Genomic DNA, 56,943 nt, shown 5'->3' on the forward strand with positions numbered 1-56,943 from the left:
ACGAGACCCACTCCAAGGCCCTGACGATCGACCCGATCAACATTCCCGTCTCCGACCACTCCACCTCCGACGTCACCGTCGACCCCGTCGGCACCGGCAAGCAGTGAACCCGCGCCGTACACGGGGAGCGGTGATCGGTTCACCGGTGAACCAGCGACCGGTGAACCAGCGACCGGTGACAACGGCTCCCGTCGGCAACGGAGCGTCCTCCCGCCCACCAGGGCGGTGCCAGGTTCCGTTCCACAGGCGGGGTTTCGCGCAAAGGGTCTAGCGGGCGCGGTGGGTGCCGGGGGCGTTGAGGGTGCTGGGTGAAGGATGGGTGCCGGGCGCGCGGTGGGCCCGGAAGAGGGTGTGGCCGCCGCCGCCCTCGGGGACGAACTCCTCGTGGTCGACGGTGAGTCCGGCCGAGGTGAGCCAGGTGCGGTAGGTCGCCGCGTCGGCGTGGCTCCACCACATGGGGACCCCGGAGTCGAGCCAGTTGGGGTCGGTGCCCGTGTAGGCCGTGGTGCCGGTGGTGGCCAGGAGGTGGCCGCCAGGACGTAGCCAGTCCGCGATCCGTTCCAGCAGCGCCGGCTGTTCGGCCACGGGAATGTGGATCAGCGCGTAGAGGGTGACGACGGCGTCGAAGGACGCGGCGGGGAAGTCGAGCCGCGTCACGTCCGCACACCGGAACTCCGCCTCGGGCACCAGCTGCTGGGCCCGGCGTACCTGCGTCGCGCTGATGTCGACCCCCGTGACGTGGTGACCCGCGGCGCTGAGGTCGCGGGCGACGGGTACGCCGCTGCCGCACCCGAGATCGAGCACCCGGCACGCGCCACCGTCCGCACGCGCCAGCTTGCCGAGGAGGTCCGCGAGCCAGGGCCCGTACTTGGTCGGGGAACCGAACGAGTCGTCGTAAACGGCGCCGAGTTGGTCGTAACCGCGACGCACGAGGTCCTTGGAACGGTTCGCGTCCGCGGGGGCCACCGGGGTCACGGGGTCCTTGGAAGCCCCGGGGTCTGGGGGGTCCGTGGGGGACTGCGCTTCGGTAGCGTCCATGGGGACGACCGTACGTTGTCGTGCTGTGCACCCGTGGGCCATGCGGAGGCGGGACGGCGGTAACCGGCGTCGGTGATCTTCACGTTCAGGACAGCTGAGGAGCTATTCATGGAACGTAGGGCATTCATATCGGCGACGGGCGGCACGGTGGCGGCCTCGGCAGCGGTACTGGGACCGGTGGCCGGCGCGGGGGCGAGCGCCGCGGCTGAGCCGCGGCGCGGGCACGGTAACGGGCATGGTCACGGACATGACCGTGATGTCGTGCGGTTCAACGTGATCAGCGACATCCAGGGTGACCTGGGCGACTTCGGCCGGGCCCTGGACGACATGGCCGAGACCAACCCCCGCAGCGCGGGCCTCGGGGTCGCGGGTGACATCACGCCGCGTGGTTACGACTTCGAGTACGCGGCGGTCAGAGCCGAGATCAAGAAGCACAGGCACCCGAAGAAGGTGGCGTGGGCGATCGGCAACCACGAGTTCTACGTGCCGAAGTACCGCGACCCGGACACCCTCGCGCAGGAGAGCTGGCCCAACGGCACCACGGAGGACTCGCTCTTCCGCAGCTTCTACCGCTTCGCCGAGCGGGGCCGGGTGTTCGAGGAGATGTCGTTCGGCGGGGTGCCCGTGCTGCTGCTGGGAACGGAGCGTTACGCGAAGTACCACAACCCGAAGCTCTGGGACGAGGTGTGGATCAGCGACAAGCAGTTCGCGTGGCTGGAGGAACGGCTGCGGTACTGGTCACGGCGGCGCAAGCCGGTGATGGTCCTGACGCACCACCCGTTGCCGAACACGGTGTCCGGCACCCGTAACGACCTGTACAAGGGCGACTATTTGCAGCCCGACCGCCTGCTGGGGCTGCTGGGCCGGTACCCCGACGTGTTCCTCTTCTCGGGCCACACGCACTGGGACCTGGACCTGTCCGACTGGGTGGTGCGCCGCGTGGTGCCCGACACGGCGAATCTCGCGGGATTCAACGTCATCAACACCGGCGCGATCCAGACCGGTTTCCGCGACAACGGCAAGGGCGGCGAGACCGCCGTCGAGGGCGCCTTCAACCAGGGCCTGCAGATCGAGGTGCACCGCGACGCCGTCCTCATCCGCGCCCGCGACTTCGCCCGCCGCCGCTGGATGAAGGAGATCACCGTGCCGCTGTCGCGCTGAACCGGCGCGTTCCCGGGCCGGCTGTCACATGCCGATGCCCGCCGCACGCAGCCTCGGGGCTACCGCCTCCCAGCTCGGGTCCACCGGAACGGGTACGTCCGCGCCGACGCCCCTGTCCTTGAAGCCGGACGAGGTGGAAACGCACACGACGGGCCCGTCCAGTGCGACCGCGTCTGTGTCCGTGCCTGCGCCTGAGCCTGCGCCTGTGTCTGGGCCCGGGCCTGTGTCGGCGTCCGGGTCCGGGCCCGGGTCCGCGTGCGGGCCCGCACGGTGGGCCGCTGCCCGGTGGGCCGCGAGGCCCGCCGCGCCTGAGAGTTCGGCCCACATTCCGTTCGCGGCCAACTCCCGCTGCGCCTCGCGCATGTGCGCGTCGCTGACCAGGAGCGCCGCGCCGCCGCTGTCGCGTACGGCGAGTACGCCCCGGTAGCCGCCGACCGCGCAGTCGATGCCGTACGCGTCGGTTGCGCCGACATCGACCCGTGCGGCGGGGCGGCCCTGAGCGAGCGCGGCATGCAGCGGACCGCCCGCGTCCGGTTCGGCGGCGTACATACGGGGGACGCGGTCCGTCAGCCCGAGGCGGCGCAGTTCCGTGAAGCCCTTCCACACGCCGAACAGCATCTCGCCGTAGCCGGTCGGCACGAACACGGCTGCGGGGACGCCGATTTCCGCGTGGATCTCGTACGCGATCGTCTTGTACCCCTCGGGTCCGAACGCGTGCCCGGTGTGCGTGCGCGTGAGGTTCGTGACCGGGTGGAAGCCGCACCGTTCGGCGATCATCCGCGCCAACGGCCAGCGCGCCTCGGCCGGTACGGGCAGTACGACGGCGCCGTAGGCCCGTACGAACGAGGCGACGGCGGGCGGCGAGTCGGCCGAGGCCAGCACCACACAGCGCAGCCCGGCGCGGGCGGCGAACGCCGCGGCCGAGGCGGCATGGTTGCCGGACGAGGCCACAACCGTTCCCGGCGCACCGACGCGCAGCGCCGCGCTCGCGGTGACCCGGTTGAGGCGGTCCTTGTGGCTCCATGTCGGGTTGCGGGACTCGTCCTTGACGTAGACGCCGTCCGCGATCTCCACAAGCGGAGTCCGCCCCTCGCCCATACCGGGCGCCATGAGGGGCGGCAGCAGCGGTGCCCAGTGGTCGATACCGGTCCAGCGGCCAGGCACCGGCGCAGCGAACAGCCGCGGGTCGACCTGGTCGTACGCGTAGTCGACCTCGACAGGGAAGGCCACCTCGTCCGTACTCGTACGGGGGCAGCCGGCGGTGAGCGGCGGCCACAGGGGGTAGGTCAACGCGGGGTCACCGAGCGAACGTTGAGCCGTGGCGAGGGACGCGGAGTTTCCGGAGCCGGAGCCGGAGCCGGAGCCGGGGCCGGGAGCAGCGGTGACGTTGGGGCTGGTGCCGGGACCGGTGGTGGGGCACGGGGAGTTCGGGGTGTCGGGTGTGGTGGGGGGCTTGGGTGTCGCGGGGGTCATGTCAGGGACGTTAGTCCGGGAACGTGAGATAGCGCGGCGGGACAGCCTCGGCCAGCCAGACCCCGTTCTCGCTGCGCCGGAAGACATGGCCTTCGGTGTGCATGAACCCCGAGGCGACCGTGAGGACGACGGCACGGCCGCGACGTGCGCCGACGCGCGTCGCCGTCTCGCGGTCCTGCGACAGATGCACGGCGTGCCGTGCCATCGGAAGCAGTCCCTCCGTGCGAATGGCGCCCAGGGTGCGGGCCACGGTGCCGTGGAAGAGCACGGCGGGCGGCGCGAGCGGTGGAAGGTCCAGCTCCACGGGGACGGTGTGCCCCTGGTTCGCGCGGATGCGGAGGCCGTCCTCGGAGAAGGCGTACCGCTTCTTGTCGTTGCGGGCCACGACCTCTTCCAACTCCTCGCGGGTGAAGCGGAAGTTGTGCGCCGCGGCTGCCGCGAGCAGTTCGCCGGTGTCCGCCCAGCCCTGCGCGTCGAGGCTCAGCCCGATACGGGCGGGGTCATGGCGTAGATGGCGGGCCAGGTATTTGGAGATACGGGTGGTTCTTTTCTCGTTCACAGCTTTCAGAGTGCCGCGCGGAGTGCCGAGTCCGCACGTCATTTATCCGTTGGCTGGGGTGCTGGGACGGTTCGTCCGGGCTTCATCCGGGCGGCTGTTCGTCCGGGCGGCGGGGGTGGCTGTTCATCGGGGTGGCGGGGGCGACTGTTCGCCGGGGGCGGTGGTTCAGCCGGGGCGGCGGTTCAGCCACGGTGAGAGGCCGCCGTAGGCCATGGGGACGATCTCCTTGTACGTGCGATCGCCCGGCAGTGCCACGATGAGGCGGCAGAACGGCGGGTACCACGTCAGCTTCACGCGGGCCCTGCCGTCGAACACGGCTTCCAGGAACGCGGGAACGGAGTCACGGGGCAGGTCATGGAAGGTCACGCCATCCACGGTGATGTGCGCGTCGCCCTCCTCGAAGAGTTGCACCTTGATCTTCGGCGTCGCCGGGACGCCGGAATCGTGTTCCGTCGCCGGAATCTCCACCAGTGCCTCGTGCGGCAGCGAGCCGTCCTCGTCGATGACGGCGAAGGCGCCGGCCCCGGTGCGTCGCGAGGATTCGTCCGCACCGATCGCGTGCTCCACCGTCATTTCCAGCCCGTGCCGTTCGGTGATCTCGCACAGTGCGGTGACGGCGGACTCGGTGCTGGGGAGAGAACGCCCAGGGGAGGGCGGCGGCAGCGATGATGACTGGTCCATACCACCGATGATGCAGCGACCTCCCGGATCCCGCCAGCGCACGGCCGACCGGCAGCCTCAGGGCGCCCGGAAGCCTGCTGGGAGCGGGCCGGAGTAGGCTCGCTCCCATGCGTCTGAGCACGGTGATTCTGCCCGTCGACCGCTGGGCCGAGGGAGGCAGGGAGGTATGGCAGCACGCTGAGCAACTGGGCTTTCACGCCGCGTACACGTACGACCATCTGTCCTGGCGCAGCTTCCGTGACGGGCCCTGGTTCGGCGCCGTCCCCACGCTGACCGCCGCCGCGTGCGCCACCTCGCTGATGCGGCTCGGCACGCTGGTGACCTCACCGAACTTCCGCCACCCGGTCACCCTCGCCAAGGAACTGATCACGCTCGACGATGTGAGCGGAGGCCGGATCACGCTGGGTATCGGGGCCGGAGGCTCCGGCTTCGACGCCACGGCGCTCGGCCAGGAAGCGTGGACGCGGCGCGAACGTACCGACCGCTTCGCGGAGTTCGTTCCCCTGCTCGACCGCCTCCTGACCGAGGACACCGTGACGTCCGAGGGCACGTACTACTCCGCGCACGAGGCGCGGAACATCCCTGGCTGTGTCCAGCGCCCCCGTATCCCGTTCGCCGTCGCCGCCACGGGCCCGCGCGGGCTGCGGCTCGCGGCCCGGCACGGGCAGGCGTGGGTGACGACGGGGGACCCGGCGGCCAACGCCTCCGGTGACCCCGCCGCCTCCCATGCGGCGCTCGCCCGCCAGGCGGAGGGGCTGGAGAAGGCGTGCGCCGAGGCCGGGCGCGACCCCTCCGCACTCCGGCGTGTCCTCCTCACGGGCTTCACCCCCGACTCCCCGCTCACCTCCCTCGATGCCTTCGTCGACTACGCGGGCCGGCACGCGCAACTCGGCTTCGACGAACTCGTCCTGCACTGGCCCATCCCGGACTCCGTCTTCGCGGCCGACCACGACGTGTTCACCCGCATCGCGACGGAGGGGCTCGCTCAACTCGCCGGCTGAGGCGCGGGCCGAGTCGCGGCCCGGGTTGTGGGCCGGTTGTGGGTGGGATTGTGGGCTGATGTCCGGGGTGAGTCGCGGGCTCAGTCGCGGAGTTGGCCCCTCCTCTGTGTGCGACGTGTCGGGCGATGTGCCTGGCGTCGGGCGATGCGCCCGGCGTCACGCGATGTGCCCGGCGTCAGGCGTATCGCTCGATGCGGAAGTGTGTGTTCTGCGCGCCGGTGTTGTACGTGTGCCCGACGGACCAGGCGCCGTCCGCCGTACCGGGGATGCGCGTGACATCCCGTACGTACGCGTCGGCTCCGTCGGCCTCACCGCGTTGGCCCGTCCAGGCCGTGCCGTCCCAGTGGTAGTAGTGGGCCGAGCTGTCGTCCCAGAAGTCCCAGCCGCCGATGATGCCGGGGCGGCCCTCGCCGTCGCCCGCTATGCAGCTCAACGCGCCTATCTTGAACGGAAGTCCGTCCCCGTCCTCGTAGGCCCACTCCGTCCCGTCGAAGTGGGCGAGCACCACACCCGGAGGCTTGCCGGGCGGGCCCCCGACGCCGAACGCCGAGCCCACCGCCCAGATGTCGTCGTCAGCGGCCGGCAGCACATCGGCGACCGACAGCCGGATGCCCGGGATCGCAGGCACCCTCGTCCACCGCGTACCGTCCCAGCGGCTGACATCCCAGCCCACCGCGTAGACGCTGCCCGAGGGCGAGAGGCACACGCGCCACGGCGCGGACTGCGTCGTGGCATCGGGGATCGGCGGCGTCCAGGTCCATCTGCGGCCGTCGAAGCGCAGCAGCTTGGGCGCACCCTCGTGCTGGCCCGAGGCCCACGCCGTGCCGTCGTACTCGGTGGCGACCCAGGTCAGCGTCGTGGCGGGATCGCTGCTCCCCGGGTACGCCGTCTGCCGCCAGGTGCTGCCGTCCCAGCGCAACAGCCGGTCGGCGCCGTCCTTGTTGTCACCGACGGCCCAGGCGGCGGTGGCCGAACTCCCGCTCACGGAACGGAGGGCGCCGTTCAGCTTGAGGTGTGCGACATCCGTGTGCGCCCACCCGGAACCGTTCCAGCGCAGCGCGAGCGGCCCGGTCGTCCCATCAGCGAGCAGTCCCTGTTCGCCCACGGCCCACGCGAGGTCCGCCTTCGCGGCGGACACGGACAGCAGCCGCGAGCCGGGCGCCGCTGCGGGAGCGGGCGACAGCTTCCAGGCGACCTGCGCGGCTTGGGTGGCCTGTGCGGCTTGGGTGGCTTGTGCGTTACGCGCGTTCTGCGCCGCGGTGCTGGGGGATGCGAGCCCCAGGCCCGTTGCCGAGGCGGCGGCCGTGGCGGCGACACCGCCGAGGAATGAGCGTCTTCGCATGGTGCGATCCCCTCTGTGACGGGTTGAGGGGTACACGCTGATGCGTGCGACGTTAAGGGGCAATAGACGAACGTGACTGCTTCCACGCTCCTTCCAGCCACAATTTGTCACCCTGCGCCGGGAGATTCCTCGCGCTCCGCCTCCCGTACGGGGTCCGCCCTGTGCGTGGTCATGTGGTCCATCGCGCGGGCGCGGACCTCGCGTTCCGCTGCCGCGGCGATGAAGTCCGGTGTCGCGCCCTCGCCGACGAGGGCGCGTACGGAGTCGACCGTGTCGGCGGGGAGCCGGACCTGTTCGGCGCGGGGCGCGGCTTCCGGCGACGGCGGGGCGGCAGCCGCCGAACGCAGGTGGTCCCGCAGATTCCGCGCCGCGAGCTTCTGCATCGCCCGCGCCAGCTCGGCCTCCACCGTCTGCTGCGCCAACGGCCTGAGCGCGCGCACGAGTTCGGCCGCCTCGGTGGCGTCCTGTTCGGAGGGGAGGGAGCCCAGGTAGCGGATGAAGACGTGCTCGTTCGTGAAGTCCAGGAAACGGGCCGCGATGTGCTCGACCTGGCCGCGCAGCTCCCGCAGATGCTCGGTGATCGCCAGCAGCGGCACCCCCGCCTTGTGCAGCTCGGCGGCGACCGCCAGCTCCTGCGGGCTCGGCACGAGGAACTCGTCCCGCCGGTCGGGCAACGGCACCAACACGCCCAGTGCCACCGCCTCGTCCACCGCCGTGTCGTCGTGCTCGCCCCCGAACAGTTCGTCCAGCTCACCGCGCGAGACCCGGCCCGACTCCTCGTCGGTCCACGGCCCGTCCACTTCCGCTACGAGCCCCAGCACCCTGCCCAGGCCCCTGCCCTCGTCCCATGCCTGGAGCAGCTCCTTGATGGACGCCAGCGTGTAGCCGCGTTCCAGCAGGTCGGCGATCTGCCGCAGCCGGGCCAAGTGCGAGTCGTCGTACACATTGGCCCGGCCGCGCCGCTCCGGCTTGGGCAGCAGCCCTCTGTCCTGATAGGCACGGATCGTGCGCACGGTCGCACCGCTGCGGTGCGCCAGATCCTCGATCCGGTACTCCGCCGATGCCCCTGGCGATGTCCCTGGCGATGCCGATGCCGGTGCGCCTGCCGGGGCCGATGCCGTTGCCCCTGCCGGGGCCGGTGCGCCTGCCGGGGCCGGTGCCGTTGCCCCTGTCGGGGCCGGTGCGCCTGCCGGGGCCGATGCCGTTGCCCCTGCCGGGGCCGGCGCCTCTGCGGGGGCCGGTGCCGAGGTGGAGGGAGGCGAGGTAGGCGGTGCCGCCGACTCCGGCGCCGCTGCCGCCGACTCCGGCGCCGTTGTCGACGCCGCTTCGGTCCGGGGTGACGGGGCCATGGAACCGTTCTCCTCGCTCACAGTGCCGCGCGGCGGCCGATCGCCCCCGCTGCGGCCCTCGCCGCCGAGGCCGCCGGGGACACCGTCAGATAGTCCACGGCCCGCCGCAGCGAACCTTCCTGCGAGGGATGGTACGAGCGCTTGAAATAGCGGGGTATCGCCGCACCCAGCTCCCGCCATGAGGGCAGCAGCCCCTTGGCCACGGCGCGGTTGTGCTCGGCCAGCGAATACCGCAGCCTGCCGGCGAGCTGCGGATCGTTCCTGATCAGGTACGAGGCGCCGGCCACCCACAACCAGGCCAGCACGGGGGCGGTGACCACCATGGCCCCGACCCTGCGCGCGTAACGGGGCAGGCCCTGTCCGCCGCAGTGCTGGAACATGTCGAACGCCACCGCCCTGTGCTCGACCTCCTCTGCCCCGTGCCAGCGCAGCAGATCGAGCATCACCTCGTCGGGCTCCGCCGCGTCCAGGCCGTCGGCCCGCAGCACCCAGTCACCGAGCACCGCCGTGAACTGTTCGATCGCGGCGATCGTCGCCAGCCGAACCCGCAACCACTCACGCGGCGGCACCGGCAGACCGAACGGTGGCGTCTCACCGAGCAGCCGCTCGAAGAGGAAGTCGACGTAGCGCGTGTAGTCGGCCGTATCCAGTCGCTGCGCCGCCAAGTGGTCGAGCACATACGCGTGTTGCACGCTGTGTGTGGCCTCCTGGCCCATGAAGCCCTTCACATCGCGCAGCATCGTCTCGTCCCGCACCAGCGGCAGGGCCTCCTTGAAGACCCGTACGAACCATCGCTCTCCCGCCGGAAGCAGCAGGTGCAGCACGTTGATCACATGCGTCGCCGTGGGCTCGTCCGGTATCCAGTGCAGCGGGGTCCGCTCCCAGTCGAAGGAGACCCTGCGCGGGGCTATGTCGTAGTGGAAGTCCTGGTCCTGGTGCGGTGTCTCGGCTTTCTCGTCGCTCATACGACGCTCCTGGGTCGGCATGGGGGTGGTGGGTCACGAACGTGGGCCGGTGGAGCACGAACACGGGTCGCACCGTGGGCGACGCGTGGTGGGTCACGAACGCGGGCTGGGAGCACCCATGTGGTTCCCGGGGGCGGGGCCACACAGGAGTAACCCAACGGGGCCGCTCACAGGGGTGGTTGTATGCGGGCCACGGCGCGCAGGGTGTGCGGGGTGAAGCGGGACATCAGGCGCGCGCCCCGTGCCTCGGGTGTCACGGGCACCACGGCCTGGTTGCGGACGACGGCGCGCAGGATCGCCTCGGCGACCTTCTCCGGCGGATAGTTCCGTATCCCGTACAGCCGCGAGGACTTCCGCCGCAGCCGCTTCTGCTCGTGCTCGTCGGTGCCCGCGAACGTGGCGTTCCTGGCGATGTCCGTGTTGACGAAACCGGGGCACACGGCCGTGACGCCGATCCCCTGGCCCGCCAGCTCGGCGCGCAGGCACTCGCTCAGCATCAGCACGGCGGCCTTCGATGTGCTGTAGGCGGGCAGCATCTTGGAGGGCTGGTAGGCGGAGGCCGAGGCGGTGTTGACGATGTGACCGCCCTGGCCGCGCTCGGCCATCTGCTTGCCGAAGAGGCGGCAGCCGTGGATGACACCCCACAGGTTGACGTCCAGCGTGCGCCGCCAGTCCTCGGTGCTGGTGTCGAAGAAGGAGCCGGAGATGCCGACCCCGGCGTTGTTCACCAGCACGTCCACGGTGCCGTACTCGGCGGCCACCTTCTCCGCGAGCTTCTCCATCGCCTGCTCGTCCGCCACATCGACGGTCTCGGCCCACGCTTCCGGTGCGCCGACCAGCCGCGCCATGTCGGCGGTGCGTGCCGCGCTCTCCGCGTCCCGGTCCACGGCGACCACCCGCGCCCCGGCCTCAGCGAACGAGAACGCCGTCGCCCGCCCTATGCCGCTGCCCGCACCCGTGACCAGCACAAGCTGTCCGGCGAACCGGTCCGCGTGCGCGCCACGCGCCATCGGCTCCCGCGCGGGCACGTCCGAGTCCGACTTCGCGGCGAACTCGCCGATCCAGGCGGCCAGTTGGTCGGGGCGCGTACGCGGGACCCAGTGCTTGGCCGGCAGGGTGCGGCGCGTGAGCCGGGGTGCCCACATCTCCAGGTCGTCGTAGAGGCGCTCGCTCAGGAAGATGTCGCCGGTCGGGGTGATCAACTGCACCGGTACATGGGCGTAGCAGTCGGTGCGGGGGCGGCGCATCCGGGCGCGGATGTTGTCGCGGTACAGCCAGGCGCCGTGCGCGGCGTCCGTGGGCAGCGAGCCGGTGGGGTAGCCGTCGCCCGGCACCCTCTCCGTCAGCTCCAGGACACGGGGCCAGCGCTTGCCGAGCGGCCCCTTCCAGGCCAGTTCGGGCAGCACGGGCGTGTGCAGCGCGTACACGTACCAGGACTTGGCGCCCTGGCCCAGCAGTTGGCCGGCGGCGCGCGGGGTCGGGCGGCGCGTCCGCCTCTTGATCCAGTGCCCGAGGTGGTCGAGGGAGGGGCCCGACATGGAGGTGAAGGAGGCGATACGGCCCTCGGTTCGGCGCACCGTGGCGAACTCCCAGCCCTGGACCGAGCCCCAGTCGTGCCCCACCAGGTGCACGGGCTCGTCCGGACTGACCGCTTCGGCGACCGCCAGGAAATCGTCCGTGAGCTTCTCCAGCGTGAACCCGCCGCGCAGCGGCTTCGGCGCCGTTGACCTGCCGCAGCCGCGCACGTCGTACAGCACCACGTGGAAGCGGTCCTGGAGACGGCGCGCGACCTTCGACCAGACCTCCTTGCTGTCGGGATAGCCGTGCACGAGCAGCACCGTCGGGCGCTCGGGATCACCCAGCTCGGCCACACACAACTCGACCCCGCCGGTGCTCACCCACCGTTCCCTGGCGCCCTCCAGCACCGTGCCGTCGCCCGTGCCGTGCGCGCCGTCGCTGCCGTTGCCGCCGTGGTCCGTGCCGCTGCTGCCCGAGCGGTCTCCGGCGGACGGCTTCCTGTTCCGCTTCATACGCTGCGTGCCTCCTCCTGCCAGCGCCGCACGTGCGGCAGATCGTCGTCGAGCCAGAAGGCGCTCTCCTCGGGGTCCCGGGAGTCGGTGACCACCAGGATCTCCTCGAACTTGGCGCCGGTGCCCCGGAACCCGAGGTGCGGTTCGACCGCCCACAGGCCCGGCTGCGGTGGGTGGTCGGAGAACCGGTACGGACTCCACAGCGGTGACCAGCCGTCCCTGTGCCCGTGCAGCGCGTCCTTGGCCAGGCCCCTGAGGGAGTTGGTGCCGAAGCCGAAGAGGGTGGGGGACCAGCGGCGGTCGGAGACGCGGTCGACCTTGTGCGCGATGACGCCGAAGGGGTAGGCGCGGTGCCGGTTCGCGTAACCCTGGCTGATCATGAGCCGTTCGACGTTCTCGTAGATCTCCCGCAGCGAGCGCCGCTCGCGCACCTCGCGCAGGATCAGCTCGCGGTGCCCCCGCAGGTCGGACATCAGCCGGTCGTGCACGGGGTTGGGGCCCAGGCAGCCGGAGTAGCCGATGTCCGAGGTGAAGCCGCGGTGGATCGGGGCCATGTCGAGGACGAACGGCATCCCCGGCTCCAGCTTCCGGCCCGTGGGGAAGAACTGGAGCGGGATCTTGAACCCGGTGAAAGCGGTGCGGTCCCCGAACCAGGCGAAGGGGAGATGGAACCAGTCCCGCACGCCGCGCTCCCGCAGCCACTCCCGCTGCATGCGGGCGGCTTCCCGCTCGGTCACACCCGGCTTCAGCCGGGCAGCGACCGACTCGGCGCACGCGAAACCGAGCTGCTGCACTTCTCTGAATCCCCGCAGGTCGGCGGAGGAGTAGCCATTCGTCACCGAGCGCATCGCAACCGTCCGTCCCTGAGCCGTGCCGGAGCGTCCACAACTTGACACTGATGAATGTGACATCGGGCCATGGCGGGGTCAAGGGGCCGGTCTCGCCTGTGGATAACTTCCGTCTCCCCCCTCCGGACGGCCGCCCCTACGGGTCTCTCCACCCTGAGGGGGACAGCGAAACCCCCGCACCGTCTGACGCGGACCGGCCAATGCGGCACTAGCGTCGGGGACGTGACTGTGATCGCGACCGAAAGCCTCAGTAAGCGGTATCCCAGGGTGACCGCACTCGACCAGCTGACCGTCGGCATCACCCCAGGCGTGACCGGCCTGGTGGGTGCCAACGGCGCGGGAAAGTCGACCCTGATCAAGATCCTCCTCGGCCTCTCGCCCGCGACGGAGGGAACGGCAAGCGTCCTCGGTATGGATGTGAGCACACAGGGCGGCGCGATCCGGGAGAGCGTCGGATACATGCCGGAACACGACTGTCTGCCACCGGATGTGTCCGCCACCGAGTTCGTGGTGCACATGGCGCGGATGTCGGGTCTCCCGGCGACCGCCGCACGTGAGCGCACCGCCGACACCCTGCGGCACGTGGGCCTCTACGAAGAGCGCTACCGGCCCATGGGCGGCTACTCGACGGGCATGAAACAGCGGGTCAAGCTCGCGCAGGCCCTAGTGCACGACCCCCGCCTCGTCCTCCTGGACGAGCCCACCAACGGCCTCGACCCTGTCGGCCGCGACGAGATGCTCGGACTGATCCGCCGCGTCTACACCGACTTCGGCATCTCCGTACTGGTCACCTCGCACCTCCTGGGCGAGCTGGAGCGCACCAGCGACCATGTCGTCGTCATCGACGGCGGCAAGCTGCTGCGCTCCTCGTCCACGGCCGACTTCACCCAGCAGACCGCTGTACTCGCCGTCGAGGTCACCGACACCGAAGCGCACCCCGACGGCACGAAGGCGCTGCGCACGGCCCTCGACAGGGCCGGGCTCTCGCTGCGTGCCGCCGGCACCGACGGCACCCCGGCGCCCGGCGCGGGACACCTGCTGACCGTCGACATCGCCGATGCCGACGATGGTGCCGTGTACGACACCGTCCGCGACGCGGCGGCCGAACTCGGCCTGGGGCTGGTCCGCATGGAACAGCGCAGGCACCAGATCTCCGAGGTCTTCACCGAAGGGAGCGGCTCCGATGTCGCCTGACCCCGCAGCAACGGCGCCTGCCGCACAGCGCGGCCAGGGCGTCATCCACAACATCGGCTACCGCGGCTACGAAGGCCCGCGCCTCGGCCGCTCCTACGCACGCCGCGCACTGTTCACGCAGTCGCTGCGCGGTGCGTACGGCCTCGGCCGCTCGGCCAAGTCCAAGGTGCTGCCGATGCTCCTGTTCGCGGTCGTGGCCCTTCCGGCCGCGATCGTGGTGGCGGTCGCCGTGGCCACCAAGGCCGACGACCTGCCCGTCGGCTACGCCGAGTACGTGCTGATGCTCCAGCCCGTCATCGGCATCTACCTGGCAGCCGTCGCACCCCAGGCGATCTCCCTGGACCTGCGCTTCAAGACCACGCCGCTGTACTTCTCGCGGCCCATCGAACGCAGCGACTACGTAGCGGCCAAACACGCCGCGCTCTCCGCCGCCGTCTTCCTCTTCACCGCCGTACCGGTGCTCATCCTGTACGTGGGATCGCTGCTGGCGAAGCTCGACTTCGGCGACCAGACCACGGGGTTCCTCCAAGGTCTCGTCTTCTGCGCCCTGTTCGCCCTCCTGCACGCGGGCATCGCCGGCTACATAGCCGCGCTCACCCCACGCAGGGGCTTCGGTATCGCCGCCGTCATCGTCGTGCTCACCGTTCCGTTCTTCCTGATCTCGGCGCTTCAGGGAATCCCCCTGTCGGACGGCGACAGCAGCAGCACGCTCGTCGGCTGGCTCGGTCTCGGCTCGCCAGGAACGCTCATGGACGGCATCCAGAGCAAGTTCCTCGGCGGCACCTCCGGGTTCCCCACGGGCGCGACACTCACCAACGCGCAGGGCATCAGCTATCTCGTCGTCTTCGTGTTGCTTGCCGCAGGTGCGTACGCCCTTCTGCTGCGCCGCTACCGGAAGGCCGGGCTGTGACCGCCGCCTCTCTGTCGCCCGCCACCACTCTGCGAAGGACTGGGCCGCGCCCATGAGCACTCTTTCCATCGACCGCACGTCCCGCTGGTTCGGGAACGTCGTCGCCGTCAACGACATCACCATGGACATCGGCCCGGGCGTCACGGGCCTGCTCGGCCCCAACGGCGCGGGCAAGTCCACCCTCATTCACATGATGGGCGGCTTCCTGGCGCCCTCCAACGGCTCCGTCACCCTCGACGGCACCCGGATCTGGCGCAACGAGCAGACCTACCGGCAGATCGGCCTCGTGCCCGAACGCGAGGGGATGTACGACTTCCTCACGGGCTACGAGTTCGTCCTCGCCAACGCCGAGCTGCACCAGCTGTCCGACCCGGCAGCGGCGGCTGCCGAGGCACTCGCCACGGTCGAGATGGAGTACGCGCAGGACCGCCGCGTGTCCACCTACAGCAAGGGCATGCGCCAGCGCGTGAAGATGGCGTCGGCGCTGGTGCACCAGCCGTCCGTGCTGCTACTGGACGAGCCGTTCAACGGGATGGACCCCCGCCAGCGCATGCAACTGATGGAGCTGCTGCGCAAGATGGGCGACGAGGGCCGCACCGTGCTCTTCTCCTCGCACATCCTGGAGGAGGTCGAACAACTCGCCTCCCACATCGAGGTCATCGTCGCCGGACGGCACGCGGCCAGCGGTGACTTCCGCAAGATCCGCCGCCTGATGACCGACCGGCCGCACCGCTACCTCGTACGCTCCAGCGACGACCGGCAGTTGGCCGCCGCGCTCATCGCCGACCCGTCGACGGCGGGCATCGAGCTGGACCAGGCCGAGGGCGCCCTGCGCGTCCAGGCGGTCGACTTCACGCGCTTCACCGCGCTGCTCCCGCGCGTGGCGCGCGAGCACGGCATCCGGCTCTACACCGTCTCGCCCTCCGACGAGTCACTGGAGAGCGTCTTCTCGTACCTCGTCGCGGCCTGAGCGACGGAAGGAGCCCCTGACATGTTCAACCCCACGGTCGCCCGGCTCACTTACCGTGCGCTCCTAGGGCGGCGGCGCGCGCTCATCCTGTGCGCACTGCCGCTGCTGCTGATCGTCGTCGCCTGCGCCGTACGCGCCATGAACGGCGCCGACGACCAAGTGGCCACCCAACTGCTCGGCGGATTCGCGCTCGCCACCATGGTGCCGCTGATCGGCGTCATCGCGGGAACGGGCGCCATCGGGCCGGAGATCGACGACGGTTCCGTGGTCTATCTGCTGGCCAAGCCGATCAAACGGCCCTCGATCATCTTCACCAAGCTGGTCGTCGCCACGGGGGTCACGGCGGTCTTCTCCGCCGTCCCGGTGTTCGTCGCCGGCTACGTGCTCAACGGCAACAGCCAGCAGATCGCGGTGGCCTACACCGTCGCTGCGCTGGTCGCCTCCGTCGCCTACAGCGCGCTCTTCCTGATGCTGGGCACGCTCACCAGGCACGCCGTTGTCATCGGTCTGGTCTACGCGCTCATCTGGGAAGCCCTCTTCGGCAGCCTCGTCGAGGGCGCCAAGATGCTCAGCATCCAGCAGTGGTCGCTCGCACTGGCCGAGAAGGTCGCGGGAACGGGCGCCGACGTCACCTCCGACGTGGCACTGCCCGCCGCACTGGTCCTGCTGGTCGTGATCACGGTCGGCGGCACCATACTGGCGGGCCAGAAGCTGCGCACCCTCACCCTTGCCGGTGAGGAGTAGACGCCGGAGAGAAGGAAACGTCGGCTGCCTGCCCGCCTGTGGTCGGCAGCTGTAAGTCGGCCGCCAGTAGCCGGCAGCGGAAGTGGGCCACCAGTAGTCGGCAGCGGAAGTCGACCGCCTGTAGTCGGCAACACGCGGGCAACACAGCGCGTGGGGGCGGAATCCACCGCCCCCACGCGCTGTTGGCGTTCATTGCCCGGGGAGAGCCGGGGAGGACCTTCGTGCCCTCCCCGGGCTCCTCCGGACTCGCCAGGATGCTCGACCCTCGCCAGACGCGTCGGCCCTCGTCAGGCCGAGGCGTGTCCGATCCTGCGGTCCCTTCCTGCGCCCAGTCCGAGCAGCACCAGACCGGCGCACACGCACAGCAGGAGCACGAGGGGAACGGCCCAGCCGCCCGTCGCCTGGTGCACGGCCCCGAGCGCCAACGGGCCCGCCGCGGCCAGCAAATAGCCCCACGTCTGGGCCATCCCCGACACCCGCGCCGCCGTGTGCGCGTCACCGGAGCGCAGCACCATCATCGTCAGGGCGATACCGAGCGCCCCGCCCTGGCCCAGGCCGAGCAGGACGGCCCACAGCCACGCGCCGCCCACGGGCGCGATCAGCAGGCCCGAGATGCCCGCCGCCATGAAGAGCGCAACGGCCGTGCACAGCAGCCGCTGACTCCGCATCCGTCCCGCCAGGGTCGGCACCACGAACGAGCCGCCCATCTGCATCAGGGTGCTGAACGCGAAGACCAGACCGGCGGTCGCCTTGCTCATCCCGTGGTCCGTGAAGATCGTCGGCAGCCAGGCGATGGTCACGTACGCGACGAGCGACTGCGACCCCATGAACAGCGTGACCTGCCAGGCCAGTACGGAGCGCATCAGCTTCGGCGCACCGGCCTGCCCGTCGGCACCCGGTGCCGGAGCCGCGGCGGGCTGCCCGTGCCGGGTGCCCCGCCGGGTGAGCACGACCTGCGGCAGCCACACCACAGCGGCGAAGACCGCGAGCAGCCCCCAGGACGCCAGTGAACCGCGCCACCCGCCGAGCGCGTGCTCCAGCGGCACGGCCGCCGCGGCCGAGACGGTCGCGCCCAGGATCATCGCCGTCGAGTACAGGGCCGTCATCGACGCGGCCTTGTCGGGGAAGTCACGCTTGATCAGGCCCGGCATCAGCACGTTGAGCAGGGCGATGCCCGAACCCACGACGGCGCACCCGGCGAACAGCGTCACCAGAGGCGGCGCCACCCGCAGGGCTATGCCGGCGGCGAGGAGAACCAGGGCGCCGAAGAGGACCGTCTCGGTGCCCCACCGCCGCGCCAGCTTCGGGGCCAGCGGCGAGACGACGCCCATGAAGATCAGCGGAATCGTGGTGACCAGGCTGCTGACCGTCGAGGTCATACCGAAGGTGTCGCTGATCTCCTTGAGCACGGGCGAGACCCCGGAGAGCGCCGCGCGCATGTTGAGCGAGGCCAGCACGATGCCGAGGAGCAGCAGCGCCGGATGCGCGCGCAGCCTTCTGCGTGCCGAGTTCACGGGCGGCGAAGGCGCCAGGTCCTCCTCCGCGTCGATCAGTTCGGCCTCGATGAGCTCTTCCGTACTGAGCCCTTCCTTCTGGGACGGCGACATAACTGGGGTGGTGCCTTTCTCAAGAACAGGTAGTGCGTAACGCGTTGCCTGTGGTGTGCGAGGTGTTCTCGCCGGGAGATCTCGGCGGGAGGGCTCACTCGTCGTCGAGCAGTGCCTCAACCGCCTGTTTGGGCTTGGCGAGCAGCGCCCTGGCCGCACGTTCGGCCAGAGCAGGTTCGCCGCTCGCGATGGCGTCCACCAGGTCGTGGTGGTCCGTCTCGTGGATGCGGGGCATCTGGGTGTCGTGCAGCGACACGACCAGCGCGTCCCGTACGGAGCTGCTGAACCAGGCGTACGTCGCGCTCAGTGCGGCATTGTGCGCCGCGTCCACGACCGCGATGTGGAACTCGATGTCGTGCTCCGCGTACAGCTCGTACTGGCCGACGGCTGGCTGCCCCTCGACGTCGTGAAAGGCGGCCTGCGCCGCGAGCGCGGCACGCATCCGCTCCAGGTCGTCAGCCGTGTGCCGCAGGGCCGCGAGCCGCGCGCCCTCGGTCTCCAGAGCGAACCGCAGCTCCAGTACGTCGCGTACATCGGCGCGCTGCACACCGCGCACGATGTCGCCCGGGTCAGCGGTGGAGACCACGAAGGTGCCCTCGCCCTGCCGGGAACGCAGCATCCCGGCGTGCACGAGCACCCGTACGGCCTCGCGGACGGTGTTGCGACCGACCTGTAGCTGCTCGGCCAGCGCGTGCTCGGTCGGGATGCGCTCGCCCACGGGCCACTCGCCCGCGCTGAGCTGCGCCCGTAGCTCGTCCACCACGGTTTCCACGAGCGACTGCCGCCCCGCCGCCTGCAGCGCCATTCCAGCTCCTGTCCGCGAATCTCGTACGGTCCCGGCCGGACCCGATTGGCCCGGTTGCCCAGTCATCCTACAACTGGTTCCGAGCCCCGGGCAGGCGAGCCGGAGTGGGCCTCAGCACACCCCTGACCGGGCACGCAGCCCGCTCAGCACACCGACCGCACAGCTCTGACCAGGGCCTCGGTGTGCAGCGCGTCGAAGTGGCGTACCTGGGCAGCACGCACGCCACCGAACGCGAGCCGCGCACTACAGGAGGGCCCCGCGTGTGCCGCCCGTGTCGCAGCCAGGCCGTTCAGCAGCTCTCCGGTGAGCCGGTCCAGCGCGGGGCGCACCTCCCTGGCGAGGTCGGGCCGGTGTACGGGCCGGTACTCCGGGTGTGCGTCCCAGTAGGCGTGCAGACCGCGCTGCACCGCCTTGTTCGCCTCGATCTGATCCCGGAAGACGGCCGCCGCGCGCCGCTGACCGACCCCCAGCCCGCCCGCGCGCCCGGCGACATCCCGTAGTACGTCCCTCTCGCGCGCGGGATCGTCGATCGGCTTGCCCGTGCCGTACTTCGCCGCCGCGACCTCGCCGGCCAGCTCCAGCCGCTCGGCCGACGCCTCGGCCACGGCAGCGGGCCCGCCCCGCACGGACACCACCCCGGCGCCCTGCCCGGCCGGTTGCCCGGCGAGTGCCGTGCCGGCGCCCGGTGCGAGTACGGCAGCGGCGAGTGCGAGTGCGGGTACGGAGACGGAGACGGCCCGTGCGGAGCGAAGGTGCATGAGGCGTACGCCCTTCCATGAGGACACGCCCCCGGCCGGACGGGGCCGGGGACGCGTCGTCGGAGAGTGGATCAGTTGCGGCGTCCCCGCCGCGCGGGCTTGGCGCCGGTGGCGCGCAGCACGCTCTGGAGGTCGCCCCGCATCGAGCGCATCTCCTCGCTCATACCGGTGAGCCGCTCGCTCATCGCGCACACGACCCGCTCCGTGTGCGACGTCCTGCGCTCCGTCTCCACGAGCCGGTGGTCCATGCGCTCCAGCCGCGCCGAGATCCGTCCGATCACCGGCCCCAACTCCTGGAAGCCGGTGCCGAGATCGTGCACGGACCTCTCGACGCGGGTGACCCGCTGGTCCAACTCGCTGTGCCCCTCCGACAGATTCCGCAGGGTCTGCCGGAACTCCTCGGCGGCGCACTGGGCCATGGCGACCCCGGGATGGACGCTCTCCTCGGCCGAGAGCAGAGCGGTACGGACCCAGCGCGCGACCTCGCTGTCCCGCAGGAGCATCGCCACATTGAGGACGGCGCGGCGGTTGAAGACGGTGAGACTGCGCACCATCTGTGGATAACCCTTGGTGCCTGGATTTGTGACCGACATCCTGTCGGTCACAAATTCCTGCAGGTCAGCGCCCTGAAGAACGGCGAGGCCGTTGTTCTCCAGCTCTTCGCGGTGCCGCTCGACCAACTTTTCCACAGTCTTGGCGGCCACTTCGAAGTAGTTGGCCACATCCTGAGTGGTGGCCTGTGTATTACCTGTGGAAAACCTCAACGCCTTCACTTTGCCGAGGACTTCGACCCTGTGGGCCATGCCGGAGCGCGCGCTGCGCGACTCCAGCAGAACGAGATCGGTGTACATGGTGAGACCCCTCCTGAGGGGATCGTTGCCGGACATGACAGGGAAGCCCCACTCACCCGGGGGCAGTCAGGTGTCCGTATCCAGGAGCCAGGAGCGGAGATCAGCTCATGTCTTCCCCGTACCGCACCACCGGCAAGGAGCCACCTCTGCGGGCCATGCCTCAACCGGCAACCGCCACTTCACGCACTCTCGTCGTCACGTATTCGGGTCGCCTCCGCGCACAGGGATCAACGATGCGAAGGTCGTACAGTTACGCGATCGGCCCGGCGTTCTTCACACCGGGCCGATCGCGTGTCGTCGGACGAGACCGTTCAACCTCCTTTGTGCTGCGCGAGGTTGAACGGGAAGAGGTCGTCCGGATCGTGCCGTGCCTTCAGCCGCGCGAGGCGTGCGGCCGTCTCCGGGGCGTACACAGCGCGTACGGTTTCGTCATCCTGCGGCCCATAAAGGAAGTTGAGGCTCCGGCCCACCGCGCGGTCGCTCATCACGTCCAGCGCGCGGTCGTGCGTCGCGCGCACCGCGGCCTCGATGCCGGGCTCCAACGGCGAGAGCACATAGAAGAGATAGGCCGCCTCCCTGTGGCTCACCGCGTTCGGTACGTCCGGCTCGCGGGAGAAGGCGCCGCCCAGGTGGCGCACGCTGGTGACGCACCAGGTCTCCGCCTTGGGCCCCACCTCGTCCAGTACGGACCGCACCGCGTCGGGTGAGAGCCCGCGCCCGTCCAGCAGCGCGTTGGCGCTGCGGTACGCGTGCGGGGTCTCCGGTTCGCTGAAGATCGAGGCCGACTCCGTGTACGGCATCTCACGCAACTCGTCCACCAGTAGTGAGCCGATGGCGCGCAGCGGCTCCACCAGGCGTTCACCTTCGACGGACGGGCCGTTGAAGGCGATGTGCACCTGGACGACGAAGCGCCCGCGCAGCGGCTCGGGGACGCCGGGGAAGTCCGGCATGGGCAGCATCGTCACGGCCGAGGTCAGCTCCTCGGGCACGGACCGGGTCCACTTCTGCCAGACCCGCAGCACGTCCTCTGCGACCTCGCCACCGTCGAAGATCAGCCTGCCGCCGTAGATCCGCTCCACGGGGACGAGCCCGATCTCCATGCCGGTCACCACGCCGAACGCGCCGCCGCCCCCGCGCAGCCCCCAGAACAGCTCCGGATCGCTCTCCGCCGTCACCTGCCGCGCGGTGGCGTCTCCCGTGACGAGATCGACCCGGCGCACCAGGTCGGCCGCGTACCCGAACTGGCGCCCCAGCAGGCCGACTCCACCGCCCAGCGTGTACGAGACGACACCCACGCCGGGGAACGACCCGTTGACCGGCGCCAGTCCGTACCGCGCCGCCTCGGCCACCAGGTCCCCCGCGCGTACCCCCGCCTCGATCCACGCCGTACGCGCGGCCACGTCGACCGTGATGCCCGTCATCCCGCGCGTGCTCACCAGCACGCCGCCGCGCGCCGCCGTGCCCAGTCCGTGTCCGGTGGCCTGCACGGCCAACGGCAGCCCGTGCAGGCGCGCGTAGGAGACCGCCTCCCGTACGTCCTCCGCGCCGTCGGCGGCCACGACCACGTCCGGGCGGTGCTGGTCACCGTTCTGGAAGGCCGCGCGCTCCTCGTCGTACGCGGTCTCGCCCGGTACGAGCACGGCGCCGCTTAGCGCCTTGCGCAGGGGTTCGAACCGGTCCCCGTCTCCCATCAGTTACGGCCCTCCCACTCCGGCTCGCGGCCCAGGTACGCCGCCAGCCGCACGTACGTGTCCACGCCCTCGGGGGCCTGCCGCGCCTCGCCGAACGGCATGCCCTCGCGGCCCTCGGCCGGCAGCGCCTGCTGGGCTGCCGCCAGCGCGAACTCGCCAACCGTCCGGTCCAGTTCGCCGCTCCAGCCGATCGCACGGGCCAGGTCCCAGGTGTGGGCCGCCGTCTCCATCACCGAGCCGGCCAGCGCGATCCGGCCCGGCATCTTCCCCCAGGGCACCGTCACCAGTTCGTCGAGCTTCGCGTCGTCGGCCCACGCCGCCAGCAGCCGTGCCCGCGCCGCTTCGTACGTCCCGGGCCAGCTGCCGGCCGGCAGGTCGCGTGTCCACTCCGGGACGTCAGGGCCATCGGGGCTCTTCCCCTCGCCGACGTTCGCGACCCGGTCGGCACCGGCCACGACATGCCCCAGCAGCGCACGTACGTCGTACTCCGTGCACGGCGTCGGCAGGTCGAGCTGTTCGGGTCTTACGGCGGTGACGAGCCGGAGCAGCTGCTCGGCGGCGCGCTCGTACGTGGGCCGCGGGTCGGGAATCACAGGCGCTTCACTCACTGGCACTCCTCTGTCCTTCCGGCCCTCGGCTGGACCGGCGTCCGAAGAAGAGTCTCCTCCAAAAACCTGACATCAGCCGTCAACTTTTTCCGGCACCCTGGGAAAGGTGAAATCCGATCGCCTGCTGTCCGTCCTGCTGATCCTCCAGGCGCGTGGCCGTGTGCCCGCCGACGAACTGGCCGAGGAGCTGGAGGTCTCCGTGCGCACCATCTACCGCGATGTGGAGGCACTCTCCACGGCGGGAGTGCCCGTCTACGCCGAGCGGGGCAGACACGGCGGCATCTCGCTGCTGCCCGGCTACCGCACCGATGTCACCGGGCTGACGTCCGACGAGGCCCGTGCGCTGTTCGTCCTCGGTGCGCAGGGCGCGCATGCGGCGCTCGGCCTGGACAGCGCGCTCGGCTCCGCCCTGCGCAAGGTGATGGCAGCGCTTCCCGCACCTCACCGCCCGGCCGCCGAGCTGACCAGCCGCCGCATCCTCATCGACCCCGACCGCTGGATGACGGGGCCGCGCGCCGCTGTCGACCTGGAGGTGCTGCACGCGGCCGTATTCGCCGACCGCAGGCTGCGCATCCGCTACCGGCACGGCGGCGACACCCAGGTGCACACGTACACCGTCGATCCCTATGGGCTCGTCAGCAAAGGGGGCGTCTGGTACCTCGTCGCGGACAGGCAGCGCACACCGGCACTCTTCCGCGCCGACCGCATCTCCTCCGCGCACCTCCTCGACGCACCCGTACGACGCCGCCCCGGTACCGAACTGGCCGGCGTATGGGACACGTTGCGCCGCCGCGTCGAAGAGCGCCCCCTGCCCGTGCAGATCACCGCGCGCGTGCGCAGGGACAGGCTCGACATGTTCGTGCGCATCGTCGGCCCCCTGCTCACCCGCGCCCCTGACCTGGTGGAGAGCGACGAGTGGGTCACCGTCCACCTGGCGTTCCCCGTACTCGCCGCCGTCACCCAGCTCCTCCAGTTCGGCACCGCGGTCGAGGTCACCGACCCGCCCGAGGCCCGCGAAGAGCTGGCACGCAGAGCCGCGTCCCTCGTCCGCCTCTACACACCGTCCGGCTGACCGAACGGGCGCGGAAACGTACACACGGGGTACCGCGGCTTTCCGGCACTCCCTGTAGCGGGTCGCTTTCTTCGCACGCCCTGTAGCACGCGTCTTTCCCGCGCCACCTGTAGTACGCCGATTTTCCCGCGCTCCCTGTAGCCAGCGGTTTCAGCACGCTCCACCTGTCACCCGGCCCGCTCGGCCCGCTCGGCCCGCTCGGCCCTCTCCGCACGCTCGGCGCTCTCCACCTGACCTGCCGGCTGGCGCCCGGGCCCCTTCGTCCCGCCTGCCCGGAGCCGTACGGGCGCGGGCTGGACCGGGTAGGAACGGGCGAGCGCGAACGCGAGCACGGCCGGGGGCCGGGGGCCGGGGGCCTCAGAGGTGCCCGACCCGGCGCCGGGAGGGCGTCAGAGCCCGGCGGCCAGCCGTTCCAGCACCACGGCGATGCCCTCGTCGTCGTGCGAGGCGGTCACCTCGTCGGCGACCGAGAGCAGTTCGGCGTGCGCGTTCGCCATGGCGACGCCGTGGCCTGACCAGGCGAACACGGGGATGTCGTTGGGCATGTCGCCGAAGGCGATGGTCTCGGCCGCGTGCACGCCGAGCCGCCGTGCCGCGAGGGCGAGCCCCTTGGCCTTGCTGAGCCCCAGGGGCAGCAGTTCGACCACGCCCTCACCGGCCATCGTCACGCTCACCAGATCACCGGCCGCCGTGCGCGCGGCCTTGGCCAGCGCGTCGTCGTCCAGCTCGGGGTGCTGCACATAGAGCTTGTTCAGCGGCTGCTTCCACAGCTCGGCGCGGTTACTGAACCGGGTGACGGGCAGCGGTCCGTCCTGGTGGCGGTAGCCCGGCTCCATGATCACTTCGCCGTCCACACCGTCCCGCGAGGCGGCGAGCGCGAGCGTGCCGATCTCCGTCTCGATCCGCTCCAGCGCGTGCGCGGCCACCTTGCGGTCGAGCGTCACGGAGGTCAGCAGCCGCCGGGTGCCCGCGTCGTACACCTGCGAGCCCTGGCCGCAGACCGCGAGGCCCTCGTACCCGAGGTCCTCCAGGACGTGCTTGGTCCAGGGCACAGCGCGGCCCGTGACCACGAGGTGCGCCGCGCCGAGCGAGCACGCGGTCTCCAGCGCCGTACGGGTGCGCCGCGAGACCGTGTTGTCGGAGCGCAGCAGCGTTCCGTCCAGGTCGGTGGCGACGAGGCGGTACGGGAAGGGTCCTGAGGGGTCGGCCGCCTGGCTCACTTGGCGACCGGATCCAGCGTCTCGCGCCCGCCGAGGTAGGGCCGCAGCACGGGCGGAAGCCACACGGAACCGTCCTCGCGCTGGTGGTTCTCCAGCAGCGCGACGATGGTGCGGGGCACGGCGCACAGCGTGCCGTTGAGCGTCGCGAGCGGCTTGACGTGCTTGCCGTCGCGCATCCGGATGGACAGCCTCCGCGACTGGAACTGGGTGCAGTTGGACGCGGAGGTCAGCTCGCGGTACTTGCCCTGGGTCGGGATCCACGCCTCGCAGTCGAACTTCCGCGACGCTGAGGCGCCCAGGTCGCCCGTGGCGACGTCGATCACCTGGAAGGGCAGCTCAAGGCCCGTCAGCCACTGCTTCTCCCACTCCAGCAGCCTGCGGTGCTCGGCCTCCGAGTCCTCGGGCGCGACGTAGGAGAACATCTCGACCTTGTCGAACTGGTGGACGCGGAAGATGCCCCGGGTGTCCTTGCCGTACGAGCCCGCCTCGCGCCGGAAGCAGGGGGAGAAGGCGGCGTAGCGCAGCGGCAGCCGGTCGGCGTCGAGGATCTCGTCCATGTGGTAACCGGCCAGGGCCACCTCGGAGGTGCCGACGAGGTACAGGTCGTCCTTGTCCAGGTGGTAGACGTCCTGGGCCGCCTGGCCGAGGAAGCCGGTGCCCTCCATGGCCTGCGGCTTGACCAGCGCCGGGGTCAGCATGGGCGTGAGGCCGGCCTCGGTGGCCTGCGCGATCGCGGCGTTGACGAGCGCCAGCTCCAGCAGGGCGCCGACGCCCGTGAGGTAGTAGAAGCGCGAGCCCGAGACCTTGGCGCCGCGCTCGACGTCGATGGCGCCGAGCTTCTGGCCCAGCTCCAGGTGGTCCTTGGGCTCGAAGCCCTCGGCGCCGAAGTCGCGCGGGGTGCCGATGGTCTCCAGGACGGCGAAGTCCTCCTCGCCGCCCACGGGGACGTCGGGGTGCACGAGGTTGCCGAGGCGGCTCAGCAGCCGCTGGGTCTCGGCGGCTGCCTCGTCCTGTGCGGCGTCGGCCGCCTTCACGGCGCCGGAGAGCTCGCCCGTGCGGCGCAGCAGTTCCGCCTTCTCCTCACCCTCGGCCTTGGGGATGAGCTTGCCGAGCTGCTTCTGCTCGGAGCGCAGTTCGTCGAAGCGGACGCTGGAGGACCTGCGCCGCTCGTCGGCGGAGAGCACCGCGTCGACGAGGTCGACGTCCTCTCCACGGGCACGCTGGGAGGCGCGCGCACGGTCGGGGTCCTCACGGAGCAGGCGAAGGTCAATCACCACGCCAGGGTACCGGTGGCCCGTTGATCACTCGACTCGATATGCCTTTGCGCCTATTTTGTCCATATTGAGGGTATTTGCACGGTCGCCTGGAAGAGGGCTTCGCGGGAATTCCCCGTGCGCGCCGATGAGGCCGCCGGCCCCCTGACTCCGGGCCCCGGGAGGGGAGTTGAGCGAGGCTTTCCCCTGACTTATCCACAGCACCCCGGGTGCGCACAGGGTTTTCCACAGGGTTATCCGTGGGGTTGTGGAAATTGGAGTGGACAGTTCCGGCGACGGTTCGGCCGACGCGGAATTCCGGTGCCAAACCCGGAATACACACTCAATCGAGCGGGATTTGCTCACTCCAAAGTGTTCATCAAGGGAATTGCGGTGACGGGGCGGGGGCTGGGAGCTGTGGATGGAGATGTGGTCTGCATGCTGCTTTGTCGACAGCGTCCGCTTTGTCTGTCGACTTGTGCACAGGTCGGCACCCACCCCTGTGGATAACTCTGTGGCCTCTGAAGCGACCGCCCGATTCCGGGCCTCAGCGGGTCACTCCCGCCCGTCCAGGCAGTGCGACAGCCAGTCGGCCGACGCGACGAAGTCCTCGTCCAGCGTTCCCGAACGCAGCGTCGCGCTCTGCCCGTCGGCACGCGGATACGAGCCCAGAAAGCGGACCTCGCGGCACGAGCGCTTCAGGCCCATCAGCACGTCCCCGACCCTGCGGTCCTGGACATGGCCCTCGCAGTCGATCGAGAAGCAGTAGCGGCCGATGCCCTCGCCCGTCGGACGCGACTCGATCCGCATCATGTTGACCCCGCGCGAGGCGTACTCGTGCAGCACCTCAAGCAGCGCACCGGGGTGGTCCCTGCGCAGCCAGAACACCACCGAGGTCTTGTCGGCACCCGTCGGAGCGGCCGGACGTGCGGGGCGGCCCAGCAGCACGAAGCGGGTCGTGGCGTTCTCGGCGTCATGGATGTCGGTGACCAGCGGCTCCAGGCCGTAGGTCGTCGCCGCGAACTCCCCCGCGAACGCCGCGTCGTAGCGGCCCTCCTGCACCAGGCGTGCCCCGTCAGCGTTCGAGGCGGCCGACTCCCACACGGCCTCGGGCAGCCGCGCTGCCAGCCACTTGCGCACCTGGGGCTGCGCGACCGGATGTCCGGTCACCGTCTTGACGGACTCCAGCGTCGTGCCGGGCCGCACCAGCAGCGCGAAGGCGATGGGCAGCAGCACCTCGCGGTAGATCATCAGGCGCCGGCCGCTCGCCAGCTCGTCGAGGGTCGCCGTGACCCCGCCCTCCACCGAGTTCTCGATCGGCACGAACGCGCCCTCGGCCTCCCCGTTGCGTACGGCGTCCAGCGTGGCGGGCACCGAGACCATCGGCGCGAGCTGGCGGGTGGCGGCCTCGGGGAGCGTGTGCAGCGCGGCTTCGGTGAAGGTCCCCTCGGGACCCAGATACGTATAGCGGCTCGCAGGTGACATGCCGACACGGTAGTCGCGCGGGGCACACGGCGGCACCGCGAGCCCGGCGGGGCCAGGGGGACCGGCGGGGCCAGTGGGTCCAGCGGGGCCAGTGGGTCCAGCGAGCCCCGCTCCGCCGGCTCAGCCTTCGAGCAGCCGCTGCCCCACGTACTCGCCCTTGTCCGGGCCCCCCGGTACGGCGAACAGCGCGCTCGCCTCGTGCCGCAGGAAACGGGAGAGCGCGTCACCCCGGTCGAGCTTGCGCTGCACCGGTACGAAGCCCCGCAGCGGATCGGCCTGCCAGGCGATGAACAGCAGCCCCGCGTCGGGTGCGCCGTCGTCTCTGAAGCCGTCGTGGAAGGAGAACGGGCGGCGCAGCATGGCGGCACCGCCGTTGCTCTCCGGCGCCGTGACCCGCACATGTGCGTCGGCGGCGATGAGGAGCGAGCCGTCCTTGCCGCGCTTGTCGAGGTTGGGGTCCGTGTGTTCGGAACCGCCCGAGAGGGGCGCTCCGTCGGACTTGCGGCGCCCTACGACCTTCTCCTGGTCGGCGAGCGAGTGCTCGTCCCAGTCGTCCAGCAGCATCCGGATGCGCCGCAGCACCGCGTACGAGCCGCCTGCCATCCAGGAGGGCGTCCCCGAGGCGGGCACGAAGATCCGCTTGTCGAAGTCCTTCTCGCCGGGCGCGGGGTTGTTGGTGCCGTCGACCTGGCCCATGAGGTTGCGCACGGTCATGGGGTGCCGGGTGGTGCCGGGAGAACGGTTGAAGCCCGTCATCTGCCAGCGCAGCCGTGCCGTCTTCGCCACCTCGCGCTGGAGGGCGCGCAGAGCGTGGAAGGCGACCAGCGAGTCGTTCGCGCCGATCTGGATCCACAGGTCACCGTTCGAACGCTTCTTGTCGAGCGCGTCGGAGGAGAAGTCCGGCAGTGGCGCGAGTTCGCGGGGCAGCCGCGCCGTGAGGCCCGTACGCGCGAAGAACGTACGCCCGAACCCGAAGGTCACGGTCAGCGAGGCCGGGCCCGCGTCCAGCGCGATGCCCGTATCTCCCGGCGCTCCAGGGGGCACCTCGCCCGCCATCAGCCGCCGCGCCGTGTCCGACCAGCGGCGCAACAGCGCGGCTGCCTGCTTCCTTCCCGCCCCCGGCGCGAGATCGAAGGCCAGCAGGTGACCGTGCGCCTGTGCGGGCGTGGTGATGCCCGCCTGGTGCGTGCCGTGGAAGGGCACCGCCGTCGAACCCACGGTCGTGAGAGGCGTGGGCGGCGCGTCCTGTGCGGCGGAGTACCCGTAGGCACCGCCCGCACCGCCGACCACGAGCCCCGCCGCGCCGGCGGCCGAGGCGGTACCGAGCAGCCGCCGCCGCGACAGCGCCCCGTCCCCGGGCGCCTGGCCGCCGGTCGGGGCTCCGTCGGCCGGGGCTCCGCCGGCCTCGCGGCCGGCGGCGGTCGGTGCGCCCTGCGCGGGGGACCCCTGCGGAGTCGCCCCCTGTGAGAGGGCGTTCTGAGGCGGGATGCCGCCGGTCGCCGCGCCGTCGGCCGGGCTGTCCTGGGCCGGTGTGGCCGAGGTGCCCTGGGTCGGTGAGGCCGGGGTCCCGCTCTCGCGGCGGGGGCGCCGCTCGTCGTCGTTGCGTCGCTTGCTCATGATTCCGTTCGGTTCCGGCTCAGCCGATGGTGGCGGTCTTGGTCTCGGTGACCATGTCGATGTCCGAGGTGCGGACGGTGACCGCGATCTTCCATTTTCCGGCCATGGGGAGCTGCACCCCGGTGGCCCTCCAGTGCCCCTTCTCGTCCTTGACCGGCTTGGGCGTGATGGGCAGCGGCCCGATGTCCTTCGCCGGGAGGGTGAGTGCGACCTTCACCTCGGGCGCCTCTACGGGGGTGCCGCTGGGGCTGGTGGTGCGCAGGTCCAGGGTGTTGTCGCCGCTGGTACCCGGGTCGATCTCCAGATCCGCCGTGCCCTTGCCGTTCGGGCCCCCGGTGTCGAACGGGATGCTGAGGTCGACGGGCCCAGCGGGTGCCTGCCCCTGCCCCTGCCCCTGACCCGCCGCGCTGCCGGCCGCCCGTGCCGCCTCTTCGGTACGGCCGGGTTCCGTGCTGGTCAGGATGGTGGTGATGGCGAGCAGGACGACGGCGATGGCGGCCTCCGTCAGCACCGAGCGGCGCAGTCCGCTGCGCCCGGGGTCGGCGTCGCGCTGCTGTCTGCGCCGCTCCGCGTTGGCCGCGGCGCGCTGCCGGGCGAGCTGCGCGGCACGTACGGGGTCGGCGGGGGTACGCTCCTCCGCTTCCTCGCGCCCCGGGGAAGCGCCGTCGCGCGGGGCCGCGCCGGTTCGCGCACTCGCGCCGGCGGTCACTCGTGCGTGGCCCCGCTCGTGGCCTGCCTGGTCGGGGACGGAAGCGGCGGAAGAACTGGACGCGGCGGACGCACCGGATGGTGCGCCGGAAGCGCGAGGGGGCGCGGTCTCCGTCAGACGCGCCGTCCAGCGCCGGGAGATCCAGCCGATGCCGACCAGGAGCGCCACGAGCCCGATCTTCACGAGCAGCAGCTGCCCGTACGACGTCCCCGTGAGCGCGCTCCAGGAGCCGACCTGGCGCCACGACTGGTAGAGCCCGCTGAGCGCGAGCACGGTGACGCTGGTGAACGCCAGCCGCGAGAACCGCCGTACGGTCTCGGCCGTCGGCGCCGGCCCCCAGCGCAGCAGCGCGAACAGCGAGGTCAGGCCGCCGAGCCAGAGCGCGACGGCCAGCAGGTGCAGGATGTCGACGGGCATGGCGAGCGCCGTCTGGATGCCGGTCGACGCGTGCTCGGCCATCGCCCAGGTCGCGGCGAGCCCCGCGGCGACGACGGTTCCGCCGACGGCGAGCCCGTAGAACAGGTCCCGCCCGGCACGCGCCGCCTCCTCGCCACCGGAGCCCTCGCCACCGGCCTCAGCGCCGGAGCCCTTGCCGCCGGAAGCCTTACCGCCGCTCTTGCCCTTCTCCTCGATCTCGCTCTCGCGCTCGTCCCCATCCTCGGCGCGGCGCCGCGCGTACGTACCGAAGAGCACCGAGACGAACAGTGCCGCCGCCGCCAGCAGCAGCAGTCGTGAGACGAGCGCGGCGCCCGGCTTGGTGGCCACGACGTCCTTGAGCCCGCCGAGGTCGAACACGTCGCCGAGTTGCCCGGATGTCGTGTACGGGCCGCGCAGGAGCAGCAGCATCAGCGTCGAGGCCGCCAGCGTGACCCAGCCGGTGACCGTGAGGCGCCTTACCGCCTTGGCCGAGGCGGCACGCGGCGAGCAGGCGAGCACGAAGGCGGCGCCGCCGACGAGCAGGATGAAGCCCGCGTAGGCGGCGTACCTGCCGGCCCCGTAGAGCGTGCCGACGGCGCCGCCGCCCGCGTCCTTGTCCTGCCCCGGCACGGTGGCCGTGGTCTTGGACGGCGCTCCCACCGAGAAGGTGAAGGCGCCGGAGACGGGGTGGCTGTCGGCGGAGACGGCCTGCCACGCGACGGTGTACGTACCCTTCGCGAGCCCCGCCTTGAGCGGGGCCGTGCGCTGCACCTTGCCGCCCTTGCCCGTGTCGCGGATGGTGCCGGTGTCCACGCGTTTGCCGCGCGGGTCCAGCACGCGGATGGCGCCGTCCGACATGGCCACGCCCTCCGAGAAGGTGAGCGTGACCTGCCGGGGCGCGTCGCGCACCACCGAACCCTCCGCCGGGCTTGAGCCCGTGAGCGCGGCGTGCGCGGCGGCCGGAGAAGCGGTGCCGAGGACGCCGAGCAGAACCAGTGCGCCGAGGAGCACGGCCATCAGGCCGCGGGCTGCCGCCGGGCGACCGGGCCTCTCCGCTCGGGAGGTGGTGCCGGGCACGGTGCCCGTGCGGCGGAATCGTTCGGTGGTGTACGGCACGCCTGCGAACCTCACTTCTCAGATGTGTAGTTCGTCGCTTCGACGGGGGCCTTGACCGTGACGGAGCCGGACTTCTGGAAGTGCAGGACGAAGGTGACGGTGTCCCCCTTGACCGGCTTCTTCTTCAGCCCCATGAGCATCAGGTGGTTGCCGCCCCTGCTGAGTTCGAGCTTCCCGCCCGCGGGCACGGGCAGGGAGGTGACCTGCCGCATCTGCTGTTTGACGGTCTCGTGCATCTGGACGTCGGACGCGACGTCGCTGGAGACGGAGGTGAGCTTGTCGGCGCTGCCGCCCCCGTTGCTCACCGTCATGAACCCGCCGGCCATCTTCGCCGTCGGCGGCTGCGGCACATAGGCGCCGCCGACCTTCAGCTCGGGCCGCCCCTTGGCCGCTCCCGAGCCGGAAGCGGAGTCGGAACCGGAATCGGCACCGGAGGACGAACAGGCGGTCATCGCCAGCGTCAGCGCACCCCCGAGCGCGAGCGCGGTCAGCGAACGGCGGACGGTACGGCGGACAGTGCCGGGCACCGTACGGCGGTCCTTCGGCCGGCGCTTCACGGCTTCTCCCCCTTGATGATCTTCGGGAGTTCCTTCTCCAGGATCTCCGGCGTGCTGTTCCCCTCCGTGTAGAGCACGTGGGCCTTGTCGTCCTTGGGCGAGAAGGCGAGGAGCTGCGCCCCGTGCGTCGAGACGATGTCCCCGTTCTTCTTCTTGTACGAGGGCTCGATGCTGACGCCCAGGCTGCGCGCGCCGGCCTGGATGGTCTCGAAGTCACCGGTCAGCCCGATGAACGACGGGTCCTGGCCGCGCAGCCATGTGCCCAGCTCCTTGGGCGTGTCGCGCTTGGGGTCCGAGGTGATGAAGACGACGCGCAGCTTGTCCCGCTGCTCCTTGGGGAGCTTGGACTTGGCCACGGCGATGTTGCTCATCGTCAGCGGGCAGATGTCGGGGCAGTTGGTGTAGCCGAAGTACACGAGCGTGGGGTGGCCCTTGGTCTTCTCCGGCAGGTCGTACTTCTCGCCCTTGGTGTCGGTCAGTTCCATGTCGGGCTTCTCGAAGGGCTGGTCCAGGACCACGCCGCCCTTCTTCTGCTTCTCGATGGTCGCGGGTTTGCCCGCGGAGGAGGAGTCCTCGCTCCCCTGACCGCAGGCGGTCAGGCCCAGCGTCGCCGCGACGGCGAGGGCTGCGGCTGCTGTGGCCGTTCTGGTGGTGCGCATAAGTGCTGTCCAAAGGTGCTGCGGGCGGTGCGGCCCCCGCCGTACGGGAGTCGCCGTGCGGAGGCCGCGCCGCCGGAGGGTCAGAGGCGTGGGTCAGGCGGAGCGGCGGCGCCCGGCGAGAACGCCGAAGGCGATGCCCGCGATGCCGACGACGATCCCCACCACGCCGAGCACGCGTGCCGTGGTGTCGGAGCCGCCGGAACCGGAACCTGAAGCGGAGTCGGAGGTGGAGGTCGAGGCACTGTCCGCCGACTTCCCGTCGTCATCCGAGGAGGATCCCCCGGACCCGCCCTCCTCGGCGGCGGTGAGCTTCAGAACGGGAGCAGGGTGCTCGGGCTCGGCCGCGCCCTCCTTCGGCTCCTCGATCCACCGTACGACGTCCTTGTTGTCGTACGTCTGGAGGGCCTTGAAGACCAGCTGCCCGGCATCCTCGGGCAGTTGGCCCATGGAGACGGGGAACTGCTGGAACTGGCCGGGGCTCACCTTGCCGCCGCTCCACGTGACCTTGGATACGGCCTCGGTGATCTTCTCGCCGTGCATCGTGATCGGCTTGTCGAGCTTCTTCTTGTCGACCTTGATGTCCCAGCCGGGCACGGGCTGCGGCATGACGGAGGCCAGCGGATGGTCGGTGGGGAAATTGACCTCCAGCTTCACGGTGGAGGCGTCGTCCTGCTCGTTGGGGACCTTGAAGTCGACGGTGCTGTAGCCGCCCTTGGCGGCCTCCTGCGGATCGACGCTGACGTGCGCCGATGCGGGACCGGCGACGAGCAGGACGGTGGCCCCTGCGAGCGCGCCGACGACGGCGGCGCGACGGTGGACGTTCTTCATGTGGATGCGCTCCTGATGAGGACAGGACGTGACGCCATGACCGGCACGCGGCGCGGCGCACCGGGCGGCGCGTACAGCGCGCCGGACACCGGTACGGGCAGCGGGGCGGCCCGGCATGGCAGGGATACGGGCGCGCGGGTGCGCGCGCACAGCGGCCCCGCACGCCATGGCCCCGGCGAAGGACGTGACCGTCAGGGCGCGCGTGCGTCAGGCCGCGAGGGTGAGCGAGTCGGCCCGCGTCGCGGGCGATCCGGCTCCCACGGGCGGCGGCCCGCGCCGGTGCACGGAGTGCTGGAGCGTGAGGGAGCGCGGCGCCAGCTCGTCACGTGGCGCCTCGAACAGGACGTGTTCGGGTGCGTCGGGCAGCAGCTCGGCGTGCAGCGCCCGCACATAGGCGAAGGCCGCACGCAGCGCGCGTGCTGCCACCCTCTCGTCGGCTGCCGCAGCGACCTCGGCCGAGAGCCGCACCAGCCGCCACAGCGCCGCCTCGCCCCTGCGCAGCAGCCAGCCGAGCAGCACAGCGGCGGCCAGGTGGCCCAGGAGCATGGCGGGATCGAGCATCCCGAGCGCGGCGTGTGCGGCACCGCGCAAGCAGTCGAACGGGGTGTCGGGGAACGGGATTCCGGCGCCGCCCCCGTGCGCGTGCCCCGCGTGGGCCCCCGCGCCGCCCGCCGACGCCGCGGCTTCGGGGGAGAGCCCGGCCCGCGTGACGACACGGTGCGCCTCGGCCTCGGACATGCCCATGGCGCTGTCGTTGCACAGCAGCTTCCTGGCCATCGACATCGCACCGGACTCGGACCCCTGGGCCGGCATCCCGGCCGCGGCGGCACCGCCCGCCGTGTGCGCCTGGCCGCTGGAGAAGAGGATGTGCAGCGCGAGCTGGCCGGAGGCCAGGAGCGCCGCGATGCCGGGAAGCGAGCGTTCCCGCCCGGCGAGCAGCAGCGCCAGCCCGAACACGCAGATGAATCCGAGAGCCAGCGGGCCGAACGGAACCGAGGCGCCGGCGGCGAAGATGTGCCCGGCAGCGGACACGGTGACACAGACCGCGGCGAACACCGCGGCCCGCAGCAGTCTCAGGTCCGCACCGGCAGTCATGGCGGCGTCATCCTCTCACCCGCCGCGCCTGCGGCCTACGGCAGGGCCACTCCGCTCCACGGCCGCACCATCCCCTCCCTAGCCGCGCTGTGGGGGCGCGCCCTGCACGTGCGCGGCCCTTCGCGCATCCGCCGTACGGGGGTCATCGGCACGGCACCGCGTAGTGCCGCTCGGCCGAGGCAATACGTAACCCGTGTGTCGAGCCGCATGGAGGGTGAGCATGAGCAGCCTGTGGTGGTCTCTCCGGCTACGGCGCGAAGCCGCCAGTGTGCCGCTCGCGCGGCGCCTGCTGCTGGGCTCGATGGAGTCGGCGGGGGTGGACCCGGAGATCGCCTTCGAGCTGTCCCTCGCGCTGTCGGAGGCGTGCGCCAACGCCGTCGAGCACGGCAGAGAGACCGGCGGCCGGGTCACCGGTGTCGGCGCCTACCGCGTATCGGCGTATCTGGACGGCAACCGGTGCCGTATCGAGGTTGCGGACACGGGCCCGGGGTTCCCCGAGGGTTCCGGGCCGCCGTGCGGTGTGTCCGAGGCGGAGAACGGGCGGGGTCTCTTCCTGATCGAATCCCTCGCCGACCACGTACGGTTCCGCAACCGGCCTGGCCGCAGAGGAGCCGTCGTCACCTTCGACAAGCTCCTCGACCGCGACGAACAGACCCTGCTGACAGCCTCTTGAGCGCGCCGACGGCCCCTTGAGCGCGCCGATGCCTCCTGACCGCCGACCGCCTCCCCGGCCGCGGCTCCTCGCGCTCCGCTCCCCGGGCCGTGCCTAGCCGCGCGCTGTGGCCTCGGCCTCTTCCCGTTCCGTCCGCGGCCCCGCGACATCCCTGTAGCGCAGCAGCAGCATCGCCGCGTCGTCGTGCAGCGGCGAGCGCACATGCTCCTCGATGTCCTGCCGCACGGCCTCCAGCGCGCCGTCGGGATCGGAGTCCTTGAGCAGGTGGGCGCGCTGGTCCAGCGGATAGAAGTGGTTGTCGGCGTCCCGCGCCTCGGTGACGCCGTCGGTGTAGAAGAGCAGCTGGTCGCCCGGCGCGAAGGGCACCTGGTGCGGCCGGGGCGGCTCGCTGCCGTGCAGCCCGAGGCCCAGCGGCAGGCAGCGCTCAGGCGGTTCGGCGAACTGGACGCTGCCGTCACTCCGTACCGCCAGCGGTGCCGGGTGCCCGAAGTTGAGCAGCGTGGCGCCCTCGCCCCTGCCGCCCGCGGCCTCCCGCACCTCGACCATGACGGCCGTCACGAACTTCTCCCCCAGCAGATGCCGGTCCAGCGCCCGCTCCAGGCGGTCCCCGACGGCCAGCAGATCGGGCTCGTCGTACGCGGCCTCACGGAAGGCGCCGAGCACGACGGCCGCGGTCTCCACGGCCTCAAGTCCCTTGCCCTGTACGTCACCCACGATGATCCGCACCCCGTGCGGTGAGGTGACCACCTCGTACAGATCGCCGCCGATACGGGCCTCGGCCACCGCCGACGTGTACGAGACAGCGACCCGCAGCCGTCCCGCGCTGCGCGGCACGGGGCGCAGCAGCACCCGCTGGGCCGCCTCGGCGATGGAGCGGACGTTCGCGAGTTCGGCCTCGCGCTTCTGGCGCATCGCGGTCGCGAGCAGCGCGGCGACCGAGACACCGGCCACCGAGATCAGCGTCGCGTTGCCGCGCCGTTCCCCGAGCTGTCCGTTGTAGGCGCTCAGCGCGATGGACAGCGCCAGCGCGAGGGCGCCGACGAGTGCCGTGCGCCGCTTGCCGCCCGAGAGCCCCGCGAAAGCGGGCCCCAGCGCCATCATCGGCAGCAGCCCGATCCCGGGGCCGCCCGTCATGTCGACCGCGCCGACGACGGCCATGGCGAGGAAGGGGAACGCGGACAGCAGTCCGGTCCTCAGCCTGGAGACCAAAGCGCGCTCTCTTCCTTGTCGGTGACAGGCTCCAGCTGGCTGTGTCGATTACGCCGTCTCCGGGCCTCGCCTCGTGGTCGCGATATTACGGTCCCGGCAGGGCGGCCCCGGGCCCGAATCCACGGGCCCGGGGCCGCCATGCCGCCGATCATGCCTTGAGCTTGGCCATCCAGGTCTCGACATCGCCGCTCGAACGGGGCAGCCCCGCAGACATGTTCCTGTTGCCGTCCTCGGTGACCAGGATGTCGTCCTCGATACGGACACCGATGCCGCGGTACTCCTCCGGCACGGTCAGGTCGTCGGCCTGGAAGTACAGCCCCGGCTCGACGGTCAGGCACATACCGGGCTCCAGCGTGCCCTCGGCGTACGTCTCACGCCGCGCGACGGCGCAGTCGTGCACGTCCATGCCGAGCATGTGACCCGTACCGTGCAGCGTCCACCGGCGCTGCAGTCCCAGCTCCAGCACCCGGTCGACCGGGCCCTCGACCAGGCCCCACTCGACGAGCTTGGTGGCCAGCACGCGCTGGGCCGCCTCGTGGAAGTCGAGGTACTTCCCGCCGGGCCGTACGGCCGCGATGCCCGCCTCCTGCGCCTCGTACACCGCGTCGTAGATCCGGCGCTGCACCTCGGTGAAGCGGCCGTTGACCGGGAGGGTGCGGGTGACATCCGCCGTGTAGAGGGTGTGCGTCTCCACGCCGGCGTCCAGCAGCAGCAGTTCGCCGGCGCGCACGGCACCGTCGTTGCGCATCCAGTGCAGCGTGGTGGCGTGCGGACCGGCCGCGCAGATCGAGCCGTAGCCCACGTCGTTGCCCTCGACGCGTGCACGCAGGAAGAACGTTCCCTCGATGTACCGCTCGGAGGTCGCCTCGGCCTTGTCCAGGGAACGGACGACGTCCTCGAAGCCGCGCACGGTCGAGTCGACGGCCTTCTGCAGCTCGCCGGTCTCGAAGCCGTCCTTGACGAGCCGCATCTCGGAGAGGAAGCCGGTCAGCTCCTCGTCGCGCTCCGCCGTCACCTTGTCCTTGAGCGCCGCCTCGATCCCCGCGTCGTGCCCGCGCACCACGCGCACCGGGCCTGTGCCCTTGCGCAGGGTGTCGGCCACCGTGCGGACATCGGCGCAGGGCAGACCGTAGAGCTTCTCGCTCTCGGTGAGGCTGTGCCGCCGTCCGACCCACAGCTCGCCCTGGCCGTCGAGCCAGAACTCGCCGTTCTCACGGTCGGAGCGGGGGAGGAGGTAGAGCGTGGCCGTGTGGCCTCCGGCCCCCGGACCCTCGCCGGGGTCCAGTACGAGAACGCCGTCCTCGGTCTGGTTACCGGTGAGGTAGGCGTACTCGACGGAGGACCTGAAGGGGTACTCCGTGTCGTTGGAACGCGTCTTGAGGTTCCCCGCGGGGATCACCAGACGCTCACCGGGGAAGCGTGCCGAGAGCTTCGAACGGCGCTCGGCGGTCTGCGCCGCCTGCGCGACCGGCTCCAGGCCCTGCAGCTCGGTGTCGGCCCAGCCCGACTTCATGCTGGCGGCCAGCTCGTCGGAGACGCCCGCGTACAGGCCGTTCTTCCGCTGCTTGATCGGCTGCTCCTCAGCGGCGTCTGCCACGTCTGCCTCCTCTATGACGGATAAAACCACCTTCCATCGTATGGGCGGCACGCGGCTGGTCCAGGGCTGTGGAGATGTGACCTTCAGCCCCTCGGAGCCCGGGAACTCGGGGGCGAGCGGCTCGCGGGTGCCCGTCGCGCCACCGTCAGAAGCGGGCAGCCAGCACGACGACGTCCTCGGGGTGGTCGCGGTCGTCGGCCAGCGGCCCCGGAAGAACGGTGCGCAGCACGTGCTCGACCAGCAGCTCGGGGTCCTCGTGTGCGGCACGGGGCGCCCCCGCCGCCGCCGTTCGCAGCCGCGCGAAGGCCCTGTCCATGGAGTCGCCCGTGCGGTGCAGCAGCCCGTCGGTGTAACACAGCAAGGTCTCGCCCTCGCTGAGAGTCACCTCCGCGCTGGGCGCCTCCCAGCACGCCAGCATGCCCAGCGGAGCGGAGAGCGCCGTCTCCACAGGCTCCACGCGCCGGGGGCCGACGATCAGCGGGGGGCAGTGCCCCGCGCCGGCCAGCAGGATCTTGCGCCCCGCAGGTTCCGCGTAGGCGAAGAGCGCGGTGGCCGAGCGCGCCGGCTCGGTCAGCCGCAGCAGCAGTTCCAGATCGGAGAGCACGGCGACGGGGTCCTCGCCCTCCATCACCGCGTAGGCGCGCAGCGAGGCACGCAGCCGCCCCATCGCGGCGACCACCGCGGGACCGCTGCCGGTGACACCGCCGACCGCGAGGCCGAGCGCGCGCTCGGGCAGCGGCAGCGCGTCGTACCAGTCGCCGCCCCCGCGTGGCCCCGTGCGGTGCCGCACGGCGAGGGTGACGCCGGCGACGCGGGGCAGGGAGCTGGGCAGCAGTTCCTCGCGCAGCGTGGCCATCTCGCCGCGCGTACGGGCGAGTTCGCCGAGCCGCGCCGCGTGCTCGGTGGCATGCCGCAGATAGCTCCCGAGGAGCCTGCGCTGCCGCGCCGTGGGCTCGGTCGGCTCGTCGTAGAGCCACACGGCGGCGCCGAGCCGGGTGCCGTTGTCCGTGGTGAGGGGCACGGCGTAGCTGGCCGCGTAACCGATACGGGCGGCGACCTCGCGGTGCCGGGGCGCCAGGTCCTCGTCCGTCGCGATGTCGGGGCAGGCGATCCCTTCGGCGGGGTCCTCGCACGGACGCGCCGCGGCGCCGGCCCCCTCGCCGTCCCCGGCAGCCCCGCAGTCGAGGACGCGGGTGTACGCGGCAGAGGAACGCGGCACCGTCTCGATCTGGCCCAGGTCCGCACGCTCCAGGCCAAGGCCGATGGTGCGCTCGGAGGCCGGCCCCACCGCGCCGCCCGCACCGAGCCCGGCGCCGGGCGCAGCCGGGTCGAGCGCGATCAGCCCGCGGCGCGCGCCGAGCAGGGAGGCACCGGCGCGGAGGGTCTCGCGGAGTGCGGAGTCGAGGGCTTCGGTGCGCACGACCGCGGTGGTGAGTTCGTGCAGGGAGGCCAGGTCGGAGATCCGGTCGCTGTCCGTGCCCCGTTCCTCAGGGGCCCGTTCGGAGCCCGGCGCGCGGTCGGCCGGTGCGGCCCCGGAAGCGGAGGGGGGAGTCTGAGAGGGAGGAGAGATCGCCGGTTGGATTCCAGCCACTTTCGGAAGGCGCGGAGAGGTCATGAGCACCGGCTTACGCTGCACTTGAACTGGCCCAATAGCATCGCAAACCCCCATGTCATGCTGCTCCGCTATCAATGCAACTACATGTACACATACTGGTGACTCGATGTCCAGCACTGTCTGGACGCCGCCGATGATGTCCGGGTGGCCGGGCGCTTTCACGGGGGCAGGCCGGGGCTGCTGGAGATTGGCCCAAAACCGCTCACGTGACATGCATATTGCTGTCGACTGAGGCCATTCGGCAGCGTCGTGCCGATGGCGATCCGGCTGCCGCGGGTACGGAACCCTGTGGGGAGACTCGGCGTCCTAGGTAGCAGCGGGCCCGCCCCGCCCTCCTCTTGGCGGGATTGCACCAGCAGCACAGGCGCAGTACGAGCGGATTACGAGCAGTTCTCAGCAAGTAACGAGCAAGTACGAGCAGCACCGGCACAGGTGGCAGTCCTCAGCAACAAGCGCCAGGCGCGCGCCACCCCCCGCCATGTTCCACGCCCCACCCGCGGCATGATGCGCTGTTCTGTACGCACGGTCACCATAGAAACACGCGGCGTGTTGGGCTAGATGTCGGACGACACGGTCAGTTGGCGTTTACGGAAAGGAACGAGCGCATATGCGCGAGATCCTCGGAAGGCGACGCTCCCTCTGGGCCTGGGTGCAGCTGCCGGGCCGTAGGTTCTGGGCAAAGCCCGGACGGTACCCGCACAGGTCACCGCTGCGGAACGCGGCGCTCATCGCCGCGACCGAGTGGCGATGGCCGGTGGTGCCGGGCGCGGCCCTCAGCACTCCCGGCTCCAGGCGCCCGCCCAAACAGGCGCAGTCGGGAGGCACACCCGCGCTCTGCTCCTGCCCGGACCCGGACTGCGTGGTGCCGGGTGCACACCCCTTCGACCCCGTCCTGCTGGCGGCCACGAAGGACCCGGCCATGATCCGCTGGTGGTGGACCAACAGGCCGGAGGCGCCGGTCGTGCTGGCCACCGGCGGCGACTCGCCCTGCGCGCTGAGCCTCCCGGCCGTCGCCGGTGCCCGAGCACTGGCCGTTTTCGACGCGACGGGCGTACGCGTCGGCCCCGTGGTCGCGACACCCACCCGCTTCTCGTTCCTGGTCGCGCCGTACGCCATGGAGGAGCTGGGCGATCTGCTGTACGCGCAGGACCACGTGCCCAGTTCGCTGCGCTTCCACCAGAGCGGGGGCTACGTCGCGCTGCCGCCCTCGTCCACGGGCGCGGGCAAGGTCCGCTGGGAACGCCGGCCCGACTGCGGCACGGGCGGCCCCGGTGAGCGGGAGCGCCCCTGGCTGCCCCGTATGGAGAGCCTGATCGACGTCCTCATCGAGGAGAGCGCCGCGAGTCCGGACACCGGAAGCAGGCTGGCGTACTGAGGTGTACGGCACGCCGCACCGAGGTACGCGGTGTGCCGTATCGGAAGCACGGTGTGCTGCCGTGCTGAGGCGCGCGCGGCATGCGCTCCCGGGGTGCGCGGTGTGCGGCCCCGCACGCCGCGTCGCGCCTCACTCGTACGGGTTGGGCCCGGCCGGACTTGTACGGGAAACGGGCGGCCGATCCACGTCAGCATGTCCTTCCCCCGGATAGGTTCGCCCCATCGGCCCGGCCCCGTCCGTGCCCCCCTTCCGCACCTCCCCGCATCTCCCGCGCCTCACCACCCCATGCCGCTCTCCAGTCCCAGGTGGGTCCTCTCATGCACCAGCCGCAGCAGCGCGCGTCCCGACTCCGTGTGATCGCGCTGGCCAGTACGGTCGCGCTCGCCGTCGCGCTTCCGCTCGCGGCAGCGGTGGCCGGAGAGGACGCGCGCCTCGCGGCCGAGGCGAAGGCCGCACGCGAACCCCACCCGCCCAAGCACGCTGTGACACCGGGTGCGGCACCCTCGCACTCCGGGGAGCGGGCACACAGGGAGCGAAGCCGGGAGGAACAGGCCGGGCCGGAGGCGTGGGACGACAAGTCCCTTGCGCGGCTTGGCGTTCCCCAGGTGACCGGCGCGGCAGGCAGCTCCCGTCCCTCTTCGTCCTGCGGGCCGGAAATCACCTCCCCCGAAGGGGTGGAGGCACAGACCTGCGTCTTGACCGAGGGGCGGGACACCTGGGCGAGGACGTACTACAGGAACGCGACCAACAGCCGGCTCGGCGTCGTACTCACGCTGATGCGCCCCGACGGACGCACGACACAGGTGCGCTGTCCGGTGCCCGCAGCCGACGAACCCGGGGTGTGCGAGACGCCGCGCCATACGGCGCGGTGGACGGGCGGGGCCGAGAAGGCGGGCGGTGCGAAGCCGTACGCCGCCGTGGCGGAGGTCGCGTCGGCTGACGGCGAACGTCTGCTGCTGCGCGCGGGCAGCAACTCACCGAAGAACAACGGGAGTTAGGGCGGGCATCGGCAGGCGGTGCCTCGGCTCTCCGCCGTCGCGCACTGCCGGATCCGCACATGGAAGAACCCGGTCGCTGGCGACGGGGGATGCACCAGCGACCGGGCACCTAGAACGGTAACAAGAGATCCGCGGTTCGCAAATTCGATCGCCCAGATCCGGACGCCGATTTACCTACGAGTACCGGGAGTTGACGAGGCGGTGTGACATGAGTCACCGGCACGGTTTCTCCGCAGGATCACCGCGAAAACTCCCGACGGGCCCTAGCTGAGCGTGATCTGACGGTTGGTGAGACCGTTGCGCGCCTTGCGCTCCTCCGGAGTCAGCGGCGCCGTCGCGGCCAGTGCTTCCGCAAGCCGCTCGGCGAAGGCGGCGGCGGGCTTCTCGCAGTCCTCCGAGGTCATGCCCTCGGGCAGGTCCCATACGGGCACCGTCAGACCATGCGCCCTGAAGGAGCCGACCAGTCGCGAACTTTCGGTAGCCGATCCTCCGGAAAGCTCACCCAGCGTGGAGGTACCAGCTGCGTGCAGTCGCGCGAGCGCGTCGAGCAGCCGCTCCTCGGGGTGCGTCATCACCCACCGCAGATGGTTCTTCTCCGGTGCCGCGCACCAGTAGGCGCCCTCTACCCCCGTCAACCTGGCCGTCGGGATGGCGGCTGAATTGGCACGCTCCAACGAGGCGGCGACCTCACCGGCCGGCTGCTCAGCACCGTCCAGCCAGAACTCGAACCCGCTGTGCACCTCCGGCTCGAACGGCGCCTCAAGGTCCAGCAGATCCTGGAGCCGCGGCCCGTCAGGCCCTGGGCGGCCCGTGTCGACGGGCGTCCCGGGCGGCGCGGTCAGCGCGCGCTGGAGCGTGTCGGCCAGGTCCCGGCTCAGGTCGCCCGAAGCGGTGTCGTTCTGAAGGCCGATGAGCACCTCGCCGTTGTCACGCCGCAGCGCCGGCCACGCCATCGGCAGCACCGTCGCGAGCGTCACGGAGGGCACGTCGTCGGGCAGCCCGTCCTTGAGCGTCAGCCGTACGGTCGCCGCCGGGACGAGTTCGCGCAGGGCGACCCAGTCGCTCTCGCGGGGAAGCCCTTCGAAGGGGCGGCGCACCAGTTCGGTCACCGCGTGCGAGGCGGCGCGGCCGTGGCACGCCTTGTACCGGCGGCCCGAGCCGCAGGGGCACGGCTGCCGGGCGCCCACGACCGGGTAGTCGCCGCCGCTCTCCTGTGCTCCCTTGGCGCCGGCGGGCCCGGCGGCGGCTGTCTGGGGTCGGCGCTTCTTTGCCATGGCGAGCGGTTCTCCCGGTGTGCGGCGGTGTGCTGAGAGCCGCGATCCTAGTCGCTGCCCCGGACACACCGCTGCCCGCGCTCCGGCATGGAGAGCGCGGGCAGCGCGCAGGTTGGGCGCGGCCCTTGCCGCCGCGACATGTGCCGTGCGCCCGTGAGGCGTACGGCGTCCCTTGTAGTGACGCGGCGGGTCCATGGGCCGTACGGCACACCCGTAGTGACGCGGTATCCGCAAGCTGACGGTCTGCCCGCAGTGCTACGGCGACCGGGTAGCCGTGCGGCTACCCGGATACGGCCCCGAACACGACGTCCCGGCGGCACACGGCTGCATCGACGGCGTACGGCTGCGCGAACCCGTCGGCCACGGGAGTCGCACCAACTCGTCGAGGTACGGCTACGCCGACTCGTCCAGGGACGCCAACCCAAGGTCCAGGCTCGCGGCGATCCTGTCGCTGAAGGCACTGCTGGGTGGCAGCACCGCCCAGACGGTCACTCCATGCGTCCCGCCTCTGGGCCCGTCGAGTTCGGACCGTACGCCCCAGTCGCGGGCCAGCGCCGTGATGATGGAGAGCCCTCTGCCGCCGCGTGCGGTGACGGAGGGGGTGGCCGGAAGCGGCCTGGTCGGGCCACCGCCGTCCGTGACCGAAATGGTCAGCTCACCTTGCGCGTCCCTGCTCCAGGACGCTCTGACGACAGGCTGTGTGCCGTTGCCCGCCGAACCGTTCAATGGACGCGCATGACGGCACGCATTGCTGAGTAGTTCCGAAAGGATCAAAATCGCATCGTCGACGACCGGATCGGGCGCACCACTCGCGAAGAGTTCTTCGCGCATCCTGCGCCTCGCCGCCCCCACGCCCGCTGGCCCATGGGGCACGGCCATGGTCGACGAAGTAGGCACCTCTTGTGCCACCACCAACGCCACCCCCGAGACCTCCTTTGCCCCACGCCACGGGATGAATGCCCCGAGCGAGTGCAACGGAAACCGGCCACTTCTTCTCTCTTGACGCACTCGTGCGTCTCCTCTAAGCGGCGAATGCGCCGGTGCACTCCAGGGAAGTGCCGCAAGAACAGGGATATTTGGGGTTGCGAACGGGGCAAGAGCACCAGCTATGCCGATACGGCCTGGAAACGGGCACTGCTTCAGCTCAGTTGGGAGAGAACCTGCTGGGGACGGTTGGTGATGATCGCGTCCACCCCGAGCCGTACGCACAGTTCGACGTCTTCCGGTTCGTCGACCGTCCACACGTGCACCTGGTTTCCCGCGCGGTGTGCGCGTGCCACGTACTCCGGATGTGCCCGCAGGATGCGGACGCTGGGCCCTGCGACGCGTACGCCCGGTGGCAGTCGTCCGTCCCTGTGGCGAGGCAGCAGGAGCTGCATCAGGTAGACGGTCGGAATCTCCGGTGCAGCGGCGCGCACGCGCTGAAGGGAGCGCGGGGAGAAGCTCATGATGCGTACGGGCGTCGGCAGCCGGTAGCGGTCCAGCAGCTCCAGCAGCCGCGTCTCGACCTGGTCGGCCCAGCGCGTCGGATGCTTGGTCTCGATCGCCAGCTCGACGGGGCGCGGTGCGTCCGCGACGAGTTGAAGGAGCCGTTCGAGCGTGAGCACCGAGGTGCGTTCGGGGTCGCCCGTGTCCTTGTCGGTGTCCCTGTCGGGTGACTCGAAGGGGTCGGCGTGCCGGTTCTTCCAGGAGCCGAAGTCGAGGGCGGCCAGGTCGGCCAGTTCCAGCGCGGAGACGGCACCGCGGCCGTTGGAGGTCCGGTTGACCCTGCGGTCGTGCACACAGACGAGATGTCCGTCGGCCGTGAGCCGCACATCACACTCCAGCCCGTCGGCGCCCTCCTCGATGGCCCGGCGGTAGGCCGCAAGTGTGTGTTCCGGCACCTCCATGGAAGCGCCTCGGTGTGCGATGACGGAAAGCGGGCGGGCGAGACGGCGGCGCGACCCGACGTCGGTCTCTGGGCTCACCGGGTTATCGTGCCACCGGGTGCGGTGGTCACGGTGCGCAGGGCTCTGCGGCCAGTTTTCCGACGCCGGGGCTTGCGGACGGTGTTGTGGTGCCGGGCTCTGGCGGTGGTTCTCGTGGCGGTCCTGGGCACTGCGCTCCTGTACTGGGTTCGGGCACGGGCACCGGATGCCGGCGTCGGTGTCCGGCGGCAGGCTCCTGGGGGCGATACGCCCCGTTCGCACTGCCGTTCCGCTGTCGAGGGGCGACTCGGGTGAGCCGCGCCTAGTGTGGGGCTTGTGATCACGAAGTGGTGCGAGTGAGACGTGTGAGTGGGCCGTGAGTGAGACGTCGGCCGGGCGTAAGCATCGCCCGGTGCTCGGGGTGCGTCGGCTTACGCCCGTCTGACACGTCATGGGAAAAGCTGTCTGTGGATACCCGAATATGTGACCGCCCATCCCTGCGATGTCGTGTACCTGATGAGGAGTGAGCTGTGAGCACCGAGAACGAGGGCGCTGCCGTGACGCCTGCGGCGGGGCCGAACCCCACGCCCCCGGCGCCGGCGGACGCCCCGTCGACCGGCGCCCCGACGAGCGGCGAGGACGGCGACTTCTCGCTGGCCTCCCCGGCCTCTTCTGCTTCTTCCACTTCCGCTTCGTCCGCCTCCGCCCCGGGCTCTTCCGGCCCGCCCGCCGAAGCGTCCGAGGGCGGTACGCGGGATGAGCCCGCGCCGCAGGACGCCGCAGTGACCGGAACGGGCGGACCGGAGCACACAACCGCCATGCAGGAGACTCCGGCCGGCGCGGGCGGCGTGCCCCGCCACCCGTCGGCCCCCTCTGCGCCCACCGAGCCTCCCGCGGCGCCCGACAGTCACGCGGACGCCCCGACCGAGCCGTCCGGCGCGGGCAGCGCACTGCCCGGCACCGAGCCGACGGTGACGGAGACCGTGCAGTCGGCCGCCCAACCGCCGCCCCCCGGCGCACCCGGTGGCTCCGGTGGCTCAGCTGGGCAGGGCGGCTGGGGTTACAGCGGCGCTGACGCGCCGCCGCCTCCCCCGTACGGCGGTGGTCACGGCGGACAGGGCGGACCCATGGGCCCCGGCAGTGGCGGTTTCCCCCCGCCGCACGACCCGTGGGGGATGCCGCCCGGGCCTCCTGAGCCACGCAAGAAGCGGCGTACCGGCCTGCTCGTCGCCGTCGTCGTCACCGCGATCGTCGCCGGCGGCATCAGTGGCGGGGTCAGCTTCTGGGCCGCCGACCGGGGCGCCAACGGTGACAGCACAACGATCACGTCGTCCTCGAACCCCAAGACGCTGAACCGTTCGCCCAAGTCCGTCGCCGGGATAGCGGCCAAGGCGCTGCCCAGCGTCGTGACCATCCAGTCCTCGGGCGGCGGCGAGGAGGGCACGGGCACGGGCTTCGTCTACGACAAGCAGGGCCACATCCTCACCAACAACCACGTGGTCGCCAACGGCGCGCGCGGCGGCAAGCTCACCGCCACGTTCTCCGACGGCAAGAAGTACGACGCCCAGGTCGTCGGTGAGGCCCAGGGCTACGACATCGCCGTCCTCAAGCTCACCAACGCGGACGACCGCAAGCTCGACCCCCTGCCGCTCGCCAAGTCCGGCGACGTGGCGGTCGGCGACGCGACCATCGCGATCGGCGCCCCGTTCGGCCTGTCCGGCACGGTCACCACCGGCATCGTCAGCGCCAAGAACCGCCCCGTCGCCTCCAGCGACGGGCAGGGCGCCAGCGCCTCGTACATGAGCGCGCTGCAGACCGACGCATCCATCAACCCGGGTAACTCCGGCGGCCCCCTGCTCAACGCCGAGGGCGCCGTCATCGGCGTCAACTCCGCCATCCAGTCCGGCGGTGGAGGCGGCGGCGAGATGGGCCAGGGCCAGTCCGGCAGCGTCGGCCTCGGCTTCGCGATCCCGGTCAACCAGGCCAAGCGCGTCGCGACCCAGCTGATCAAGACGGGTCAGCCGGTCTACCCCGTGATCGGCGCCACCGTCGAGATGGGCGGCAACGGCAACGGTGCCACCATCTCCCGCACCGGCGAGAGCGGCACCGAACCCGTCACCTCCGGCGGCCCCGCCGACAAGGCCGGCCTCAAGTCCGGCGACATCATCACCAAGTTCGACGACACGGTCATCGACAGCGGCCCCACCCTGATCGGCACGATCTGGACCCACAGCCCCGGCGAAAAGGTCAAGGTCACCTACCAGCGCGACGGCAAGGAGCACACGGTCGACGTCACCCTCGGCTCCCGCAAGGGCGACCAGTAACGACACGCTAGGCTTGTCCCCGCGTCGTTCCGCACGACGCGGGGAGGTGTGCCCGAGCGGCCGAAGGGAACGGTCTTGAAAACCGTCGAGGCAGCGATGTCTCCGTGGGTTCAAATCCCACCGCCTCCGCAGAGGTATAGAACGTGCAGGTCAGAGGGTGTTCCCCCGAATCGGGGGGACACCCTCTGTGCTTGCCTGTTTCACCCTGGCTCGCCGGTGTCCCACTGCTGACCAGCGTGTGCGGGTCAGTGGCGGGCCACGGCGGGTGGTTCGCCATGGTGGGTGGTGATGCGGTGTGCCCCCACCTCACGGGGTGAGGGCGAGACGGGCGGTCCCCGGGGGGCCGCGGGCTCGCGGAGGGGCGCGGGCATACGGAGGGGCCTCGGGGGGTTGGGGGAAGGTCAAGAGTTTTGGGGGGTCTGGAAGGGAGTTGGGTGTGAAGGCGGTTGTGTATCGAGGGCATGGCGGGCCCGGGGTTCTTTCGGTGGAGGAGCGGGAGGTGCCGCGGCCCGGGGCCGGTGAGGTGCTGGTCAAGGTTGAGGTGTCCGGCGTCAATCCGACCGACTGGAAGGCGAGGGCGGTAGGGACCTTCGGCTCGCCTGAAGCGGAGCGGGGCCAGGTTCCGCACCAGGACGGTTCGGGGACGGTCGTCGCCGTGGGCGACGGGGTGCCGGGGGAGCGTGTCGGTGAGCGGGTGTGGGTGTGGGAGGCCGCGTGGCAGCGGGCTGACGGCACCGCACAGGAGTACGTCGCGCTTCCGGCGCGGCAGGCGGTGGCATTGCCTGACGGCGCCTCGTTCGAACTCGGGGCGAGCCTCGGTATTCCGGCGCTCACCGCTCACCGCTGCCTGACCGTGGCCGACGGCGGGCCGGAACAGTTGGCGAGGGACGCGCTCGCGGGACGTTCCGTGCTGGTCGCGGGAGGTGCGGGCGTGGTCGGGAACGCGGCGATCCAGCTTGCCCGGTGGGCCGGGGCAACGGTCGTGACGACCGTCAGCGGGCCGGAGAAGGCCGCGCTGGCCCGTGCGGCGGGCGCACACCACATCGTCAACTACCGCGAGCAGGACGCCGCTTCGGCGATCCGTGAGGCGGTGCCGGGAGGTGTTGACCTCATCGTCGAGGTCGCACCTGCGGCGAACGCCGAACTGATTCACGCCGTCGCTGCACCGAACGCGAGCATCGCCTACTACGCCGACGCCGGGGGCGACGCCATGGAGCTGCCGGTGCACAAGGTGATGTTCAACAATCTGCGCTGGCAGGGCGTACTGGTCTACCTGATTCCCGAAGCCGCGAAGGCCCATGCCGTGGCCGGTGTCGCCGCCGCACTGGCCGACAGGGCCCTGCGCGTGGGGGAGGAAGCGGGGCTTCCTCTGCACCGTTTCCCCCTGGAGAAGACGGCCGACGCGCATGCCGCCGTACAGGACAACGTCATCGGCAAGGTGCTCGTCGGCGTCGTCGGAGGCGAGGCCGGCAGCGTGTGAGCCGGGTGTAGCTGGGGCGTGAGTTGTCCGGGTTCGGGATGGTGCGTCGGCCGTTTCGGAGTGTGGATCTCGGTGAAGTCTCGTGGCGTAGTCGTGGGCCGGGGCGCCTGGTCGGGGCGTCGCGGCGAGAGCGCTGAGGAGATCCATGAGGGCACGTAGGGCAGCGGTCGGTTCGCTCGTTGTGACGGCGGCGATGGGCGTGGGGGCGCTCGCGGGGGCGGGACCCGTGCAGGCGGCGCCGGGGACGTCGGTGGCGCCCGCGACGTCGGTGGCGTCCATGAAGTCGGTACAGGCGGGGGCGCCGAGTGCGGCGGCCAGGATGTGCGTCAAGACCCATGCCGAGAACAAGGCGCACGGTTACCTGGTCAGGGTCACCAACAAGTGCGGGAGGACGGTGAAGGTGAAGATCATCATGCGGCTGGCCAAGGACAGCCGCTGCTTCACCCTGAAGAAGGGGCAGAGCCGTTACCGCGAGACCCAGGGGATCGGCACGTGGAAGAAAACGGTCTTCTGCTGAGGTGACCTCGGTGACCTCGGGTTTTCACTGAGGTGTTCCTGCTGCGCTGTGCTCCCGAGGTGGGGTGCTCCCGAGGTGGAGTGTTCCCCGCCGCGGGGTTGTTGTGCTCGCGGCGGAGGCGGCTCCGACCGGTTGGGGCCACCTCCGTGCGGAAGTCCGTCCGGCCAGGGCGCGTTCGCGTCCTGGCCGGACGCATGAAGGGCCGGAGGGGCGCCCGGGTCGTGAGGACGCGCCGTGAGGACGCGGAGATACATGACAGAAGGTGTCTGGTTCGCCGGGGAGGGTGGGTGGCGGGAGTACCGAGGTGAGGAGGGCGCGTGGGGCGCGAGGACATCGTGGTCCGAGGGGGCCGTGAGAACAATCTGCGGGGGGTGACGCTGCGGATTCCCCTGGGGCAGGTGACGGTGGTGACCGGGGTTTCGGGGTCAGGGAAGTCGTCGATCGTGTTCGACACCGTGGCCGTCGAGTCGCAGCGGCAGCTCAATGAGGTGTTCCCGTGGTTCGTACGCAACAGGCTGCCGAAGTACGAGCGTCCGAAGTTCGAGTTCATGGAGAACCTGACGCCCGCGATCATCGTGGACCAGAAGCCGGTGGGTGGCGGGTCGCGTTCGACGGTGGGGACGATGACCGAGGTCAACCCGGTGCTACGGGTGCTGTTCTCGCGGTACGGGACGCCCAGCGCGGGGTTCTCGCACATGTACGCGTTCAACGATCCCCAGGGGATGTGCCCCGACTGCGAGGGGCTCGGCCGGACGGTACGGCTCGATCTGGGCAAGCTGCTCGACGAGTCCAGATCGTTGAACGAGGGAGCGATCCGGCATCCCGCCTTCGCGGTAGGGACCAACTACTGGAAGCGTTACGCGCAGATCCGGCGCTATGAAGGAACCGGTTCGGGGAAGAGCGCCGGCAACAACAGCGCGGGCAGCAGCACCGACACGGGTACGGGGCGGGTGTCCCGGAGCGGGGGCGTGCTCGGGCAGGGGCCGACCGTTTTCGACCCGGACAAGCCACTGCGCGACTACTCGCCGGCCGAACGCGAACTGCTGCTGTACGGGGGCGGTTTCAGGACGCAGCGTCCGGCCGACGAGCTGGGGAACGTCGCGCTGAACGACTACGAGGGCCTGGTCCCCCGGTTCACCAGGAGGTTCCTCAAGCCGGGGCTGGAATCGCTCAAGGAGCGCGAGCGGAAGCAGGCCGAGAAGGTCGTCACCGAGGGCGCCTGCCCCACATGTGAGGGCGCGCGACTCAACGAGGGCGCGCTCGCATCCCGTATCGGGGGCCGGAACCTCGCGGACTGGTGCGCCATGGAGATCAGCGAGCTGATCCGGGTCATGGCCGCCTCCGAAGCGGCCGGTGACCCCGCGGTCGGCCCCGTCGTCGCCGCCGCGCTCATGGCGCTGCGCAGGATCGAGGCCGTTGGCCTCGGCTATCTGTCGCTGGACAGGCCCACGAGGACGCTGTCGGGCGGCGAGGGCCAGCGGCTGAAGACCGTACGCCACCTGGGGAGCAGCCTCACGGGCATGACGTACATCTTCGACGAGCCCAGTGTCGGGCTGCACGCCCGCGATGTGGACCGGCTCAACGCACTACTTGTCGCGCTGCGCGACAAGGGGAACACCGTACTGATCGTTGAACACGACCGTGAGGTGATCGCTCTCGCCGACCATGTGATCGACATGGGCCCGGGGGCCGGCGCGCATGGCGGCGACGTCGTGTTCACGGGCACTGTCGAGAAGCTGGCGCAGAGCGGAACGGTAACGGGGCGCTACTTCAGTGAGCGGCGCGGCCTCAAACCCGCGCGTCGGCGCAGAAGGCCGACGGGCGCGCTGGCCGTGCGGGACGCGTCGTTCCACAATCTGCGGAACGTGACCGTGGACTTTCCGACCGGCGTGCTCACGGCCGTCACCGGTGTCGCGGGGTCGGGCAAGAGCACCTTGGTTTCGCACGTGTTCGCGGCCCGTTACCCGGAGGCGATCGTGCTCGACCAGTCGGCCGTCGGCATCTCGCCCCGGTCGACGCCCGCCACGTACACGGACATCTGGGACATGGTGCGCCGCATGTACGCGCGCCAGCACGGGGTGGACGCCGGGCTGTTCAGCTTCAACTCCAAGGGCGCGTGCCCGGCGTGCCAGGGGCGGGGCTCGGTCACGATGGACATGGCCTACATGGAGCCGGTGACCACGGTCTGTGAGGCGTGCGAGGGAAGGCGTTTCCACGCGGAGGTCCTCGGCTACCGGATGGACGGCAGGAACGTGGTCGACCTGCTCGCCATGACCGTCGAACAGGCGCTGGAACACTTCACCGACCCGGCCATCCTGCGCAGGCTGGCGCCCCTGAGCGAGGTCGGACTCGGCTACCTCACACTCGGCCGCCCGCTGTCGATGCTGTCCGGAGGCGAGCGCCAGCGGCTCAAGCTCGCGCACAGGCTGCACGAGAAGGGCAGCGTCTACGTGTTCGACGAGCCCACAACCGGGCTGCACATGGCGGACGTCGAGACCCTGCTCGCGCTGCTGGACAGGCTGGTGGACGCGGGGAACACCGTCGTCGTTGTCGAACACGACCTGGACGTCGTCAAGCACGCCGACCACGTGATCGACATCGGGCCCGAGGCGGGCGAGCAGGGCGGGCGCGTCGTGTTCGCCGGGACGCCCGAGGACATGGTGCGCACCTCCTGGACGCATACGGCGGAGTACCTGCGCAGATCGCTGCCCACTGCTGGGTGAGAGCTGCCGCTGCCGGGGGAGAGCGCCCGCTACCGGGTGAGAGCTGCCTACTACGGGGTGAGAAACGGGGCGCCCATAGGCGTGATGAGTTCCGCGCGGGGCGGAGGTCGGTACTCATGGTGGGGCGCAGAAGCGCCCCGCCCGGGAGCGGGTGCCGGCCTGGGTCCAGGCCGTGGGTCATGGGCCGTGGGCCGTGGGTCATGGATCACGGGGCGGAATCGTGCCGGGCCCAGGCCGGGGCCGTACGGGCCGTACGGGCGGGCCGCCGCGGGACCAGTACGACTCCCCCTGCCGGTCCATCCCTGTGACGCCCGCTTCCCGGTCGGACCGAGCCCAGGAGGCGGCAGCATGACGGACGTACGGATCGACCTGGAACCCGCGGCACGCGAGATGGCGGCGCTCGCCGAGGGCGTGGAGGACGCGGCGCTCGGTGATGCCACCCCCTGCGAGCAGTACGCGGTGCGCGACCTGCTGGAGCACGTGATCGAGCTGGCGGTGGCGTTTCGCGACGCGGCGCGCAAGGACCTGGGGCCCACCACGGGAAGGGACCCAGCCAAGGCACAGGGAACGCTGGGCGCCGACTGGCGTGCGCGGCTGCCGGAGCGGCTGGAGGAGATGGCCACGTCCTGGCGCAACCCGGCGGCCTGGGAGGGCACGACACAGGCGGGCGGTGTCACCATGGCCGCGCCGACCACGGGCGCCTTCGCGCTCGACGAGCTGGTCGTGCACGGCTGGGACCTCGCGCGCGCCACCGGCCAGGACTTCACCTCCGACGAGGAGAGCCTGCGCACCGTGCACGCGCTGCTCGCCGGGGCCGTCAGCGAGGACGGCAAGCAGGGCGCCTTCGGGCCGGTAGCCGCCGTGGCGCCCGACGCGCCGCTGCTCGACCGCGTGGTGGCGCTCGCGGGCCGCGACCCGGGCTGGGCCCCACCGGTGCAACGCGCTTCCATGTAACGCGTATTGCGCAATGCGCTTCCATGTAGCGCGCCATCGCCCAACGCACCCCTCAATAGTGCGCTTCCGCGTAACGGCCTTCTACGTAACGCACTCTCGCGGAATGCGTTTCCGCGTAACGACTCCCATGAGGCGGGTACGGGTCCGGGTCCGAGCCCGGACCGACCCGGACTCGGGCCCGGACGCTCCGTTCAGAAGACGCTGTAGCGCGCTGCCCGTTGTGAGGCGGAGGCGATGGTCGTACGGGCTTCGCGTTCCGGTAGGCCGGCTGCCGAAGCCGCGCGGGCGAGGGGTTCTGCCAGCGCTTCGCCCCGTCCCGTCTCGTAGGCGCGGCAGGCGGCCCAGAACAGGCGCGCGTTGCGCTGTCCTACCGGTGCGCCGCGTACGAAGTGGACCAGCGCCGTGCCAGGGCCGGTCTCGTCGTACGGGACGTGGCCCGTGGGCGGTTGCGGACGCGGAGGGGGCAGGAGGAGAGCGAGTAGCGCGTCAGGTACGGGCGCCGGCGCCTGGCTGAGGGAGCCGGGCGCCAGCCGGTAGGTGCCGCGTACGGTCACGGAGCCGGGGCCGACGAGGTAGCCGCCGTGTCCCCGCACATCGATCCCGGCCGCCACGCGGCCCGCCGAGTTGGGGACCCGTACATCGCGTTGCCCGCGCAGCCACAGGTGACGGCCACCGCTGGGCGTGAGCACCGTAGTGGTCGGCGGGATCGCGAACCCGTGTATCTCGGCGAGGCGGTCCAGAGCGCGCCAGGGGTCGGTGCCGTGCTTGACGTCCAGGTCGAGCCCGATGAGGTGGAGCGGCGCCTGCCCGCACGCGATGCCGTAACCGGTGGCCCAGGGCGCCGCCGCGAAGAGGGCACGTATCCGCGCGGGGTCGGAGCTGGCGTCGTGCACACCGTGCCCGAGCAGTCCGCACTCGCCCTGGCAGGGCTTCCCGGCCGGCGCTGGCAGGTCGTCCTGCGGGCTTTCGGGCAGCCAGGGTGGGGTGGCGGGGGAGTCTGGTGAGGCGCCGGGCGTCTCGCGTGCGCGGTGGGGCGAGCGGAGAGCCGGAAGCTTCGTACGCGAGAGCGGGAGCACGGCGAGCCCGCGGCTGGCGGCGGCCAGGGCGTGCTCAAGAGCGAGAGAGCCCATGCAGTCAGCTTCGTACGGGAGTTCGGGCACGAACAGTGCTCCGGGCCGCCTCTTTTCCCATATCGGCCATGCACATGAATTTGGCCGAAAAGGTGCCGGGACGCGTTGTCCCTTGTGAGGCGGCCGGGACGGCGGATGCGGCAGGCCGCTGCCGGGGTTCGGGGCGTGATGGGGGTTTATCGACACGTCGTCATACTTGCGAGCGAATCACACCGCTCCTACTGGTTCACAGGGGATTCGGTGGGCAACTCTGGTTCCGCGACGTCGCAGTGACACCGAGGCGGTCGGCCAACTGCCCCGGAAATCAGCGCACTTGGGTGCGCACACCGCGTTCCGCGGTGCACTTACGGTTCCTGGAGGAATGAACATGGCACGCATCCGTACTGCCCGCGTCATCGCCGCCGCCGCTTCCGTCCCGCTCGCCGTCGGCCTGATGACCGGCATCGCGCAGGCCGACACCGGTTCCTTCGCGAACGACGGATCGAACTCCAACGCCAGCGAAAGCACTCAGGCGCAGAACGCGGGAGGCAGCGGCAACAACACCAACTCCGCGAACAACGCCAACGTGAACGGCCACGGCGCGGTCGTCGACCAGTCGAACGAGACGACGAACGAGACCTACACCGTCGTCTTCGCCAACATGTGGTGACCGTGTGACCGGGTGAACGGCTCCAAGTGAGCCGAGAGTTCATGGGGATGGGCTGAGGCCGCGCGTCCGCGAATCCGTCGCGGGCGCGCGGCTGCCGTGTGTGGTGGCCGCCGTCGTCGCGCGCGAACGTGTGTGTTTGCCGGGCGGTGAACGTTCATCAAGGTGTCTCGGCGCGCCTCGCGTCGCGCGTTGGGATCGCCTCGGTGCGCCTCGGTGCGCCTCGGTGCGTATCCGCGTATACGCGTCTCCGCGCGTATCCGCGCCTCCGCGCGGTGGTCGGTCTCCTGTAGTGCGCGGCGCCACCCGTGCTCGGCCGCGCACATCGACCGGTCGGCGCACAACCCGCCTCGACCGGCGACCGGTTGGCCGTCCGCCGGTGTCGGGGGACGCCGTCGCCGTTCTTGACAGTCCGCCGTTATCTGACGGACAGTCAGCTAATGCACCTCGCCCCGACCGAGCGGCAGCGCGACCTGCGTGCCGAGCTGCGCTCCTACTTCCGCGAGCTCATACCTCCGGGCGCCCGCGTGCCGGGCTCCACCCCCGACCCCGCCGAGCAGCGCTCGCTGCTGCGGCGCATCGGCGCCGACGGGCTCTTGGGCCTCGGCTGGCCCGTCGAGTACGGCGGCCAGGGGCGCGGCCCCGACGAGCAGTTCGTCTTCTTCGACGAGGCGTACCGTGCGGGCGCCCCCGTCTCCATGGTCACGCTGAACACCGTGGGCCCCACGCTGATGAAGTACGGCACCGAGGAGCAGAAGCGGTACTTCCTCCCGCGGATCCTCAGCGGTGACGTCGTCTTCGCCATCGGGTACACCGAACCAGGCGCCGGAACCGACCTCGCCTCGCTGCGCACCCGGGCCGTACGGGACGCGGAGGACAACTGGCTGATCGACGGCGGCAAGACGTTCACCAGTAACGCTCAACAGGCGGACTGGATCTGGCTCGCGTGCAGGACGGACCCCGAGGCGCCCAAGCACAAGGGCATCTCCATCCTCCTCGTCCCGACGGACGCGCCAGGATTCTCCTGGACCCCCATCGAGACGGTCGGCGGGCTGACGACCACGGCGACGTACTACGACGGCATCCGCGTGCCGGCCGGGAACCTCGTAGGGGACGAGAACGGCGGCTGGGGCCTGATCACCAACCAGCTCAACCACGAACGGGTCGCGCTCGCGGCGATCGGCATGCAGGCAGAGGACCACTTCGCCGACGTACTCACGTACGCACGGGACACGGGCCTCGCCGAACAGCCATGGGTGCAGACCAGGTTGGCCGAGGCGCACGCGCGGCTCGCCGCCACCCGGCTGCTCAACTGGCGGCTCGTGGGCGATGTGGGAGCGGGGTCGCTCGCTCCGGGGGACGCGAGCGGGGTGAAGTTCGCCGGTACGGAGAGCGCGGTCGCCGTGTACGCGCTGTGCCAGGAGGTACTGGGCGACGCCGGGCTGCTGCGCGCGGGTTCCGAGGGCGTCTTCGGGGACGGCGAGCTGGAGCGGATGAACCGCGCCGCACAGATCAACACCTTCGGTGGCGGAGTGAGCGAGGTCCAGCGGGAGATCGTCGCGACGATGCGGCTGGGGATGCGGAGGAAGAAGCGGTGAGCGAGGACGGCAGCGCACAGCACCCCGAAGAGGGCAGCCACGACGAGCTGTACGAGAGCCTGCGCGCGTACGAAGGGCGCACTGCGGCGACGGCGAAGCCCGGCAAGGACCCCGTCAACGAACCGATGATCCGCCACTGGTGCGAGGCCATGGGGCACCCCGTACCGCCCGACGGCACAGCCCCCGCGACGATGCTCCAGGTCTGGACGATGGCGGGTCTCGGTGCCGCGCACATGACGGACCAGCCGTACGGGCCGTACGGGGCCTACGGGGCGTCCGGGGACGGGCAAGCGGGTGGCGGGCGTGGCAG

General features: G+C 71.0%; 49 protein-coding genes and 1 tRNA gene (1 of these 50 only partly in view). 19 read left to right on the forward strand and 31 right to left on the reverse strand.

The window, feature by feature from the left end:
- Nucleotides 1–267: 267 nt before the first annotated feature.
- A complete protein-coding gene (locus tag NMN56_RS30230) occupies nt 268–1,038 on the reverse strand; it encodes a class I SAM-dependent methyltransferase (protein WP_274042952.1) in 771 nt (256 codons plus the stop codon).
- Nucleotides 1,039–1,146: 108 nt separating this feature from the next.
- Between NMN56_RS30230 and NMN56_RS30235 the strand changes: the two genes are divergently transcribed.
- Nucleotides 1,147–2,199 carry a metallophosphoesterase family protein gene (locus NMN56_RS30235; RefSeq protein ID WP_274042954.1) on the forward strand — a complete coding sequence of 351 codons (1,053 nt, stop codon included), beginning with the start codon at nt 1,147–1,149 and terminating at the stop codon, nt 2,197–2,199.
- A 24-nt stretch (nt 2,200–2,223) separates the two neighbouring features.
- Here NMN56_RS30235 and NMN56_RS30240 read toward each other — a convergent pair whose 3' ends face one another.
- From NMN56_RS30240 to NMN56_RS30250, 3 genes are all read right to left on the reverse strand, one after another.
- Entirely contained in the window at nt 2,224–3,672 is a 1,449-nt protein-coding gene (locus NMN56_RS30240) for a threonine synthase (RefSeq protein ID WP_274042956.1), read from the reverse strand.
- A gap of 10 nt (nt 3,673–3,682) precedes the next feature.
- Nucleotides 3,683–4,231 carry an RNA 2'-phosphotransferase gene (locus NMN56_RS30245; protein ID WP_274042957.1) on the reverse strand — a complete coding sequence of 183 codons (549 nt, stop codon included), beginning with the start codon at nt 4,229–4,231 and terminating at the stop codon, nt 3,683–3,685.
- 165 nt (nt 4,232–4,396) lie between these two features.
- Nucleotides 4,397–4,912 (reverse strand): hypothetical protein, encoded by a 516-nt coding sequence (locus tag NMN56_RS30250; protein ID WP_274042958.1) that lies wholly within the window; start codon nt 4,910–4,912, stop codon nt 4,397–4,399.
- Nucleotides 4,913–5,019: 107 nt separating this feature from the next.
- Here NMN56_RS30250 and NMN56_RS30255 point away from each other — a divergent pair, with 107 nt between their 5' ends.
- Entirely contained in the window at nt 5,020–5,913 is an 894-nt protein-coding gene (locus NMN56_RS30255; RefSeq protein WP_274042959.1) for an LLM class flavin-dependent oxidoreductase, read from the forward strand.
- Between the two features lie 175 nt (nt 5,914–6,088).
- Here the strand turns inward: NMN56_RS30255 and NMN56_RS30260 are convergent, their stop codons facing one another.
- The 5 genes from NMN56_RS30260 to NMN56_RS30280 all read right to left on the reverse strand — a co-directional run bounded on the left by NMN56_RS30260 (nt 6,089) and on the right by NMN56_RS30280 (nt 12,447).
- Nucleotides 6,089–7,255 (reverse strand): hypothetical protein, encoded by a 1,167-nt coding sequence (locus NMN56_RS30260; RefSeq protein ID WP_274042961.1) that lies wholly within the window; start codon nt 7,253–7,255, stop codon nt 6,089–6,091.
- A gap of 107 nt (nt 7,256–7,362) precedes the next feature.
- Nucleotides 7,363–8,301: a MerR family transcriptional regulator gene (locus NMN56_RS30265; protein ID WP_274043117.1), complete on the reverse strand. Its 939-nt coding sequence runs from the start codon at nt 8,299–8,301 to the stop codon at nt 7,363–7,365.
- 320 nt (nt 8,302–8,621) lie between these two features.
- Nucleotides 8,622–9,569: a metal-dependent hydrolase gene (locus NMN56_RS30270; RefSeq protein WP_274042963.1), complete on the reverse strand. Its 948-nt coding sequence runs from the start codon at nt 9,567–9,569 to the stop codon at nt 8,622–8,624.
- A 167-nt stretch (nt 9,570–9,736) separates the two neighbouring features.
- Complete coding sequence (locus NMN56_RS30275; protein ID WP_274042965.1) at nt 9,737–11,599, reverse strand: SDR family oxidoreductase; 1,863 nt, start codon at nt 11,597–11,599, stop codon at nt 9,737–9,739.
- Entirely contained in the window at nt 11,596–12,447 is an 852-nt protein-coding gene (locus NMN56_RS30280; protein WP_274042967.1) for a M24 family metallopeptidase, read from the reverse strand. Before NMN56_RS30280 ends, NMN56_RS30275 begins: the two co-directional genes overlap by 4 nt.
- A gap of 228 nt (nt 12,448–12,675) precedes the next feature.
- Here NMN56_RS30280 and NMN56_RS30285 point away from each other — a divergent pair, with 228 nt between their 5' ends.
- The 4 genes from NMN56_RS30285 to NMN56_RS30300 are packed head-to-tail and all read left to right on the forward strand — an operon-like array spanning nt 12,676 to nt 16,265.
- Nucleotides 12,676–13,641: an ABC transporter ATP-binding protein gene (locus NMN56_RS30285; RefSeq protein ID WP_274043118.1), complete on the forward strand. Its 966-nt coding sequence runs from the start codon at nt 12,676–12,678 to the stop codon at nt 13,639–13,641.
- Nucleotides 13,631–14,551: an ABC transporter permease subunit gene (locus tag NMN56_RS30290; RefSeq protein WP_274042968.1), complete on the forward strand. Its 921-nt coding sequence runs from the start codon at nt 13,631–13,633 to the stop codon at nt 14,549–14,551. The genes NMN56_RS30285 and NMN56_RS30290 overlap by 11 nt, the downstream gene beginning before the upstream one ends.
- A 52-nt stretch (nt 14,552–14,603) precedes the next feature.
- Nucleotides 14,604–15,521: an ABC transporter ATP-binding protein gene (locus NMN56_RS30295; RefSeq protein ID WP_274042969.1), complete on the forward strand. Its 918-nt coding sequence runs from the start codon at nt 14,604–14,606 to the stop codon at nt 15,519–15,521.
- A gap of 21 nt (nt 15,522–15,542) precedes the next feature.
- On the forward strand, nt 15,543–16,265 hold the full coding sequence (locus tag NMN56_RS30300; protein WP_274042971.1) for an ABC transporter permease subunit: 723 nt from the start codon (nt 15,543–15,545) through the stop codon (nt 16,263–16,265).
- A gap of 287 nt (nt 16,266–16,552) precedes the next feature.
- Here NMN56_RS30300 and NMN56_RS30305 read toward each other — a convergent pair whose 3' ends face one another.
- The 6 genes from NMN56_RS30305 to NMN56_RS30330 all read right to left on the reverse strand — a co-directional run bounded on the left by NMN56_RS30305 (nt 16,553) and on the right by NMN56_RS30330 (nt 22,585).
- A complete protein-coding gene (locus NMN56_RS30305) occupies nt 16,553–17,872 on the reverse strand; it encodes a CynX/NimT family MFS transporter (protein WP_274042973.1) in 1,320 nt (439 codons plus the stop codon).
- Between the two features lie 94 nt (nt 17,873–17,966).
- A complete protein-coding gene (locus NMN56_RS30310; RefSeq protein ID WP_274042975.1) occupies nt 17,967–18,677 on the reverse strand; it encodes a FadR/GntR family transcriptional regulator in 711 nt (236 codons plus the stop codon).
- Between the two features lie 143 nt (nt 18,678–18,820).
- Nucleotides 18,821–19,435, reverse strand: coding sequence for a gamma subclass chorismate mutase AroQ (gene aroQ, locus NMN56_RS30315; protein WP_274042977.1), 615 nt, complete (start codon nt 19,433–19,435; stop codon nt 18,821–18,823).
- Between the two features lie 71 nt (nt 19,436–19,506).
- The gene (locus NMN56_RS30320; RefSeq protein WP_274042979.1) at nt 19,507–20,286 is read right to left on the reverse strand and encodes a hypothetical protein; all 780 of its coding nucleotides are present in this window, start codon (nt 20,284–20,286) and stop codon (nt 19,507–19,509) included.
- Nucleotides 20,287–20,597: 311 nt separating this feature from the next.
- Nucleotides 20,598–21,977 carry an FAD-binding oxidoreductase gene (locus NMN56_RS30325; RefSeq protein WP_274042981.1) on the reverse strand — a complete coding sequence of 460 codons (1,380 nt, stop codon included), beginning with the start codon at nt 21,975–21,977 and terminating at the stop codon, nt 20,598–20,600.
- Nucleotides 21,977–22,585 (reverse strand): TIGR03086 family metal-binding protein, encoded by a 609-nt coding sequence (locus NMN56_RS30330; protein WP_274042983.1) that lies wholly within the window; start codon nt 22,583–22,585, stop codon nt 21,977–21,979. Before NMN56_RS30330 ends, NMN56_RS30325 begins: the two co-directional genes overlap by 1 nt.
- 106 nt (nt 22,586–22,691) lie before the next feature.
- Between NMN56_RS30330 and NMN56_RS30335 the strand changes: the two genes are divergently transcribed.
- Nucleotides 22,692–23,657 (forward strand): helix-turn-helix transcriptional regulator, encoded by a 966-nt coding sequence (locus NMN56_RS30335; protein ID WP_274042984.1) that lies wholly within the window; start codon nt 22,692–22,694, stop codon nt 23,655–23,657.
- A 389-nt stretch (nt 23,658–24,046) separates the two neighbouring features.
- Here NMN56_RS30335 and NMN56_RS30340 read toward each other — a convergent pair whose 3' ends face one another.
- The 9 genes from NMN56_RS30340 to NMN56_RS30380 all read right to left on the reverse strand — a co-directional run bounded on the left by NMN56_RS30340 (nt 24,047) and on the right by NMN56_RS30380 (nt 34,613).
- A complete protein-coding gene (locus NMN56_RS30340; RefSeq protein ID WP_274042986.1) occupies nt 24,047–24,877 on the reverse strand; it encodes an HAD family hydrolase in 831 nt (276 codons plus the stop codon).
- A complete protein-coding gene (serS, locus tag NMN56_RS30345; protein WP_274042988.1) occupies nt 24,874–26,151 on the reverse strand; it encodes a serine--tRNA ligase in 1,278 nt (425 codons plus the stop codon). The genes NMN56_RS30340 and serS overlap by 4 nt, the downstream gene beginning before the upstream one ends.
- Before the next feature lie 534 nt (nt 26,152–26,685).
- Nucleotides 26,686–27,615, reverse strand: coding sequence for a prephenate dehydratase (gene pheA / locus NMN56_RS30350; protein ID WP_274042990.1), 930 nt, complete (start codon nt 27,613–27,615; stop codon nt 26,686–26,688).
- A 120-nt stretch (nt 27,616–27,735) separates the two neighbouring features.
- A complete protein-coding gene (gene efeB / locus NMN56_RS30355) occupies nt 27,736–29,232 on the reverse strand; it encodes an iron uptake transporter deferrochelatase/peroxidase subunit (protein WP_274042992.1) in 1,497 nt (498 codons plus the stop codon).
- A gap of 19 nt (nt 29,233–29,251) precedes the next feature.
- Nucleotides 29,252–31,375, reverse strand: a complete 2,124-nt coding sequence (locus NMN56_RS30360; protein WP_274043119.1) for a copper resistance protein CopC — start codon at nt 31,373–31,375, stop codon at nt 29,252–29,254.
- 110 nt (nt 31,376–31,485) lie between these two features.
- Nucleotides 31,486–32,031, reverse strand: a complete 546-nt coding sequence (locus NMN56_RS30365) for a copper chaperone PCu(A)C (protein WP_274042994.1) — start codon at nt 32,029–32,031, stop codon at nt 31,486–31,488.
- Nucleotides 32,028–32,690, reverse strand: a complete 663-nt coding sequence (locus NMN56_RS30370) for an SCO family protein (RefSeq protein WP_274042995.1) — start codon at nt 32,688–32,690, stop codon at nt 32,028–32,030. The genes NMN56_RS30365 and NMN56_RS30370 overlap by 4 nt, the downstream gene beginning before the upstream one ends.
- 93 nt (nt 32,691–32,783) lie before the next feature.
- On the reverse strand, nt 32,784–33,518 hold the full coding sequence (locus NMN56_RS30375) for a YcnI family copper-binding membrane protein (RefSeq protein ID WP_274042997.1): 735 nt from the start codon (nt 33,516–33,518) through the stop codon (nt 32,784–32,786).
- A 207-nt stretch (nt 33,519–33,725) separates the two neighbouring features.
- The gene (locus NMN56_RS30380; RefSeq protein ID WP_274042999.1) at nt 33,726–34,613 is read right to left on the reverse strand and encodes a hypothetical protein; all 888 of its coding nucleotides are present in this window, start codon (nt 34,611–34,613) and stop codon (nt 33,726–33,728) included.
- 220 nt (nt 34,614–34,833) lie between these two features.
- Here NMN56_RS30380 and NMN56_RS30385 point away from each other — a divergent pair, with 220 nt between their 5' ends.
- Nucleotides 34,834–35,286, forward strand: a complete 453-nt coding sequence (locus NMN56_RS30385; protein WP_274043001.1) for an ATP-binding protein — start codon at nt 34,834–34,836, stop codon at nt 35,284–35,286.
- Nucleotides 35,287–35,379: 93 nt separating this feature from the next.
- Here NMN56_RS30385 and NMN56_RS30390 read toward each other — a convergent pair whose 3' ends face one another.
- From NMN56_RS30390 to NMN56_RS30400, 3 genes are all read right to left on the reverse strand, one after another.
- A complete protein-coding gene (locus tag NMN56_RS30390; RefSeq protein WP_274043120.1) occupies nt 35,380–36,444 on the reverse strand; it encodes a PP2C family protein-serine/threonine phosphatase in 1,065 nt (354 codons plus the stop codon).
- A gap of 199 nt (nt 36,445–36,643) precedes the next feature.
- A complete protein-coding gene (locus tag NMN56_RS30395; RefSeq protein ID WP_274043003.1) occupies nt 36,644–38,092 on the reverse strand; it encodes an aminopeptidase P family protein in 1,449 nt (482 codons plus the stop codon).
- Nucleotides 38,093–38,237: 145 nt separating this feature from the next.
- A complete protein-coding gene (locus tag NMN56_RS30400) occupies nt 38,238–39,761 on the reverse strand; it encodes a PP2C family protein-serine/threonine phosphatase (protein WP_430542747.1) in 1,524 nt (507 codons plus the stop codon).
- Nucleotides 39,762–40,314: 553 nt separating this feature from the next.
- On the opposite strand from NMN56_RS30400, the gene NMN56_RS30405 reads away from it, so the two are divergent.
- Entirely contained in the window at nt 40,315–41,082 is a 768-nt protein-coding gene (locus NMN56_RS30405; RefSeq protein WP_274043005.1) for a bifunctional DNA primase/polymerase, read from the forward strand.
- 317 nt (nt 41,083–41,399) lie between these two features.
- Complete coding sequence (locus NMN56_RS30410) at nt 41,400–42,080, forward strand: hypothetical protein (RefSeq protein ID WP_274043007.1); 681 nt, start codon at nt 41,400–41,402, stop codon at nt 42,078–42,080.
- A 263-nt stretch (nt 42,081–42,343) separates the two neighbouring features.
- Here the strand turns inward: NMN56_RS30410 and NMN56_RS30415 are convergent, their stop codons facing one another.
- The 3 genes from NMN56_RS30415 to NMN56_RS30425 all read right to left on the reverse strand — a co-directional run bounded on the left by NMN56_RS30415 (nt 42,344) and on the right by NMN56_RS30425 (nt 45,321).
- Nucleotides 42,344–43,354 carry a DUF5926 family protein gene (locus tag NMN56_RS30415; RefSeq protein WP_274043009.1) on the reverse strand — a complete coding sequence of 337 codons (1,011 nt, stop codon included), beginning with the start codon at nt 43,352–43,354 and terminating at the stop codon, nt 42,344–42,346.
- Nucleotides 43,355–43,747: 393 nt separating this feature from the next.
- On the reverse strand, nt 43,748–44,275 hold the full coding sequence (locus tag NMN56_RS30420; protein WP_347178686.1) for an ATP-binding protein: 528 nt from the start codon (nt 44,273–44,275) through the stop codon (nt 43,748–43,750).
- A gap of 218 nt (nt 44,276–44,493) precedes the next feature.
- Nucleotides 44,494–45,321, reverse strand: a complete 828-nt coding sequence (locus NMN56_RS30425; RefSeq protein ID WP_274043013.1) for a glycerophosphodiester phosphodiesterase — start codon at nt 45,319–45,321, stop codon at nt 44,494–44,496.
- Nucleotides 45,322–46,079: 758 nt separating this feature from the next.
- Between NMN56_RS30425 and NMN56_RS30430 the strand changes: the two genes are divergently transcribed.
- The 6 genes from NMN56_RS30430 (at nt 46,080) to NMN56_RS30455 (ending at nt 53,259) form a co-directional block, all read left to right on the forward strand.
- Nucleotides 46,080–47,585 (forward strand): S1C family serine protease, encoded by a 1,506-nt coding sequence (locus NMN56_RS30430; RefSeq protein ID WP_430542748.1) that lies wholly within the window; start codon nt 46,080–46,082, stop codon nt 47,583–47,585.
- Nucleotides 47,586–47,627: 42 nt separating this feature from the next.
- Nucleotides 47,628–47,714, forward strand: a tRNA-Ser gene (locus tag NMN56_RS30435).
- Between the two features lie 370 nt (nt 47,715–48,084).
- Nucleotides 48,085–49,065 carry an NADPH:quinone reductase gene (locus NMN56_RS30440; protein ID WP_347178687.1) on the forward strand — a complete coding sequence of 327 codons (981 nt, stop codon included), beginning with the start codon at nt 48,085–48,087 and terminating at the stop codon, nt 49,063–49,065.
- 145 nt (nt 49,066–49,210) lie between these two features.
- Nucleotides 49,211–49,582 (forward strand): hypothetical protein, encoded by a 372-nt coding sequence (locus tag NMN56_RS30445; protein WP_274043018.1) that lies wholly within the window; start codon nt 49,211–49,213, stop codon nt 49,580–49,582.
- Nucleotides 49,583–49,899: 317 nt separating this feature from the next.
- A complete protein-coding gene (locus tag NMN56_RS30450; protein WP_274043020.1) occupies nt 49,900–52,305 on the forward strand; it encodes an excinuclease ABC subunit UvrA in 2,406 nt (801 codons plus the stop codon).
- A 348-nt stretch (nt 52,306–52,653) separates the two neighbouring features.
- Complete coding sequence (locus NMN56_RS30455) at nt 52,654–53,259, forward strand: TIGR03086 family metal-binding protein (RefSeq protein ID WP_274043022.1); 606 nt, start codon at nt 52,654–52,656, stop codon at nt 53,257–53,259.
- 191 nt (nt 53,260–53,450) lie between these two features.
- Here NMN56_RS30455 and NMN56_RS30460 read toward each other — a convergent pair whose 3' ends face one another.
- Nucleotides 53,451–54,389, reverse strand: coding sequence for a bifunctional DNA primase/polymerase (locus NMN56_RS30460; RefSeq protein ID WP_274043122.1), 939 nt, complete (start codon nt 54,387–54,389; stop codon nt 53,451–53,453).
- A 367-nt stretch (nt 54,390–54,756) separates the two neighbouring features.
- Here NMN56_RS30460 and NMN56_RS30465 point away from each other — a divergent pair, with 367 nt between their 5' ends.
- From NMN56_RS30465 to NMN56_RS30475, 3 genes are all read left to right on the forward strand, one after another.
- Nucleotides 54,757–55,038, forward strand: a complete 282-nt coding sequence (locus NMN56_RS30465; protein WP_274043024.1) for a hypothetical protein — start codon at nt 54,757–54,759, stop codon at nt 55,036–55,038.
- A gap of 437 nt (nt 55,039–55,475) precedes the next feature.
- Nucleotides 55,476–56,633 (forward strand): acyl-CoA dehydrogenase family protein, encoded by a 1,158-nt coding sequence (locus NMN56_RS30470; protein WP_274043026.1) that lies wholly within the window; start codon nt 55,476–55,478, stop codon nt 56,631–56,633.
- On the forward strand, nt 56,630–56,943 hold the 5' end (the start) of the coding sequence (locus NMN56_RS30475; protein ID WP_274043028.1) for a Zn-ribbon domain-containing OB-fold protein. Its footprint extends 853 nt past the window's final position; the window shows 314 of its 1,167 coding nt (coding positions 1–314); it begins with the start codon at nt 56,630–56,632; its stop codon lies beyond the right edge, outside the window. Before NMN56_RS30470 ends, NMN56_RS30475 begins: the two co-directional genes overlap by 4 nt.

Source organism: Streptomyces iconiensis (genome assembly GCF_028657195.3).
GTDB lineage: Bacteria > Actinomycetota > Actinomycetes > Streptomycetales > Streptomycetaceae > Streptomyces > Streptomyces iconiensis.

Coding starts and splice junctions, on each gene's coding strand:
- NMN56_RS30235 (WP_274042954.1), top strand. CDS start 1,147: ATGGAACGTAGGGCATTCATATCGGCGACGGGCGGCACGGTGGCGGCC.
- NMN56_RS30280 (WP_274042967.1), bottom strand. CDS start 12,447: ATGCGCTCGGTGACGAATGGCTACTCCTCCGCCGACCTGCGGGGATTC.
- NMN56_RS30300 (WP_274042971.1), top strand. CDS start 15,543: ATGTTCAACCCCACGGTCGCCCGGCTCACTTACCGTGCGCTCCTAGGG.
- NMN56_RS30375 (WP_274042997.1), bottom strand. CDS start 33,518: ATGAAGAACGTCCACCGTCGCGCCGCCGTCGTCGGCGCGCTCGCAGGG.
- NMN56_RS30260 (WP_274042961.1), bottom strand. CDS start 7,255: ATGCGAAGACGCTCATTCCTCGGCGGTGTCGCCGCCACGGCCGCCGCC.
- NMN56_RS30445 (WP_274043018.1), top strand. CDS start 49,211: ATGAGGGCACGTAGGGCAGCGGTCGGTTCGCTCGTTGTGACGGCGGCG.
- NMN56_RS30255 (WP_274042959.1), top strand. CDS start 5,020: ATGCGTCTGAGCACGGTGATTCTGCCCGTCGACCGCTGGGCCGAGGGA.
- NMN56_RS30250 (WP_274042958.1), bottom strand. CDS start 4,912: ATGGACCAGTCATCATCGCTGCCGCCGCCCTCCCCTGGGCGTTCTCTC.
- NMN56_RS30360 (WP_274043119.1), bottom strand. CDS start 31,375: ATGGCCGTGCTCCTCGGCGCACTGGTTCTGCTCGGCGTCCTCGGCACC.
- NMN56_RS30320 (WP_274042979.1), bottom strand. CDS start 20,286: ATGTACACCGATCTCGTTCTGCTGGAGTCGCGCAGCGCGCGCTCCGGC.
- NMN56_RS30240 (WP_274042956.1), bottom strand. CDS start 3,672: ATGACCCCCGCGACACCCAAGCCCCCCACCACACCCGACACCCCGAAC.
- pheA (WP_274042990.1), bottom strand. CDS start 27,615: ATGTCACCTGCGAGCCGCTATACGTATCTGGGTCCCGAGGGGACCTTC.
- NMN56_RS30290 (WP_274042968.1), top strand. CDS start 13,631: ATGTCGCCTGACCCCGCAGCAACGGCGCCTGCCGCACAGCGCGGCCAG.
- NMN56_RS30410 (WP_274043007.1), top strand. CDS start 41,400: ATGCACCAGCCGCAGCAGCGCGCGTCCCGACTCCGTGTGATCGCGCTG.
- NMN56_RS30385 (WP_274043001.1), top strand. CDS start 34,834: ATGAGCAGCCTGTGGTGGTCTCTCCGGCTACGGCGCGAAGCCGCCAGT.
- NMN56_RS30460 (WP_274043122.1), bottom strand. CDS start 54,389: ATGGGCTCTCTCGCTCTTGAGCACGCCCTGGCCGCCGCCAGCCGCGGG.
- NMN56_RS30370 (WP_274042995.1), bottom strand. CDS start 32,690: ATGCGCACCACCAGAACGGCCACAGCAGCCGCAGCCCTCGCCGTCGCG.
- NMN56_RS30400 (WP_430542747.1), bottom strand. CDS start 39,761: ATGGGGGTTTGCGATGCTATTGGGCCAGTTCAAGTGCAGCGTAAGCCG.
- NMN56_RS30470 (WP_274043026.1), top strand. CDS start 55,476: ATGCACCTCGCCCCGACCGAGCGGCAGCGCGACCTGCGTGCCGAGCTG.
- NMN56_RS30430 (WP_430542748.1), top strand. CDS start 46,080: ATGCAGGAGACTCCGGCCGGCGCGGGCGGCGTGCCCCGCCACCCGTCG.
- NMN56_RS30295 (WP_274042969.1), top strand. CDS start 14,604: ATGAGCACTCTTTCCATCGACCGCACGTCCCGCTGGTTCGGGAACGTC.
- NMN56_RS30305 (WP_274042973.1), bottom strand. CDS start 17,872: ATGTCGCCGTCCCAGAAGGAAGGGCTCAGTACGGAAGAGCTCATCGAG.
- NMN56_RS30310 (WP_274042975.1), bottom strand. CDS start 18,677: ATGGCGCTGCAGGCGGCGGGGCGGCAGTCGCTCGTGGAAACCGTGGTG.
- NMN56_RS30325 (WP_274042981.1), bottom strand. CDS start 21,977: ATGGGAGACGGGGACCGGTTCGAACCCCTGCGCAAGGCGCTAAGCGGC.
- NMN56_RS30275 (WP_274042965.1), bottom strand. CDS start 11,599: ATGAAGCGGAACAGGAAGCCGTCCGCCGGAGACCGCTCGGGCAGCAGC.
- NMN56_RS30230 (WP_274042952.1), bottom strand. CDS start 1,038: ATGGACGCTACCGAAGCGCAGTCCCCCACGGACCCCCCAGACCCCGGG.
- NMN56_RS30390 (WP_274043120.1), bottom strand. CDS start 36,444: ATGGCCGTCGTCGGCGCGGTCGACATGACGGGCGGCCCCGGGATCGGG.
- NMN56_RS30270 (WP_274042963.1), bottom strand. CDS start 9,569: ATGAGCGACGAGAAAGCCGAGACACCGCACCAGGACCAGGACTTCCAC.
- NMN56_RS30380 (WP_274042999.1), bottom strand. CDS start 34,613: ATGACTGCCGGTGCGGACCTGAGACTGCTGCGGGCCGCGGTGTTCGCC.
- efeB (WP_274042992.1), bottom strand. CDS start 29,232: ATGAGCAAGCGACGCAACGACGACGAGCGGCGCCCCCGCCGCGAGAGC.
- NMN56_RS30415 (WP_274043009.1), bottom strand. CDS start 43,354: ATGGCAAAGAAGCGCCGACCCCAGACAGCCGCCGCCGGGCCCGCCGGC.
- aroQ (WP_274042977.1), bottom strand. CDS start 19,435: ATGCACCTTCGCTCCGCACGGGCCGTCTCCGTCTCCGTACCCGCACTC.
- NMN56_RS30465 (WP_274043024.1), top strand. CDS start 54,757: ATGGCACGCATCCGTACTGCCCGCGTCATCGCCGCCGCCGCTTCCGTC.
- NMN56_RS30455 (WP_274043022.1), top strand. CDS start 52,654: ATGACGGACGTACGGATCGACCTGGAACCCGCGGCACGCGAGATGGCG.
- NMN56_RS30405 (WP_274043005.1), top strand. CDS start 40,315: ATGCGCGAGATCCTCGGAAGGCGACGCTCCCTCTGGGCCTGGGTGCAG.